Annotated in this window: 45 protein-coding genes, 13 tRNA genes, 3 rRNA genes and 2 other annotated features (1 of these 63 only partly in view); of the genes, 8 read left to right on the forward strand and 53 right to left on the reverse strand. The window is 31.4% G+C overall.

Annotated features, from left to right (window positions below):
* Positions 1-201 precede the first annotated feature (201 nt).
* Positions 202-705: a hypothetical protein gene (locus tag ACZ5TJ_RS14380; RefSeq protein WP_464200511.1), complete on the reverse strand. Its 504-nt coding sequence runs from the start codon at positions 703-705 to the stop codon at positions 202-204.
* 298 nt (positions 706-1,003) lie between these two features.
* Between ACZ5TJ_RS14380 and ACZ5TJ_RS14385 the strand changes: the two genes are divergently transcribed.
* Together ACZ5TJ_RS14385 and ACZ5TJ_RS14390 are read left to right on the forward strand one after the other, a co-directional pair.
* The gene (locus ACZ5TJ_RS14385) at positions 1,004-1,951 is read left to right on the forward strand and encodes a magnesium transporter CorA family protein (RefSeq protein WP_464200512.1); all 948 of its coding nucleotides are present in this window, start codon (positions 1,004-1,006) and stop codon (positions 1,949-1,951) included.
* 85 nt (positions 1,952-2,036) lie between these two features.
* Positions 2,037-2,948 carry a S66 peptidase family protein gene (locus ACZ5TJ_RS14390; RefSeq protein WP_464200513.1) on the forward strand — a complete coding sequence of 304 codons (912 nt, stop codon included), beginning with the start codon at positions 2,037-2,039 and terminating at the stop codon, positions 2,946-2,948.
* A gap of 156 nt (positions 2,949-3,104) precedes the next feature.
* Here ACZ5TJ_RS14390 and ACZ5TJ_RS14395 read toward each other — a convergent pair.
* The 8 genes from ACZ5TJ_RS14395 to ACZ5TJ_RS14430 all read right to left on the reverse strand — a co-directional run bounded on the left by ACZ5TJ_RS14395 (position 3,105) and on the right by ACZ5TJ_RS14430 (position 11,836).
* Positions 3,105-3,179, reverse strand: a tRNA-Cys gene (locus tag ACZ5TJ_RS14395).
* Between the two features lie 5 nt (positions 3,180-3,184).
* A tRNA-Phe gene (locus ACZ5TJ_RS14400) sits at positions 3,185-3,260 on the reverse strand.
* A gap of 7 nt (positions 3,261-3,267) precedes the next feature.
* A 5S ribosomal RNA gene (gene rrf, locus ACZ5TJ_RS14405) occupies positions 3,268-3,384 on the reverse strand.
* 56 nt (positions 3,385-3,440) lie between these two features.
* Positions 3,441-6,349 (reverse strand): 23S ribosomal RNA (locus ACZ5TJ_RS14410).
* A 126-nt stretch (positions 6,350-6,475) separates the two neighbouring features.
* Positions 6,476-6,552: transfer RNA gene (locus tag ACZ5TJ_RS14415), tRNA-Ile, on the reverse strand.
* 133 nt (positions 6,553-6,685) lie between these two features.
* Positions 6,686-8,202, reverse strand: a 16S ribosomal RNA gene (locus tag ACZ5TJ_RS14420).
* Together the 16S, 23S and 5S rRNA genes with 3 tRNA genes alongside form the textbook arrangement of a ribosomal RNA operon.
* A 470-nt stretch (positions 8,203-8,672) precedes the next feature.
* Positions 8,673-10,052, reverse strand: a complete 1,380-nt coding sequence (murD, locus tag ACZ5TJ_RS14425; protein WP_464200514.1) for a UDP-N-acetylmuramoyl-L-alanine--D-glutamate ligase — start codon at positions 10,050-10,052, stop codon at positions 8,673-8,675.
* A gap of 383 nt (positions 10,053-10,435) precedes the next feature.
* The gene (locus ACZ5TJ_RS14430) at positions 10,436-11,836 is read right to left on the reverse strand and encodes a glycine--tRNA ligase (RefSeq protein ID WP_464200515.1); all 1,401 of its coding nucleotides are present in this window, start codon (positions 11,834-11,836) and stop codon (positions 10,436-10,438) included.
* Between the two features lie 57 nt (positions 11,837-11,893).
* Positions 11,894-12,060: a binding site (T-box leader), on the reverse strand.
* Between the two features lie 142 nt (positions 12,061-12,202).
* Between ACZ5TJ_RS14430 and ACZ5TJ_RS14435 the strand changes: the two genes are divergently transcribed.
* Positions 12,203-12,691, forward strand: a complete 489-nt coding sequence (locus ACZ5TJ_RS14435) for an LURP-one-related family protein (protein ID WP_464200517.1) — start codon at positions 12,203-12,205, stop codon at positions 12,689-12,691.
* Between the two features lie 93 nt (positions 12,692-12,784).
* On the opposite strand, the gene ACZ5TJ_RS14440 is transcribed toward ACZ5TJ_RS14435, so the two are convergent.
* The 39 genes from ACZ5TJ_RS14440 to purR all read right to left on the reverse strand — a co-directional run bounded on the left by ACZ5TJ_RS14440 (position 12,785) and on the right by purR (position 46,864).
* Positions 12,785-12,859 (reverse strand) — tRNA-Asn (locus ACZ5TJ_RS14440).
* A 41-nt stretch (positions 12,860-12,900) separates the two neighbouring features.
* Positions 12,901-12,975: transfer RNA gene (locus tag ACZ5TJ_RS14445), tRNA-Asn, on the reverse strand.
* A 39-nt stretch (positions 12,976-13,014) separates the two neighbouring features.
* Positions 13,015-13,089: transfer RNA gene (locus tag ACZ5TJ_RS14450), tRNA-Asn, on the reverse strand.
* A 111-nt stretch (positions 13,090-13,200) separates the two neighbouring features.
* On the reverse strand, positions 13,201-14,085 hold the full coding sequence (locus tag ACZ5TJ_RS14455; protein ID WP_464200518.1) for a lysostaphin resistance A-like protein: 885 nt from the start codon (positions 14,083-14,085) through the stop codon (positions 13,201-13,203).
* A 102-nt stretch (positions 14,086-14,187) separates the two neighbouring features.
* Positions 14,188-15,693, reverse strand: a complete 1,506-nt coding sequence (gene lysS, locus ACZ5TJ_RS14460; protein ID WP_045725169.1) for a lysine--tRNA ligase — start codon at positions 15,691-15,693, stop codon at positions 14,188-14,190.
* A gap of 14 nt (positions 15,694-15,707) precedes the next feature.
* Positions 15,708-16,190 carry a transcription elongation factor GreA gene (greA, locus tag ACZ5TJ_RS14465; protein ID WP_039312660.1) on the reverse strand — a complete coding sequence of 161 codons (483 nt, stop codon included), beginning with the start codon at positions 16,188-16,190 and terminating at the stop codon, positions 15,708-15,710.
* 272 nt (positions 16,191-16,462) lie between these two features.
* Positions 16,463-17,431: a tRNA dihydrouridine synthase DusB gene (dusB, locus tag ACZ5TJ_RS14470; protein ID WP_464200519.1), complete on the reverse strand. Its 969-nt coding sequence runs from the start codon at positions 17,429-17,431 to the stop codon at positions 16,463-16,465.
* Between the two features lie 28 nt (positions 17,432-17,459).
* A complete protein-coding gene (locus ACZ5TJ_RS14475) occupies positions 17,460-18,239 on the reverse strand; it encodes a type III pantothenate kinase (protein WP_055209314.1) in 780 nt (259 codons plus the stop codon).
* Positions 18,240-18,364: 125 nt separating this feature from the next.
* Positions 18,365-20,035: a formate--tetrahydrofolate ligase gene (locus ACZ5TJ_RS14480; RefSeq protein ID WP_464200520.1), complete on the reverse strand. Its 1,671-nt coding sequence runs from the start codon at positions 20,033-20,035 to the stop codon at positions 18,365-18,367.
* A gap of 342 nt (positions 20,036-20,377) precedes the next feature.
* Entirely contained in the window at positions 20,378-22,180 is a 1,803-nt protein-coding gene (gene ftsH, locus ACZ5TJ_RS14485) for an ATP-dependent zinc metalloprotease FtsH (protein ID WP_464200521.1), read from the reverse strand.
* Between the two features lie 84 nt (positions 22,181-22,264).
* A complete protein-coding gene (hpt, locus tag ACZ5TJ_RS14490; RefSeq protein ID WP_464200522.1) occupies positions 22,265-22,804 on the reverse strand; it encodes a hypoxanthine phosphoribosyltransferase in 540 nt (179 codons plus the stop codon).
* 1 nt (position 22,805) lies between these two features.
* Complete coding sequence (tilS, locus tag ACZ5TJ_RS14495) at positions 22,806-24,206, reverse strand: tRNA lysidine(34) synthetase TilS (protein ID WP_464200523.1); 1,401 nt, start codon at positions 24,204-24,206, stop codon at positions 22,806-22,808.
* 119 nt (positions 24,207-24,325) lie between these two features.
* Positions 24,326-26,707 carry a stage II sporulation protein E gene (spoIIE, locus tag ACZ5TJ_RS14500; protein WP_464200525.1) on the reverse strand — a complete coding sequence of 794 codons (2,382 nt, stop codon included), beginning with the start codon at positions 26,705-26,707 and terminating at the stop codon, positions 24,326-24,328.
* 392 nt (positions 26,708-27,099) lie between these two features.
* Positions 27,100-27,188 (reverse strand) — tRNA-Leu (locus ACZ5TJ_RS14505).
* Between the two features lie 5 nt (positions 27,189-27,193).
* Positions 27,194-27,270: transfer RNA gene (locus ACZ5TJ_RS14510), tRNA-Met, on the reverse strand.
* A 5-nt stretch (positions 27,271-27,275) separates the two neighbouring features.
* Positions 27,276-27,351: transfer RNA gene (locus ACZ5TJ_RS14515), tRNA-Met, on the reverse strand.
* Between the two features lie 34 nt (positions 27,352-27,385).
* Positions 27,386-27,474, reverse strand: a tRNA-Leu gene (locus tag ACZ5TJ_RS14520).
* Between the two features lie 7 nt (positions 27,475-27,481).
* A tRNA-Met gene (locus tag ACZ5TJ_RS14525) sits at positions 27,482-27,558 on the reverse strand.
* Between the two features lie 6 nt (positions 27,559-27,564).
* Positions 27,565-27,640, reverse strand: a tRNA-Met gene (locus ACZ5TJ_RS14530).
* Positions 27,641-27,661: 21 nt separating this feature from the next.
* Positions 27,662-27,750, reverse strand: a tRNA-Leu gene (locus tag ACZ5TJ_RS14535).
* A gap of 293 nt (positions 27,751-28,043) precedes the next feature.
* Positions 28,044-28,451: a S1 domain-containing RNA-binding protein gene (locus tag ACZ5TJ_RS14540; protein WP_039312638.1), complete on the reverse strand. Its 408-nt coding sequence runs from the start codon at positions 28,449-28,451 to the stop codon at positions 28,044-28,046.
* 58 nt (positions 28,452-28,509) lie between these two features.
* Entirely contained in the window at positions 28,510-28,800 is a 291-nt protein-coding gene (locus ACZ5TJ_RS14545) for an FtsB family cell division protein (protein WP_055208333.1), read from the reverse strand.
* Between the two features lie 83 nt (positions 28,801-28,883).
* Positions 28,884-29,273, reverse strand: a complete 390-nt coding sequence (gene yabQ / locus ACZ5TJ_RS14550) for a spore cortex biosynthesis protein YabQ (protein WP_464200528.1) — start codon at positions 29,271-29,273, stop codon at positions 28,884-28,886.
* Between the two features lie 4 nt (positions 29,274-29,277).
* Complete coding sequence (gene yabP / locus ACZ5TJ_RS14555) at positions 29,278-29,571, reverse strand: sporulation protein YabP (RefSeq protein ID WP_464200529.1); 294 nt, start codon at positions 29,569-29,571, stop codon at positions 29,278-29,280.
* Between the two features lie 99 nt (positions 29,572-29,670).
* Complete coding sequence (locus tag ACZ5TJ_RS14560) at positions 29,671-29,928, reverse strand: RNA-binding S4 domain-containing protein (protein ID WP_039312626.1); 258 nt, start codon at positions 29,926-29,928, stop codon at positions 29,671-29,673.
* 68 nt (positions 29,929-29,996) lie between these two features.
* Positions 29,997-30,272, reverse strand: coding sequence for an HU family DNA-binding protein (locus tag ACZ5TJ_RS14565; RefSeq protein WP_039312623.1), 276 nt, complete (start codon positions 30,270-30,272; stop codon positions 29,997-29,999).
* A 228-nt stretch (positions 30,273-30,500) separates the two neighbouring features.
* Complete coding sequence (yabN, locus tag ACZ5TJ_RS14570; RefSeq protein ID WP_464200530.1) at positions 30,501-31,934, reverse strand: bifunctional methyltransferase/pyrophosphohydrolase YabN; 1,434 nt, start codon at positions 31,932-31,934, stop codon at positions 30,501-30,503.
* A gap of 24 nt (positions 31,935-31,958) precedes the next feature.
* Positions 31,959-33,494 (reverse strand): putative polysaccharide biosynthesis protein, encoded by a 1,536-nt coding sequence (locus tag ACZ5TJ_RS14575; protein WP_464200531.1) that lies wholly within the window; start codon positions 33,492-33,494, stop codon positions 31,959-31,961.
* A gap of 90 nt (positions 33,495-33,584) precedes the next feature.
* Complete coding sequence (gene spoVT / locus ACZ5TJ_RS14580; protein ID WP_039312615.1) at positions 33,585-34,136, reverse strand: stage V sporulation protein T; 552 nt, start codon at positions 34,134-34,136, stop codon at positions 33,585-33,587.
* A gap of 145 nt (positions 34,137-34,281) precedes the next feature.
* On the reverse strand, positions 34,282-35,304 hold the full coding sequence (locus tag ACZ5TJ_RS14585) for a peptidylprolyl isomerase (protein WP_464200533.1): 1,023 nt from the start codon (positions 35,302-35,304) through the stop codon (positions 34,282-34,284).
* A gap of 88 nt (positions 35,305-35,392) precedes the next feature.
* On the reverse strand, positions 35,393-38,905 hold the full coding sequence (gene mfd, locus ACZ5TJ_RS14590; RefSeq protein ID WP_464200534.1) for a transcription-repair coupling factor: 3,513 nt from the start codon (positions 38,903-38,905) through the stop codon (positions 35,393-35,395).
* A gap of 14 nt (positions 38,906-38,919) precedes the next feature.
* Positions 38,920-39,495: an aminoacyl-tRNA hydrolase gene (gene pth / locus ACZ5TJ_RS14595; RefSeq protein ID WP_045725153.1), complete on the reverse strand. Its 576-nt coding sequence runs from the start codon at positions 39,493-39,495 to the stop codon at positions 38,920-38,922.
* Positions 39,496-39,638: 143 nt separating this feature from the next.
* A complete protein-coding gene (locus ACZ5TJ_RS14600; RefSeq protein WP_464200535.1) occupies positions 39,639-40,724 on the reverse strand; it encodes a S1C family serine protease in 1,086 nt (361 codons plus the stop codon).
* A 14-nt stretch (positions 40,725-40,738) separates the two neighbouring features.
* Positions 40,739-42,157: a sensor histidine kinase gene (locus tag ACZ5TJ_RS14605; protein WP_464200536.1), complete on the reverse strand. Its 1,419-nt coding sequence runs from the start codon at positions 42,155-42,157 to the stop codon at positions 40,739-40,741.
* Positions 42,158-42,844 (reverse strand): response regulator transcription factor, encoded by a 687-nt coding sequence (locus tag ACZ5TJ_RS14610; protein ID WP_039312599.1) that lies wholly within the window; start codon positions 42,842-42,844, stop codon positions 42,158-42,160.
* A gap of 198 nt (positions 42,845-43,042) precedes the next feature.
* On the reverse strand, positions 43,043-44,002 hold the full coding sequence (locus tag ACZ5TJ_RS14615; protein WP_039312596.1) for a ribose-phosphate diphosphokinase: 960 nt from the start codon (positions 44,000-44,002) through the stop codon (positions 43,043-43,045).
* Positions 44,003-44,057: 55 nt separating this feature from the next.
* Complete coding sequence (glmU, locus tag ACZ5TJ_RS14620) at positions 44,058-45,428, reverse strand: bifunctional UDP-N-acetylglucosamine diphosphorylase/glucosamine-1-phosphate N-acetyltransferase GlmU (protein ID WP_464200538.1); 1,371 nt, start codon at positions 45,426-45,428, stop codon at positions 44,058-44,060.
* A 206-nt stretch (positions 45,429-45,634) separates the two neighbouring features.
* Positions 45,635-45,910, reverse strand: a complete 276-nt coding sequence (spoVG, locus tag ACZ5TJ_RS14625) for a septation regulator SpoVG (protein WP_039312591.1) — start codon at positions 45,908-45,910, stop codon at positions 45,635-45,637.
* Positions 45,911-46,048: 138 nt separating this feature from the next.
* The gene (gene purR, locus ACZ5TJ_RS14630; protein ID WP_039312589.1) at positions 46,049-46,864 is read right to left on the reverse strand and encodes a pur operon repressor; all 816 of its coding nucleotides are present in this window, start codon (positions 46,862-46,864) and stop codon (positions 46,049-46,051) included.
* Positions 46,865-47,112: 248 nt separating this feature from the next.
* Between purR and murC the strand changes: the two genes are divergently transcribed.
* On the forward strand, positions 47,113-48,489 hold the full coding sequence (gene murC / locus ACZ5TJ_RS14635) for a UDP-N-acetylmuramate--L-alanine ligase (RefSeq protein ID WP_464200541.1): 1,377 nt from the start codon (positions 47,113-47,115) through the stop codon (positions 48,487-48,489).
* A 33-nt stretch (positions 48,490-48,522) separates the two neighbouring features.
* On the opposite strand, the gene ACZ5TJ_RS14640 is transcribed toward murC, so the two are convergent.
* Positions 48,523-48,993: a YdcF family protein gene (locus ACZ5TJ_RS14640; protein WP_464200542.1), complete on the reverse strand. Its 471-nt coding sequence runs from the start codon at positions 48,991-48,993 to the stop codon at positions 48,523-48,525.
* Between the two features lie 288 nt (positions 48,994-49,281).
* Between ACZ5TJ_RS14640 and ACZ5TJ_RS14645 the strand changes: the two genes are divergently transcribed.
* Both ACZ5TJ_RS14645 and ACZ5TJ_RS14650 read left to right on the forward strand, forming a co-directional pair.
* Positions 49,282-50,100, forward strand: coding sequence for a purine-nucleoside phosphorylase (locus ACZ5TJ_RS14645; protein ID WP_464200543.1), 819 nt, complete (start codon positions 49,282-49,284; stop codon positions 50,098-50,100).
* Between the two features lie 60 nt (positions 50,101-50,160).
* Complete coding sequence (locus ACZ5TJ_RS14650; RefSeq protein ID WP_464200545.1) at positions 50,161-51,387, forward strand: NupC/NupG family nucleoside CNT transporter; 1,227 nt, start codon at positions 50,161-50,163, stop codon at positions 51,385-51,387.
* 72 nt (positions 51,388-51,459) lie between these two features.
* On the opposite strand, the gene ACZ5TJ_RS14655 is transcribed toward ACZ5TJ_RS14650, so the two are convergent.
* Positions 51,460-52,539 carry a M24 family metallopeptidase gene (locus ACZ5TJ_RS14655; RefSeq protein ID WP_464200546.1) on the reverse strand — a complete coding sequence of 360 codons (1,080 nt, stop codon included), beginning with the start codon at positions 52,537-52,539 and terminating at the stop codon, positions 51,460-51,462.
* 140 nt (positions 52,540-52,679) lie between these two features.
* Here ACZ5TJ_RS14655 and ACZ5TJ_RS14660 point away from each other — a divergent pair, with 140 nt between their 5' ends.
* Positions 52,680-53,378, forward strand: coding sequence for a metallophosphoesterase family protein (locus ACZ5TJ_RS14660; RefSeq protein ID WP_464200548.1), 699 nt, complete (start codon positions 52,680-52,682; stop codon positions 53,376-53,378).
* Between the two features lie 61 nt (positions 53,379-53,439).
* Here ACZ5TJ_RS14660 and ACZ5TJ_RS14665 read toward each other — a convergent pair whose 3' ends face one another.
* The gene (locus tag ACZ5TJ_RS14665) at positions 53,440-54,882 is read right to left on the reverse strand and encodes an FAD-dependent oxidoreductase (protein ID WP_464200549.1); all 1,443 of its coding nucleotides are present in this window, start codon (positions 54,880-54,882) and stop codon (positions 53,440-53,442) included.
* A 161-nt stretch (positions 54,883-55,043) separates the two neighbouring features.
* Positions 55,044-55,448 (reverse strand): cytochrome b5 domain-containing protein, encoded by a 405-nt coding sequence (locus ACZ5TJ_RS14670; protein WP_464200550.1) that lies wholly within the window; start codon positions 55,446-55,448, stop codon positions 55,044-55,046.
* A gap of 99 nt (positions 55,449-55,547) precedes the next feature.
* Positions 55,548-55,808, forward strand: a binding site (T-box leader).
* A 64-nt stretch (positions 55,809-55,872) separates the two neighbouring features.
* Between ACZ5TJ_RS14670 and asnS the strand changes: the two genes are divergently transcribed.
* On the forward strand, positions 55,873-57,267 hold the full coding sequence (gene asnS, locus ACZ5TJ_RS14675; RefSeq protein ID WP_464200551.1) for an asparagine--tRNA ligase: 1,395 nt from the start codon (positions 55,873-55,875) through the stop codon (positions 57,265-57,267).
* Positions 57,268-57,382: 115 nt separating this feature from the next.
* Here asnS and ACZ5TJ_RS14680 read toward each other — a convergent pair whose 3' ends face one another.
* Positions 57,383-57,671: the 3' portion of a glycerate kinase family protein gene (locus ACZ5TJ_RS14680; protein ID WP_464200552.1), read on the reverse strand. Its footprint extends 833 nt past the window's final position; the window shows 289 of its 1,122 coding nt (coding positions 834-1,122); its start codon lies beyond the right edge, outside the window — the gene reads right to left on this strand; the stop codon is at positions 57,383-57,385.

A 57,671-nucleotide genomic window follows, 5' to 3' on the forward strand; every position in this document is an offset into this window, starting at 1 on the left:
AAATATTATCTAGATTATTACCCTATACCGTTCCTTTTATACAATTAATTAATTAATGTAAATATTTTTTATTTGTATAGATACTGTGAAATATTTTATTATGTAGGTTCTCTTAAATTATTTACTTATATTATTGATTTAATACTCCTAAAAGTATGTACTACCCCATTTATATTACATAAAAAAAATTAACTCCCTAAGCTAACTAGCTTGGGAGTTTTTAATTTCCATATGTCTTCTAACTTTATTTATAAAGCATTCACTTGGTTTAAAATAAAATTTATAGTAACTATCTTCAACTTTATATACGCAACAATATGCTGTCATACTAAACTTATCAAAGGTATAATTACCGATATGTTTAGCATCATACTTCTTAGGTTGTTCATTTCTTTTACCTAAATAAACAATATCAGATATTTTTATACTAGATAGATTCTTTTCTTGTCTTTTTGAGATCTTATTTATTATAAGCTTGTTTGCTATTACAGCATGCTTATATGCTGTTCCACAACTAATAACCTCTTTAAATATAATGTAAATAGTTATTGCCACTAAAACAATATTACATATTTTTATAGTGTTACTGCTATCAAAATTGATGAATTTAAGCCCCTCATGTAAATACAGCATAATTGTTATTATTAATAATACTAATGCTATAACTGGAGCTTTTCTTCTTTCGATTACTTCTTTATGCATCATATTTTTATCCCCCATGATACTTGCAAATATTGATAAACATAGATTTGATTATACTAGTAAATATATTTTAAATCCATATTAATATTTTTCAAAATTTATTATTATTATTTGATTCTATGTGTTTGTCTTTGCTTATCTCTTTTATTCTAATATTTATTATCTTTTTCTCTTAAATACTTATTTTTCTTTAATATATTTAATATGTTATATCTATAATCTAAATATATTTTAAAATGCATTATTTTATATTTATATTTTTAAGAGTATAATATATTTGAATACACATGGAGGTTTGCTTATGATTCAAATATTTAAAACAATTAGCGAAGAAAATACAACATTAAAACAACTTGATAATATCGAACCTGGTTGTTGGATAAATATAGTTGCACCTTCTGATGAAGAACTTATACTAATCGCTAATAAAACTGGTGTTGATTTAGATTTTTTAAAAGCTTCATTAGATGATGAAGAAACATCTCGTATAGATATAGAGAATACCGCTATTTCAATAATTGTCGATATTCCATTTACTGAGATGGAAGACAACTCTTTAACTTATGATACATATCCACTTTCAATAATTCACACAAGCAAATATCTTATAACTGTTTGCTTAAAAAACAGTAAGATACTTACTGACTTTATTAATGGAAGAATAAAAACTTTTTATACATTTAAGAAATCAAGATTCACATTACAAATCTTAAATAGAATCTCTACTTACTATTTACTATATTTAAGGCAAATAGATAAAAAGAGTTTAATGATAGAAAAAAGACTTCATAAATCTATGAAGAATAGAGAACTTATACAATTACATTCATTAGAAAAATCTTTGGTTTACTTTTCAACATCATTGAAAGCAAATGAAATAACTTTAGAAAAAATGCTTAAATTAGATATAATTCAAAAATATGAGGATGATAAAGATGTTTTAGAAAATGTAATTATAGAAAATAAGCAGGCCATTGAGATGACAGAAATATATAGTAACATATTAGCGAGTACAATGGATTTCTTTGCATCAGTAATATCAAATAATCTTAATATAGTAATGAAGGTCCTTGCTTCTGTTACTATACTTATGGCTATTCCAACTATAATTGGTGGTATATTTGGTATGAATGTATGGCTTCCATTTGCACCTGACGATCCAATGGCATTTTACATTATAATGTTTTTAACACTCCTAATTTGCGGTATTGTTGCATGGGTATTATATAAAAAGGATATGTTTAGATAACATTTTTTTATATAAAACATATAAATATATTAAAACAATAGAGAGCTATTTAATAGGCTCTCTTTTTTTAGGAGGATTTATTTTTATGATAAAGGGGAAACTGTTAAAATCAGACTCAACTATAGGAATTATTTGTCCTGCTTCATGTAGTCCTAAAGAAGATATTGATATGTTTATAAATCAATTTAAGGATTTTGGCTTTAATATAGTATTAGGTAATCATATTTATGACAAAGATGGCTATTTAGCTGGTACAGATAAAGATAGAGCAAAAGATCTAGTAGATATGTTTAAAGATGATTCTATTGATGGAATCATTTGTTTTAGAGGTGGATATGGCTCAATTAGAACTTTACCTTATATAGATATAAAGACAATAAAAAAACATCCTAAATTCTTCTGTGGCTATAGTGATATAACTATTCTTTTAAATTATTTTGCTGCAAATAAATTAATAACATTTCATGGTCCAATGATAAAATCTAAATTTGATGATCTATATACATTATCCTCCTTAAAAAAATTCATGACTAATCCAACTAAAGGATATATATATGATTTATCTAATTCAATAAGATATAACGAAGATTATTTCTCAGGTCGTTTAATGGGAGGAAATCTTTCTATGTTATGTTCTTCTATTGGAACACCATTTGAAGTTAACTTTAATGATTCAATACTTATGATAGAAGAAATTGATGAATCGCCTTACGTAGTAGATAGATTATTAACTCAGTTATTATTGTCTTTTAAATTAAATAAATGTAATGGGATTTTAATTGGCCATATGACTGGATGTGATCCTAAAGATTGTAATAAAGATAATTTCACAATTAAAGAAATTATAGAAAAAAGATTAGTTCCTCTTAATATACCAATTATATATGGGGTACCTTTTGGGCATTCTTATCCTAATTTGACTTTTCCAATAGGCTGTAATGCAAGTTATGAAAAGAATACTAATAAACTTATAATCTGTGAAAATCCTTTAAAATAATCCACAATATATATTTTATAAACATAGTTTTTCAACTTTTCAGTGGATAACTTGTTTATTTTTAAAATTTTTGTGGATAAATTTTATGTTTTTTAAGTCTATTTTTATTTAATGGAAAAATAAAAACCTGTAAACTATGTTTACAGGTTCTCTGTATGGAGGCGCCACCCGGATTTGAACCGGGGAATAAAGGTTTTGCAGACCTCTGCCTTACCACTTGGCTATAGCGCCATACATGGTGGCTCGAGTAGGAATCGAACCTACGACACGCGGATCTTCAATCCGCTGCTCTACCAACTGAGCTATCGAGCCGTATTGTACCTGGCAACGTCTTACTCTCCCGCACGGTCACCCATGAAGTACCATCAGCGCTATAGAGCTTAACTTTCCTGTTCGGAATGGGAAGGAGTGTTTCCTCTATGCCATCATCACCAGATATTCAGATTGTTCTCTGAAAATTGCATATGAATTTTTGTTGATCGTCTGTTTTTATTGGTCAAGCCCTCGACCTATTAGTATCAGTCAGCTGAACATGTTACCATGCTTACACCTCTGACCTATCAACCTTGTGTTCTTCAAGGGGTCTTACTAGCTTATGCTATGGGAAATCTCATCTTGAGGTGGGCTTCACGCTTAGATGCTTTCAGCGTTTATCCCTTCCCGACTTAGCTACCCAGCTATGCTCTTGGCAGAACAACTGGTACACCAGAGGTCAGTCCATCCCGGTCCTCTCGTACTAAGGACAGCTCCTCTCAAATTTCCTACGCCCGCGACGGATAGGGACCGAACTGTCTCACGACGTTCTGAACCCAGCTCGCGTGCCGCTTTAATGGGCGAACAGCCCAACCCTTGGGACCTACTTCAGCCCCAGGATGCGACGAGCCGACATCGAGGTGCCAAACCTCCCCGTCGATGTGAACTCTTGGGGGAGATCAGCCTGTTATCCCCGAGGTAGCTTTTATCCGTTGAGCGATGGCCCTCCCACGAGGTACCACCGGATCACTAAGCCCGACTTTCGTCCCTGCTCCACTTGTGGGTGTCGCAGTCAGGCTCCCTTCTGCCTTTGCACTCTACGAACGATTTCCGACCGTTCTGAGGGAACCTTTGGGCGCCTCCGTTACTTTTTAGGAGGCGACCGCCCCAGTCAAACTGCCCACCTAACAATGTCCTGTCACCAGATTCATGGCGTCCAGTTAGAATTCCAGTAATATCAGGGTGGTATCCCAAGGACGACTCCATCAGGACTGACGTCCTGATTTCCCAGTCTCCCACCTATCCTGTACAGATAATACCGAAATTCAATGCTAAGCTACAGTAAAGCTCTACGGGGTCTTTCCGTCCAATCGCGGGTAGCGAGCATCTTCACTCGCACTACAACTTCGCCGGATTTGCAGTTGAGACAGTGCCCAAGTCATTACGCCATTCGTGCGGGTCAGAACTTACCTGACAAGGAATTTCGCTACCTTAGGACCGTTATAGTTACGGCCGCCGTTTACTGGGGCTTAAGTTCACACCTTCGCTTACGCTAAGTGTTCCCCTTAACCTTCCAGCACCGGGCAGGCGTCAGCCCCTATACATCAGCTTTCGCTTTAGCAGAGACCTGTGTTTTTGCTAAACAGTTGCTTGGGCCTATTCTCTGCGACCTACTCTCGTAGGCACCCCTTCTCCCGAAGTTACGGGGTCAATTTGCCTAGTTCCTTAACTGCAATTCTTCCGCCGGCCTTAGGATTCTCTCCTCATCTACCTGTGTCGGTTTGCGGTACGGGCACTACTTCTCTCTCTAGATGCTTTTCTTGGAAGCATGGAATCAGATACTTCGGTTCCGTAGAACCTTCCCCATCACGCCTCAGGATTGTTAAAGCGGATTTGCCTACTCTAACTCCCTAAACGCTTAGACTAACATCCAATAGTTAGCACATCCTATCCTTCTCCGTCACACCATCGATAATAACGATTATAGTGGTATCGGAATATCAACCGATTGTCCATCACCTACGCCTTTCGGCCTCGGCTTAGGTCCCGACTAACCCTCAGCGGACGAACCTTCCTGAGGAAACCTTAGATATTCGGCCTGTAGGATTCTCACCTACATCTCGCTACTGATGCCAACATTCTCACTTGTAATCAGTCCACCGCTCCTTACGGTACGACTTCAGCCCGATTACAACGCTCCTCTACCGCTCACACTAAGTGTGAACCCGTAGCTTCGGTGGTAAGTTTAGCCCCGTTACATTTTCGGCGCAGGATCTCTCGACTAGTGAGCTATTACGCACTCTTTCAATGAGTGGCTGCTTCTAAGCCAACATCCTAGTTGTCTTAGAAATCCCACATCCTTTCCCACTTAACTTACACTTTGGGACCTTAGCTGACGATCTGGGCTGTTTCCCTTTTGACCATGGATCTTATCACTCACAGTCTGACTGCCGGATTAAAAGTATGTGGCATTCGGAGTTTGATAAGGTTCGGTAAGCGCTATGCCCCCTAGCCCATTCAGTGCTCTACCTCCACTACTCACATGTCCGACGCTAGCCCTAAAGCTATTTCGAGGAGAACCAGCTATCTCCGAGTTCGATTGGAATTTCTCCGCTATCCACAGCTCATCCCATGCTTTTTCAACAGCAACGTGGTTCGGTCCTCCACGAGGTTTTACCCTCGCTTCAACCTGGCCATGGATAGGTCACCCGGTTTCGGGTCTACGGCATGCAACTAGTCGCCCTATTAAGACTTGGTTTCCCTTCGGCTCCGTACCTTAAGTACTTAACCTTGCTACATACCGTAACTCGTTGGCTCGTTCTACAAAAAGCACATCATCACCCTCATAAGGGGCTTTGATCGGTTGTAGGCACACGGTTTCAGGTTCTATTTCACTCCCCTCCCGGGGTTCTTTTCACCTTTCCCTCACGGTACTGCTTCACTATCGGTCATCAGGTAGTATTTAGCCTTGGGAGGTGGTCCTCCCTGCTTCCCACAAGGTTTCACGTGTCTCGTGGTACTCTGGATCAGAACTTTAGGCTTTCTCGTTTCACCTACGTGACTATTACACTCTACGGTTTAACTTTCCAGTTATCTTCGGTTACAATAGCTTCCTAAGTTAATGTTCTGTCCGCAACCCCAAAGATAAATCTTTGGTTTGGGCTCTTTCCTTTTCGCTCGCCGCTACTAAGAAAATCGATTTTTCTTTCTCTTCCTCTAGGTACTTAGATGTTTCAGTTCCCTAGGTTACCCTCATATAGCTATGTATTCACTATATGATACATGGGGTTAACCCATGTGAGTTTCCTCATTCGGAAATCTCCGGATCTCTGGCTATGTGCGCCTACCCGAAGCTTATCGCAGCTTATCACGTCCTTCATCGGCTCCTGATGCCAAGGCATTCACCATGCGCCCTTTGTAGCTTGACCTATTTAGTCATTTTTATCAAAATTATTACAATTCAGATCTAACAAAGAATAGTATTTGTAAAATACATTTTTCTTGGCTTGTTGTATCAACAATTTATATTCATATGCAATTTTCAAAGAACAATGTGGTGGGTCTAAGTGGACTCGAACCACCGACCTCACGCTTATCAGGCGTGCGCTCTAACCAGCTGAGCTATAGACCCATATTCCTTTCGAGAGAAGATCTCTCAAAATTGAACAGAACTTAATACTTAAACCTTCTTTTTTAAAGAAGAAATCCGAATTTCGAATTTTTTATTTACCAGTTAATCATCTTGTTAACTGAATTCTCCATAGAAAGGAGGTGATCCAGCCGCAGGTTCTCCTACGGCTACCTTGTTACGACTTCACCCCAATCGCTGACCCTACCTTAGGTCGCTGCCTCGCTTATGCGTTAGCTCACGAACTTTGGGTATTGCCAACTCTCATGGTGTGACGGGCGGTGTGTACAAGGCCCGGGAACGTATTCACCGCGACATGCTGATTCGCGATTACTAGTAACTCCAGCTTCATGTAGGCGAGTTTCAGCCTACAATCCGAACTGAGACAAGTTTTGAAGTTTAGCTCCACCTTGCGGTATTGCATCTCTCTGTACTTGCCATTGTAGCACGTGTGTAGCCCTAGACATAAGGGGCATGATGATTTGACGTCATCCCCACCTTCCTCCTGGTTAACCCAGGCAGTCTCGCTAGAGTGCTCAACTTAATGGTAGCAACTAACAATAGGGGTTGCGCTCGTTGCGGGACTTAACCCAACATCTCACGACACGAGCTGACGACAACCATGCACCACCTGTCACTCTGTTCCCGAAGGAACTTCCCCGATTAAGGGTAATGCAGAGGATGTCAAGTCTAGGTAAGGTTCTTCGCGTTGCTTCGAATTAAACCACATGCTCCGCTACTTGTGCGGGCCCCCGTCAATTCCTTTGAGTTTTAATCTTGCGACCGTACTCCCCAGGCGGGATACTTAATGCGTTAGCGGCGGCACGGAAGGAGTTGATACCTCCCACACCTAGTATCCATCGTTTACGGCGTGGACTACCAGGGTATCTAATCCTGTTCGCTCCCCACGCTTTCGAGCCTCAGCGTCAGTTACAGTCCAGAGAGTCGCCTTCGCCACTGGTGTTCTTCCTAATCTCTACGCATTTCACCGCTACACTAGGAATTCCACTCTCCCCTCCTGCACTCTAGATTCCCAGTTTGGAATGCAGCACCCAGGTTGAGCCCGGGTATTTCACATCCCACTTAAAAATCCGCCTACGCTCCCTTTACGCCCAGTAAATCCGGACAACGCTCGCCACCTACGTATTACCGCGGCTGCTGGCACGTAGTTAGCCGTGGCTTCCTCCTTGGGTACCGTCATTATCGTCCCCAAAGACAGAGCTTTACAATCCGAAGACCGTCATCACTCACGCGGCGTTGCTGCATCAGGGTTTCCCCCATTGTGCAATATTCCCCACTGCTGCCTCCCGTAGGAGTCTGGGCCGTGTCTCAGTCCCAATGTGGCCGATCACCCTCTCAGGTCGGCTACGCATCGTCGCCTTGGTAAGCCATTACCTTACCAACTAGCTAATGCGCCGCGGGTCCATCTCATAGCGGATTGCTCCTTTAATTGCTGTTTCATGCGAAACTGCAATGTTATGCGGTATTAATCTCCCTTTCGGGAGGCTATTCCCCTCTATGAGGCAGGTTACCCACGTGTTACTCACCCGTCCGCCGCTAATCCGTTTCCCGAAGGAAACTTCATCGCTCGACTTGCATGTGTTAGGCACGCCGCCAGCGTTCGTCCTGAGCCAGGATCAAACTCTCAATAAAAAGTTTAATCTGTTAACTCATAAAACTTACTTTAATAAAAGAATTGCTGGTTTAAATGTATTCTATATATTCTGTTCAATTTTCAAAGATCTAAGCAATCTCGTTGACTGCTTTATTATAATAACATTTGAACTTCTTATTGTCAACAACTTTTTTCAAAGTTTTTAAGTTGTTTTCAATGTTTTGTTCTCAGTTGCTGTCATCACCTGACGACGGATATTATAGTATCATGATTAGTAAATTATATTTCCTCTAAATTATATCATTATTTAAGTTTATATTTATAATTCTTTGTTTTTCTCTACTTTTCTAAGTATAACTAATAGTGATACACCTGGTTTCGTTATCACCATTATTCACTGAATAATTTATAAATACTTACAAAACTTCTTATTTGTAGCTACAATATATAATTATTCTTTCTAAAAAAATGAGCAATCTTTAATGTGAAGATTGCTCATTTTTTTATTTTATTTTAAATTCATAACTAATTCTTTAAACTTATTTCCTCTTTCCATAAAGTTAGGGAACATATCAAATGATGCACATGCAGGTGATAGAGTTACTATATCCCCCTCTTTTGCAATTTCTCTTGCTTTATTTACTGCATCTTCAAAAGTATCAACTTCTACCATATCTATTGATATTCCTTTTTCTTCTTTTAATTTATCAAATACAGCTTTTATCTTACCCTTAGTTGCTCCAACTAATATAAGCTCTTTTATAAATTTATGACCTTGTTCTGCTAAAGGTTCAAATGGTATGTGTTTATCATATCCACCCGCTATTAATATAACTTTTTCGTCAAAAGCATTAAGTCCTGCTAACGTTCTTGTTGGACTTGATGCAATTGAATCATTATAATACTTAACTCCATCTAGTTCTCTAACAAATTCACATCTATGTTCAACTCCACTAAATGTTCCAAATACTTTTTTCATAGACTTTAATGAAACATCATCTTTTGTTGCTATAAATGCAGCTAAATAATTTTCTACATTATGCATACCTTTTAAGACCATGTCTTTTTTATTACAAACTGCTTTTCCTTCTAAATATAATATTCCATCTTCATAGTAAGCGCCATCTTTTAAAACTCTTTTAGAACTAAATTCTCTAACTTCCCCTTTAGCTTCTTTTTCAAATCCATATGTTATATCATTTTCCCTATTTACAACAAGAACCCCGTCTTTTTCTCCATATAGGAATATATTTTTCTTTGCATCTATATATTCTTGCATATCCTTATGCATATCTAAATGGTTTGGTGCTAAATTTGTGCATATAGCAACATCTATTGGTAGATCCATTGTCATAAGCTGAAAACTTGATAATTCTAAAACTACCATGTCTTCCTCTTTTATGTCTTCAATTTGTGCAAATAATGGAGTTCCAATATTTCCACCTACCCAAGTTTTAAATCCTTCTTCCATTAATAACTTAGATATTATAGTAGTAGTTGTTGTTTTACCATCACTACCTGTAACTCCGTATATCTTTCCTTTACAATATCTAACGAACTCTTCCATTTCTGAAGTTATGTATGCGCCTTCTTCCTTAACTCTAACTAAAGCATCACAATCTATTCTCATTGAAGGTGTTTTAAATACTACATCAAAGCCTGTTAAATTATCTAAATAATTTTCTCCTAAAGAAAGCTTAACTCCTTTATTTTTAAAATCTTTAGCTATATCTCCAAGTGCTTCTTCACTCTTCATATCAAATGCAGTTACTTCTGCTCCAAGGTCCACTAAAAAGTTTATAAGTGGGATATTACTTACTCCTATTCCTACTACTCCAACTTTCTTACCTTTTATAAATTCTTTAAATTCTCCGAAATCTTTTTTCATACTATGCCTCCACGCTTACTACTCTTAACTTATATATTATGAATTATTTATAATTTTGTCCCATTTGTTTTTAATTATAACACTATAATTTGCTATTTTTAAGTACTTAGCGAATGACTAAATCAATTTGTTACATTATATATGTGATTATACAAATCTATAATAGTATTATCTTAATATTTTAAGGTTTTAACGCCTATTTTTATAACAATTCATACATATATAAAAGATATCTCTATATCCACTCCCCAAAATTTTCACACAACAAATAATTAATTAAATAATTTTTCTATACATACAGTCTACAATATCAAAATATTATTTTATATAAAATAAAAAGAGTATCTCCTAAAAGGAAATACTCTTTTTTAACTTATATTAAATTAAAACTCTAAGCTCTTTGCTATATATGCTTCTAAATCTTCGATTTTAATTCTTTCTTGTTCCATTGAATCTCTGTCTCTTACTGTAACAGCTCCATCTTCTAATGTATCAAAGTCGATTGTTATACAGAATGGAGTTCCAATTTCATCTTGTCTTCTATATCTCTTACCGATACTTCCACCTTCATCGAAATCAACATTAAACTTCTTAGCAAGTTCTCCGTAAACTTCTAAAGCTTTATCTGATAATTTCTTTGATAAAGGTAATATAGCAGCCTTAAATGGTGCAAGTGCTGGGTGAAGATGCATAACTACTCTTGAATCTTTTCTATCTTCTGTTGATAAATCTTCTTCATCATATGCATCAACTAGGAATGCAAGTGCAACTCTATCAGCACCAAGTGATGGTTCTATACAGTATGGTATATATTTTTCATTAGTCATTGGATCTAAGTACATTAAATCTTGACCTGAATGTTCTGCATGTTTCTTTAAGTCATAGTCTGTTCTATCAGCTATTCCCCAAAGTTCTCCCCAACCAAATGGGAATAAATATTCTATATCTGAAGTTGCATTTGAATAGAATGAAAGTTCTTCTTGGTCATGATCTCTTAATCTTAAGCAGTCTTTATTAACACCTAAGTTTAATAAGAAGTTCCAGCAGTACTCTCTCCAGTATTCAAACCATTCCATATCAGTTCCTGGCTTACAGAAGAATTCTAATTCCATTTGTTCGAATTCTCTTGTTCTGAATGTGAAGTTACCTGGTGTAATTTCGTTTCTGAATGATTTACCTATTTGAGCTATACCAAATGGTACTTTCTTTCTTGAGCTTCTTTGAACTTGCTTGAAGTTTACAAATATACCTTGAGCTGTTTCTGGTCTTAAGTATATTTCATTTTTAGCATCTTCAGTTACTCCTTGGAAAGTTTTGAACATAAGGTTGAATTGTCTTATGTCTGTATAGTTCATCTTTCCACATTTAGGACATACTATATTGTGTTCTTCTATATAGTTCTTTAATTGTTCATTTGACATACCATCAGCTGAAGCAACTTCAACTCCACTTTCTGTCATATGATCTTCAACTAATTTATCAGCTCTAAATCTTGCCTTACATTCTTTACAGTCCATTAAAGGATCTGAGAATCCACCTAAGTGACCTGATGCTACCCAAACTTCTTTGTTCATTAATATAGCACAGTCAACACCAACATTGTATGGACTTTCTTGAACGAATTTTTTCCACCATGCTTTTTTAACGTTATTTTTAAATTCTACTCCTAAAGGACCGTAATCCCATGAGTTTGCAAGTCCACCATATATATCTGAACCTGGGAATATAAATCCTCTGTTCTTACATAGTGAAACTATTTTTTCCATAGTCTTTTCTACTGCCATTTTCTTACCTCCAAAAAATTTATTAGTTTTATACATTAAAAAAAGCCTTACGCACAATAAAGGGACGAAAAATCTTTCCGCGGTTCCACCCTTCTTGGCTAAAGCCCAACTTTCTAAACTCTATACTCAAAAGCTCCCTTCATCCTACCTTATTAATGATTCACACCTAACATCATCTCTCTAAAAATAAAAATAGAACTACTCTTCTTTATCAATGTATATATTAAATTATATATCTAATTTTATCAAAAGCCTTATATATGTCAAGATACATACAAGCTTATTTTTCTGTTTACGTAAATTTAATTATATAAACATTTATATATTATATAATATAATTAAAGATTACTGAAAGGAGATTTTAATATGAGGTATATTTTAAATCCAAAATTAAATGCAACCGAACCATTCCTTTTAATAAAAGATGAAATGGGCGATGTATGTTACCAAATAGCTATTCCTAAAGTTGCTATCGGTGAAAAATTTTACTTTGAAGATGCTAATGGTAATAAGTTATTTAAATTAAAAAGAAAGTTATTACATGTAAATAATACTTTCATTATTGAAAGAGCAAATGAGTACTATGGAAGAGTAAAAAAACATGTATGTGATTCATTAACTGAACATTTTGATATTGATACCCCATACGGAGAACTTGTAGCCAAAGGCGATTTTTATGATTATGATTTTACTTTTTACTATGAAGATAATAATATAGCAGCTAGAGTTTCAAAAGGAAATTGTGGACCTGAAGAAAATTACATAGTTGATGTCATTGATTTTAATGATGATGGTTTTATTTTAGCTTGTGCCGTAATTATAGATATAATTGTTCATCTTGAAGAGAATTTATAAATAAAATGGATAGAAAAGTATTTATTCCGTTAACTTTTCTATCCATAAAAAAACAGCGTCCTTAGACACTGTAAAACTTCTCAATAAAAAAAATGGCTCCGCGAAGAGGACTCGAACCTCCAACCTGTCGGTTAACAGCCGAATGCTCCACCATTGAGCTATCGCGGAATATTTTTTATAACAAATATATTATTTTTTAAAAAGAAAAATGGCTCCGCGAAGAGGACTCGAACCTCCAACCTGTCGGTTAACAGCCGAATGCTCCACCATTGAGCTATCGCGGAATATTTCTTATAACAAATAATTATTTTCAAAAAGAAAAATGGCTCCGCGAAGAGGACTCGAACCTCCAACCTGTCGGTTAACAGCCGAATGCTCCACCATTGAGCTATCGCGGAATATTTGCTACATTTGATATTATATCACCTTTTTATTAAATTGCAAGACATTTTTTTAAAAAATTTTATTTTTATAAAAGCTTGTTTATTATATATATCAAAATGGCTCTTTTAATTATTTTTAAACCTGTCTTCAAGCCTCATATTTTTATAAGAAGCAAACATTATAAACCCTCCAATAAGAATTAATATTATAGATTGAATACTAGAAATCCCTTCATTTAAAATATTTAATCTTAAGGTTAATTCATCAAACAAAGTAGCTATAGTGTTATAACTCATATGAAGAATTATAGTTGGAACTATACTTTTAGTATATGCATACACAAATGAATAAACTATTGATCCAACAATAATAGCTAATACATTTTGTATATCCGGAAGATGTAATATTGAAAACATTATTCCTCCAACTATTGCTGACTTTTTAAGAGAGTATTTCTTAAGAAGTCCCTTTAAAAGTATTCCTCTAAACAATATCTCTTCAACAATCGGAGCCATTATACCTCCAATTATAAGTGTAACTAAAAAAGGATAAGCTATATCTTCACTACTAATCAACTCTTGAATAAATTCAGGAATTGGTATCATGTTCAAGAAATACGACAATCCTAGAACAAAAGTAATCTCACCTAAAGAAAATATGATAAGATTCATATAATCATTGTCTCTTAGCTTAACTGATGGAATATACTCTGTACTAACATCAATATTCCTTTTATCTATATATCTTTTTTTCATAAATGTAATAGTTGCACAATATGCAAGTATCTGCACTCCAATCTCTGATACACCATCAATTATTTGAACAGCCCCTAAACTTTCTTGCATACTCCCTAGGGATTCTAATGCAGGTGTAATTATAAACATTCCTAGCAGCATTGTTATCATTAGTACTATAGTAAACAAAATTGAAAAACCTATTCCACCTAATATACTTATAGATTTAACATTTACATTATCAAATTTATATATCCATTCTTTTATTTTTCTCATAAATCCCCCTAATAAATCCGCTGTAAATATTTTACCATAAATATACACTATTACAAATAACTAATAAAAAAGGATATCTATGAAGATATCCTTTTATAATAACTATTTAGTTGGTTTCATTGTTGGGAATAAGATTACGTCTCTTATTGATGGTGAATCAGTTAAGAACATGATCATTCTATCAATACCTATTCCAAGTCCACCTGTTGGAGGCATACCTGTTTCTAAAGCACTCATGAATTCTTCATCCATCATGTATGCTTCGTCATCTCCGTATTCTCTTTCCTTAGCTTGTTGTTCAAATCTTTGTCTTTGAACTATTGGATCGTTAAGTTCTGAATATGCATTACCTAATTCTCTACCAAATACGAAAGCTTCAAATCTTTCAGTAAATGCTTCGTTTCCTCTCTTCTTCTTAGTAAGCGGAGAATTTTCTACTGGGTAATCTATAACAAATGTTGGTTGAATCATATTAGCTTCACCAAATTCTTCATATAAAGCATTTAAAACTTCACCTTTAGTTACATTTTCTAATGATTTAGGGAATTCTAAATGTTTTTCTTTAGCTATAGCTTGAGCTTCTTCATCGCTTTTGATTTCATTAAAGTCTATACCAGCATATTCTTTAACAGCATCAACCATTGTTATTCTTCTCCATGGTGGCTTAAAGTCTATTTCTGTTCCTTGGTATGTAACCTTAGTAGTTCCATTAACCTTTTCACATACATAAGCAACCATATTTTCAGTAATTTCCATCATATCATTATAATCTGAATAAGCTTCATATAATTCAATAGCTGTAAATTCTGGGTTATGTCTTACAGACATTCCTTCATTTCTAAAGTTTCTTCCGATTTCATAAACTTTTTCAAATCCAGCAACTATTAATCTCTTAAGATATAATTCTGGTGCTATTCTTAAATACATATCAATATCTAATGTATTATGATGTGTTATAAATGGTTTAGCAGCAGCTCCACCTGCAATCGGTGCTAAAATTGGTGTTTCAACTTCCATGAATCCTCTATTATCTAAGAATTCTCTCATAGCCTTTATTATTTTTGATCTCTTTATGAAAGTATCTTTAACTTCTGGATTAGTTATTATATCTACTTCTCTTTGTCTATATCTTAAGTCTGGATCTTTTAATCCGTGGAACTTTTCTGGTAGTGGCTTTAATGATTTACAAGTTAATTCGAATTCTGAAACTTTTACTGAAACTTCTCCAGTTCTAGTTTTGAAAACTTCACCTGTTGCATAAACCCAGTCACCTAAGTCAAAACTCTTATATGCTTTTAAATTTTCTTCTCCAACTGCATCAATCTTTATGAATAATTGGATCTTTCCATCTTTATCATGTATGTCTGAGAATACAACTTTTCCTTGTCCTCTCTTTGACATAATTCTTCCTGCTACTGTTACAGTCTTTCCTTCTAACTCTTCGTAGTTTGACTTAACTTCTTCAGAAGAATGTGTCTTTTCTACTTTATATACATCAAATGGGTCCTTACCAGCTGCTTGTAATTCTGCTAGTTTCTCTCTTCTTAATGCTTCTTGTTCACTGAACTGAGCTTCTAATTCTTTTATGTTCATTTCCTCAGTTGACATTAATTATCCCTCCGTTACGCTTTTCTTATTTCTAAGACTTCATATTTACTAATACCGTCTGGTACTGATATCTCTACTACATCTCCAACTTTTTTACCAATAAGTCCTGCTCCTACTGGTGATTCGTTTGATATTTTAAATTCCATTGGATCTGCTTCTGCTGATCCTACTATTGTATATTCAACTTCTTCATCGAAATCATAATCTTTAACTTTAACTATTGCTCCTACTGAAACAACGTCTGATGGTATTTCTGATTCATCTACAACTTCAGCATGTTTAAGCATATTTTCTAGTTGAATTATTCTACCTTCTGTAAATGCTTGCTCGTTCTTAGCTTCATCATATTCAGAGTTTTCACTTAAGTCTCCGTATCCTAATGCTACTTTTATCTTTTCTGTAATTTCTTTTCTCTTTACAGTTTTTAAATATTCTAACTCGTTTTCAAGCTTTTTAACACCTTCATAAGTCATTACAAATTTTTTTTGATCACTCATATTTAACTCCCCTTCGATAACCTTATATTGGTCTATTTTAATTATTAGTTGTTGATTATATATTCATAAGCCCTATAATATTCAAATTCATTTAAAATATTATAAAGCAGTGCCTATAATATGTCAACAAATCAAACTTCTATAAACATTTCAGTAGTATATAATATCTATTATATAACCACTTTATTCATAATAATAGAGTTTAAACATAAATCCTTTTTTATATACCTTCATATTTAAACTCAATTATGTACTATTTTAAATTTTAAAAACTATTTAAAACTATTTTTATAGTCAACTAATACTCTCATAACATCTTTACTGTTATCTAATCTATTCATAGTATCTCTAACTTCAGTACATTTTGGAAGTCCTTTTATGTACCATGATGCATGTTTTCTCATTTCCCTAGTTGCTTTGTATTCTCCTTCATATTTTAGTGCAAGTTCATAATGTCTTATGCACATATCTATTTTTTCTTCTGGTGTTACTTCCTTTACCTCTTCACCTTTAAGCTTTCTTTCAATTTGTTTGAAAAGCCATGGATTTCCCATACTACCTCTAGCTATCATTATTCCATCACAGTTAGTTAACTCTGTCATCTTTAGTGCATCTTCTGGAGTAAATATATCTCCATTTCCTATAACAGGAATTGAAACACTATCTTTAACTTCCTTTATTACATTCCAGTCAGCTTTTCCCTCATACATTTGCTTTCTAGTTCTTCCATGAACTGCGATTGCATCTGCACCTGCTTCCTCTAAGGCTAAAGCAAATTCAACAGCATTTAAATTATCATCATCAAACCCTTTTCTAAACTTTGCAGTTACAGGCTTTGTTGAAACTTCCTTTATCCTTCTTACAATCTCTGCTGCAAGTTTTGGATCTTTCATAAGAGCTGATCCTTCTCCATTTTTTACAATCTTAGGAGCTGGACATCCCATATTAATATCTATAATACAAATATCATCTCTTTTGTTAAAATGCTCTTCTACTACTTTTGCCATTATATCTGGTTCATTACCAAATATTTGTACAGCAACTGGCATTTCTTCTTCTGAAATTCTAATAAGTTTTTTTGTATTTTCATTTCCATAGTACATAGCCTTTGCACTAACCATTTCTGTGTATACTAATCCACATCCTTGTTCTTTGCAAAGTCCTCTAAATGATATATCTGTAACTCCTGCCATAGGAGCTAAAAATACGTTATTTTTAAACTCTAGATTTCCTATTTTCATATCTTATCTTTATCTCTTCTTCTGAGTATTACTCCTTATTTTTATTGTAAATTAATCTTAAGCCCTCTAGTGTTAAGTCGCTATCTACAATATTAATACAATCAGTTTCTTTTGCGATTAAATTCGCAAGTCCACCTGTTGCAATTACGATAGGCTCTTCCTTACACTTGCTTCTCATCTCTTCTTTCATTTTCTTTACTATATATTCAACTTGCCCAATATATCCATATAAAATACCTGCTTGCATACTTTTTATAGTATTTTTACAGATAATATTATCTGGAACTTCAAGCTCTATTCTTGGTAATTTGGCAGCCCTCTCAAATAATGCATCTGATGCTATATTCACGCCTGGAACAATACATCCACCTAGGTAGTCTCCTTTTTCTGTTATAGCACAGAAAGTTGTAGCTGTACCAAAATCAATAACTATGTTTGGTTTTTTGTATATTTCAAAAGTTGCAACAGCATTTACTATTCTATCTGCCCCAACTTCCTTAGGATTATCATACTTTATATTTATTCCTGTCTTTACACCCGGTCCTACAATTATAGGTTCTTTGCAGAAACATTTTCTTATCATATTCTCTAATGAATGCATTATATTAGGAACAACGGATGATATTATAATCCCTTGAACTTTCTTTGGATCTAACCCATTTTGAGAGAATAATTGCATAACTTGAATACTGTATTCATCTGATGTTTTCTTTGCATCAGTTGAAATTCTCCAGCTAGCTATATAATTATCATCTTTGTGAACCCCTAACACGATGTTTGTGTTCCCTACATCGATAAGCAATATCATAAAAGCACCACCTTAATATAATTAAAAGCAGCTATAATTAAAGCCGCTTTTATTTTGATAAAATAACTTAATTTTAACAATATAATTTTAACAATTCAGTAGTATTTGTCAAGAGTTTACACCTATTAGAATAGTCCTATAATCTCACCATTTTCTAGTATATCCATTCTATTTGCAGCAGGAACTTTAGGAAGTCCTGGCATAGTCATTACATCTCCAGTTAATGCAACTATAAATCCTGCACCATTTGAAACTCTAACTTCTTTAACAGTTATATTAAAACCTTCAGGTTTTCCTAACAAACTAGCATCATCTGATAGAGAATATTGCGTTTTTGCCATACAAATTGGAAGTTTATCTAATGAGAACTTTTTAAGTTCCGCAATTTGTTTCTTAGCTTGAGCTGAATAATTTACTCCGTCTGCACCATATATTTCTTTTGCTATTTTTAAAATCTTCTCTTCAATGTCTTCATTTATATCATATAAAACTTTAAAATTAGATTTTTCATTTTCTAATACATCTATAACTTCTTCTGCAAGTTCTATTCCACCTTCTCCGCCTTTTGCCCAGACATCTGAAAGTGCAACTCTAACACCTTTATCTTTACAGAAATCTTTTATAAATTGTACTTCTTCTTCACTATCTGAAGTAAATTTATTAATTGCTATAACTACAGGTACTCCATATTTTGAAATATTATCAATTTGCTTATCTAAGTTTGATACACCTAATTTTAGTGCTTCAACATTTGGTGTATTAAGTTCATCCTTTTTAACTCCACCATGATGTTTTAGTGCTCTTATTGTAGCAACTATAACAACACAATCTGGTTTTAAATCCCCATATCTACATTTTATATCTAAGAATTTTTCAGCTCCAAGGTCTGCTCCAAATCCAGCTTCAGTAATTGCTATATCACTAACTTTTTGAGCAAGTTTAGTTGCAATTATTGAATTACATCCATGTGCAATATTAGCAAATGGTCCTCCATGTATTATTGCTGGTGTATTTTCAAGTGTTTGAACTAAATTAGGTTTTATAGCATCCTTCATTAAAAGTGCCATTGCCCCTTGTATTTCTAATTCTTTTGCATATACAGGTTCTCCATCTAAATTATAAGCAACTAATATATTACCCATTCTTTCTTTTAAATCATTTAGATCTTTAGCTAAGCAAAGTATAGCCATTATTTCTGATGCAACAGTTATCATGAATCCATCTTCTCTTAAGAATCCATTAACCTTTCCGCCCATTCCTACTACAACCTGTCTAAGAGCTCTATCATTCATATCTATAACTCTTTTAAATATAATTCTTCTTGAATCAATTCTTAATGCATTTCCCTGGTGTATATGATTATCTATAGCTGCTGCTAATAAATTATTAGCTGATGTTATAGCATGCATATCTCCAGTAAAGTGTAAATTTATATCTTCCATAGGTACAACTTGTGAATATCCACCACCTGCTGCTCCACCTTTAATACCAAATACAGGTCCAAGAGAAGGTTCTCTAAGAGCTATAACTGCACTCTTACCCATTCTGCATAACGCTTGACCAAGACCCACTGTTACAGTTGATTTTCCTTCACCTGCTGGAGTTGGATTTATAGCTGTAACTAATACAAGTTTTCCTTCTTTTTCATTTTCTTTTCTATTTAATACATCTAACGAAATTTTACATTTATATTTTCCATATAACTCTATATCATCTTCATTTAAATTAATCTTCTCTGCAATTTTAACTATTGGTTCCATTTTAGCTTCTTGTGCTATTTTAATATCACTTTTCATTACTACCACCTAGCCCCTCTGTTTTATAAAAGTTTTATTTTTTATTATACCCTATATAGTAAAAGTATACCATCTATCCAAAGATTTTAAAATATATCATTCGAATGTTTTGTGTATTTTTTATATTATCGTTCGTATTTTTATGTTAATTATTACATTTTTTCTTCACTTATTAACGTTAAACTATAAGAATCTATTTAAAACACAAAAATTTACACATTTCTTCCTAAATAGACATTTAGATTTATATGTATTTTTCATCTTTATTAATATCAATAATTTCCCGGGAATAGAATTATAAATAAAAAAATAAAGACTCCATAAAAACAGAGTCTTTATTTTTTATGCTTCATTATATATTTCTTCAAATTCTGCTCCTTCTAGTTTTTCTTTTTCTAGAAGTGCTCCAGCTACAGCATGTAGCTTATTGATATTTTCTTTTAATATAGATTCAGCTCTTTCATAAGCTTCATCAACAAATTTCTTAACCTCTCTATCTATTTCTGAACCAATTTCTTCTGAGAAGTTTCTTCCTCTTCCAAGATCTCTTCCTAGGAATACTTCATTTTGCTCTGAACCATATGAAATTGTTCCAAGTTTTTCACTCATACCATATTCCATAACCATGCTTCTAGCGATAGCACTAGTTCTATCAATATCATTTTTAGCACCTGTACTTATATCACCTAGTATAAGTTGTTCTGCAACTCTTCCTCCTAGAAGTCCAACCATATCATCCTTAAGTCTTAACTTTGATGTATATGATCTATCTTCATCTGGTAAATGCATAGTATATCCACCAGCTCTACCTCTTGGAATTATACTTATTTCATGAACAGGATCTGAGTATTTTAATGATTTCATTACTACTGCGTGACCTGCTTCATGGTAAGCTGTTAACTTTCTATCTTTTTCACTAATAACTCTACTTTTCTTTTCAGGTCCTGCTATTACTCTTGTAATAGCTTCTTCCATATCAAGCATTGTGATTGATTTATCGCCTCTTCTAACTGCAAGTAATGCCGCCTCATTAGTAAGGTTTTCTAAGTCAGCTCCTGCAAATCCTGGAGTTCTTTTTGCTAATACATCTAATTTTACATCTTCTGCTAAAGGTTTCTTTCTTGTATGAACTTTAAGAATTTCTTCTCTTCCTTTAACATCCGGTGCTCCTACTACTATTTGTCTGTCAAATCTACCTGGTCTTAAAAGAGCTGGGTCTAATATGTCTGGTCTATTTGTAGCTGCTATCATTATAATTCCTTCGTTTGCTCCAAAACCATCCATCTCAACTAGTAATTGATTAAGAGTTTGTTCTCTTTCATCATGGCCACCGCCAAGACCTGCTCCTCTTTGTCTACCTACAGCATCTATTTCATCAATAAATACTATACAAGGTGCATTCTTCTTTGCATCTGCAAAAAGATCTCTAACTCTTGATGCACCAACACCAACAAACATTTCAACGAAGTCTGATCCTGATATACTAAAGAATGGTACTCCTGCTTCACCAGCTATTGCTTTAGCAAGTAATGTCTTACCTGTTCCTGGTGGACCAACTAAAAGTACTCCCTTAGGAATTCTAGCTCCCATTTGAGTATATTTTGATGGCTCTTTTAAGAAATCAACGATTTCTTCTAATTCTTGCTTTTCTTCATCTGCTCCAGCAACATCTTTGAATGTTACCTTTTTAGAATCTGGCGTTGCAACTTTGGCTCTATTTTTACCAAAATTCATAACACCTCTTCCACCACCGCCACCTTGTGACTGTTGTGTCATAACAAATAAAAGTACTAAGAATAAGATAACAGTAAGTACAGTAGGTATTAAAGATATCCATGCTCCACTATTTGATGGTTTTTCAAAATCTACTTTAACAGTACTCTTAGGATTATCAGTAACTAATTTTGAAATAATTTCTTGTGGTGCAATTGTAGTGAACTTCTTTCCATCGGTTAATACACCATCTATAGTCATATCATTTTCATGAACATATATGCTACTTACTTCATTAGCATTCCATTTTTGTTGGAAAGAACTGTATGAAATTGTTTCAGATTTATTGCCTGTTTCCCACAGCGCAAATGCTGCGAAAATTAGCACTGCTATAGTAACAATCCAAACAGCTGCACTTGAATATTTTTTCATTCAAGGCCCCCCTCTCTATTAATTTTTTTTAATTTTACTATATAGATTATATAATTACAATATTTTCATTCAATAATTTACCAATTATTTGTTGTATACTTCTTCTTTTAAAACTCCTATGAATGGTAAATTTCTATACTTTTCAGCATAATCAATTCCATATCCAACTATAAATTCATTAGGTACTTCAAAACCTATGTATTTCACTTCTAAATCTGCTGTTCTTCTTTCAGGCTTATTAAGTAATGATACTATTTCTATACTTTCAGCCTTTCTAGCTTTTAAGTATTTTAAAAGATATGTTAAAGTTATTCCACTATCTACAATATCTTCAACAAGTAAAACGTGTTTTCCTTCTATACTATGGTCTAAATCTTTTAATATTCTTACTACTCCTGAACTTTCTGTTGAGTTTCCATAACTTGATACAGCCATAAAATCTATCTCACAAGGAATATCAATACTCTTTATAAGATCTGCTGCAAATACAACTGAACCTTTTAAAACTCCAACTACTAATAAGTCCTTTCCTTTGTAATCTTTACTTATTTGTTCTCCTAATTCTCTTACTTTTTTTGATAATTGTTCTTCATCAAATAATACCTTTTTAACATCTTCTCTCATGCTATAATTCCTCTCTCTTACACATAACTTTTAGTATATTTTTTGTTTGGTTTGTAACTTTATATGTATTAGATGTTTTAACACCTAAGACCCAAGCAATCTCATCATCAAATTGTATAACCGGAATGTTATCCCTATAATCTTTAGGAACTTTCATATTTATAAATATATCCTTTAACTTTTTACTTCCAGTCATACCTAGTGGAATTATTCTATCCCCATTTTTTCTTTTTCTAACAGTAACATACTCATTAATTTTATCATAATCAAAATACTTAATTAAGTCATTATTGTTAAATTTTAAATTTTTTTCTTTATTCTCCACTTTAAATTTAATTAAGCATCCTAAGAAATCTACTTCTTTTCCATCAATATCATCTTTAGCTAATATTAAATTTTCAACTTCTGTTTTTTCCTTTAGTAATCTTTCTTTTTTCTTTATATAAATCTCACCATACACATTCTCTGCATATATTCCATTTGGAAGATCTATTCTTTTATTAGTGCCTATATCACCAAGTTCTATAACTTCTTTTATATGTTTCATCTCAAAATCATAAACACTTTTAGATAAAGTAGTTAATGATTTTCTTACCACTCTAGTAATTATGGCCTTTTCTTTATTAAATAATTCTCTATTTACTATTATTTCATCTTTTTTTACTATGCAATATTTTGAAAATGTCTTTATCGCTTCATTATTTATATATTTATTATCTTCTTGAAGAAGTAATGCCATTCTATTTATAGCCTTTACTACATCTGGGTTAAAATTTTCTTTCATATAAGGTAGAATATCTAATCTAATCTTATTTCTACTATATATATTTTCTAGGTTAGTTTTATCAATTCTAGGATTTAAATTATTTCCCTCGCAATAATCCTCTATTGATTTTCTTTCAAGGAATAATATAGGTCTTATATATATACCATCTCTAATTACTGGTATTCCACCTAAACCTTCAAGTCCTGTACCTCTCATCATTCTCATAATTATTGTTTCTGCTTGATCATTTGCATTATGTGCAGTTGCTATTTTAGTATATCCTTCTTTATCTTTTACTTCATTAAAAAATCTATACCTTTCATCTCTTCCTGCTGTTTCTGTAGATACGCCTCTCTCTTTTGCTATTTTTTCTATATCAAGTCTAGTGCTATAAAACTCTATCCCTAATGATTCACACAAATTTTTAGCATATTCTTCGTCTTTTAATGCCTCATCACCTCTAAGCATATGGTTTATATGTGCAGCTCCAACCTTTAGTGAATATATACCCTTTATAGAATGAAGCAAATGCAATAAACATACAGAATCTGGGCCTCCTGATAATCCAACTAAAACCTTATCACCGTTATCTAAAAGTCTATTGTCTTTTATATAGTTTATAAATTTGTTAATCAATTATCTCACTTCCTACGTAATAAGTATTCTCTTATATAATACCTTAATATTCGTCTTTTGTAATGTTAAAAAATAATAAAAGCTGACTAAACGCCAGCTTTATTATTATATATAAACTTTTAATATACAGCATGAACCTTAGAAACTATTATACTCATATCATCTTTTATAGTGCCATTATTAATTTTTTTAGATTCTTCTAATATATCCTCTACAAGTTCCCTTGGATTATTTCCCTTTCCTTTTAAATATTTTTCAAGCCAAGCTGAATCTCCAACTCCATCTTTATCTACATCTAACACCCCATCACTTAATGTTATTATTATATCGCCGCCTTTCAGATTTTCTTCAACGCTTTCAACTAACACTTTATCCATAAGCCCAAATGGTGGCATATTAGATGATATCTTCTTTATTTTATTTCCTCTCTTTATAAAGCTAGCTGCGGCTCCAACCTTTATAAATGATGCTTTTCCTGTATATAAATCTATTGTGCTTAAATCTAATGTTGAGAATTTTTCATCCTCTTCAAACTTCATACTCATTATTGAATTTACAGTATCTAAAGCTGTTTCAATACTAAATCCAGCTTCAACGAATCTTTCAACTAATTCTACAGTAGCCTTACTTTCTTTTGACGCCTCTGGTCCTGATCCCATTCCATCACTTAAAAGCGTCATATATTTTCCACCATCTAATCTTCCAAAACTATAAGTATCTCCTGTATATTCTTCCCCTTCCTTAACTCTCATTCCTGCATAAGTAACAACTTTATACTTAGGCATTTCTTCTAAAACTATATAACAATCTTTATTATTTGGATTAATTCTACATCCATTATTATTTATACTCATAGGCGAACCTACGACTTCATTGATAACTGGAAGAACATTTTTTGCACAATAATCACATCCTGAGCATTTCTCCATACTTACCTTCACATTAGCTCTTCCGCCCTTATCCGTGTAGCAAAATACCTCCTTATAAGCTATAGAATTTTTATTTAGTTCCCTCCTTATAACTCTTTCTAATTCTTCACACCAAGTAACATCTCTCTTAAAATCTGTAATCATTGTATCAAGATTATAAGAAATATTATTTATATGATTTGCTACTATTTTCCTCCCTTCCTCTAGCTTTCTCCTAATTATTTCATTTCCATTTAAAATATTTATTATTTCTTCTGAATTAAATATTAAATCAGATTTTCTAATACACTTTTTTTCAAGCTCTGATGGGAAAGTATGCTTACCTTGCTCTTTCTCTTTAAGCAACACCTCAAAAGCCGTATATGTTTGATTAAATTCTCTATTCCAACATCTATTACAATTTGAACATACACTACAAACTCTATCTGCAAGATTTTCAATAAGCCCTGTACTTTTATTTTTGTAGCATAGCTTATCATTATCAGACATATTGTTTAATGAAGTAGATATAGCCCCTAATGCTAGTCCAAAGTTTTGAACTTTATTAGAAAATTCCTGCTTAACTTGTTCTAAATGCTCTTCATTTATTTTTTCTATTTTACTCTCTGCACATATCTCTATTTCTAACATTTTTAAAAACTTTTTAGGTATTATTAAAAATACCATTCCACCAATTAACATCTCAGATATTCCTTGCATATTAAGTCCATTAGAATAAAAGGATATAATTAAAAATATTAGTATTGATGAAATAAATGAAAATACTTTACCTGTCTCCTTAAATAATCCTGATATTAAACCTACACTTCCATATAGTCCTATACTACTTATCATATCCCCAGTAGTCATACCAACTACTACCCCCATAGCAATTCCTATAGTCGCACCGTTTGTAGCTCCTCCTACATAAGCTATAGAAATTACAATAGCTAAAGATAATATATTTCTAATACTAATTCCAACTATTGAAAAATTACCGACTCCAGCTACCATTAAACATATTATAAAAGCTATGCTAATTAATTCTTCCACATTAAAGAAATAATTAGTGTTATACTCTCCTACACACTTAATACCATATCTAATAACATAATAAATTGGTATGGATATTAAAGTGTTTAACGCAGCCATCGTTACGTTAACGCCCATATCATAATTACTTATAAACACTCCATAAATTAAATAACTTAAAAATAAAATCGCAAACATTTGCTTGTCACTAATTCTTTTTTTCAATTTATCAAATAGTAAACTGTATCCTAACATAAACAATATAATTAGAGCATAAACAAAACCATCTTTTAGCATATTGTTTATTGTAAAGTATCCAACTAATCCTCCTATTGAAGCTGCTAAAACTTTACTTTGATTTTTCTCAAGAATTATACTAATAAGAAATGCTATACCAAAAGGAGAGATTCCAACTATATCTCCTTCTCCAACCATTATAGTTACTCTGCTTAGTAACAGTGTGGTTATAAAAATCAAAGCTAGCTTCATCGGCTCCGTTCTCGTTATAACTGCTCCTTTTTCAAAACCTTTTATTGCACTTCCATTAAGTCTATACTGCATAATCTCTCCTCCTGTTAATTTCCATATTATGTAAATTATTATAACAGGTTTGATTTTCGATTTATGTCAATATATAGTCTAGTTCTAAAGTTTCGTAAGACATTATTCATTTATATTTTTAATATTCTTCTTTTAATAATATTTTTCGATACTTTCTTTTATTATAGAAAAATCCATTGTAAATCCTTTATTTATCAAGAAAATTAAAGAATCATATTAAATATTTTACATGTCACTATAGAAAATATTTTGTTATATATTAAGATATTTTTTATGAATAAAAAACCTCTAAAAGTAATATCCTTTTAATTTATAGATATTTCCTTTAGAGGTCCATATATACTTTAATTTTTACATATAAAAAAAGAACTAAGAATTAATTCTTAGTTCTTTGGTGCCGAAGACCGGAATCGAACCGGTACGGTGTTTAACCACCGCAGGATTTTAAGTCCTGTGCGTCTGCCAGTTCCGCCACTTCGGCAGGCATGGTAGCGGAAATAGGACTTGAACCTACGACACTTCGGGTATGAACCGAATGCTCTAGCCAGCTGAGCTATTCCGCCACGTGTGGTTGCGGGGGCAGGACTTGAACCTACGACCTTCGGGTTATGAGCCCGACGAGCTACCAACTGCTCCACCCCGCGTTATTATATTGTATGCCTTTTTATAAAATTAACTTGGTGCCGAAGACCGGAATCGAACCGGTACGGTGTTTAACCACCGCAGGATTTTAAGTCCTGTGCGTCTGCCAGTTCCGCCACTTCGGCAAGTTAATGGTAGCGGAAATAGGACTTGAACCTACGACACTTCGGGTATGAACCGAATGCTCTAGCCAGCTGAGCTATTCCGCCACGTTATGGTTGCGGGGGCAGGACTTGAACCTACGACCTTCGGGTTATGAGCCCGACGAGCTACCAACTGCTCCACCCCGCGTTATTATGTTTTGAAAAAACTTGGTGCCGAAGACCGGAATCGAACCGGTACGGTGTTTAACCACCGCAGGATTTTAAGTCCTGTGCGTCTGCCAGTTCCGCCACTTCGGCATGCGTTTTTTCTGAATCATTTCTGACGACAATAGTTATTATATAGTATGATTATTATACTGTCAACAACTTTTTTCATTTTATTTTGTTTTTTTGTAATAAAAGTGGACAAAGTGGCTAATCCAGGGGCTTCACGCCATAAAACTTTTTTATTTTTTTCTGATTTATATATGTATATATCAATAATTATGTTGATATTTATCTTTAAACATAAAATAAAAAGCCATCAGTTTATTAACTAATAGCCTTCTATTTATAGATTTATATATTAAATTTATATGATGTCTTAATTTTTAAAATCCTTTTTTACCGCTTTTGCTCTTGAAGTCTTGATGTCTTTTAACATCTTGCATTCTTTCTTCGCTTTCCTTTAAGAATTTTGACATTTGGTCTTCGAAACTTACTGTAGGTTTCTTCTTTTCTTTTCCCCATTCGAATTCTGCTGGTCTGCTTGATCTCTTAGGCTTTACTTCAGCTTGCTTTATTGATAAGCTGATTTTTCCATTATCATCAATTGATATAACTTTTACCTTTACTTTATCTTGTTCTTTTAAATGTTGTCTTATGTCCTTTACAAAAGAATCTGCTACTTCTGATATGTGAACTAGACCTGTCTTTCCGCCTTCTAATTCAACGAAAGCTCCGAAATTTGTGATATTTACCACTGTACCCTCTAATATGTTTCCTGCCTCTAAGGTCATGTTTAAAAGACTCCTCCTTAATTTTTAAAATAAATATATATGTTATTATTATAATAACCTAATTTTTAGACGTTGAGTCACCTTTTTTATCATTTATGACTTTTTCTCCGGGCTTAACCATGTTAAGTCTCTCTCTAGCCAATGTTTCATTATACTCTTCAGAATTAGCACTTTTAACTTGTTCTTCAAGCTCCCTGTTTTTTTCTTTTATTTGTTCTAATTCTGTCTTTTTATTAGCTATTTCTTTTTCAATTCTTTTCATAGCTCTTTCTTGTCTAACAAAACCAAGTAAAAAAACAAGGCATAATACTAAGATTATTAAATTCTTCCCTTTTAATTTCTTTATCATCCCATAGTACCTCATTTTTTTCAAATTCTATACATCTATTTTAAACACTATGAGATTTTAATTCAAGTTATTTTTAATTATATTTATCTTTTGTTATTAATTTTATTAAAAAATAATCTAAAAGGATAACTTGCATTCTTATATCCTCTTCTTATTGTAACTTTTGTTCCAATTACAATTCCATTTTCAACCTTAAAAATAAAGTTGCTAAATAACTTAAGATATATAAAAAGTGAAACTCCCATACATAAATAAACATATGGTCCTAAAAAAGCATAATTTGTGTAAAGTAAGAAAGTAAATATTGCTATAGCACTAAATATCCAAAATAAAATATCTTGTATCATTATTATTAATTTATGCCCACTTTTTCCTCTTATCATTCTATAAAGATCAAAGAGCATTCCTAAAATTAATCCTGCTAATAAAGCATAAATAACAATATCAAATTGAACATCTAACTCTAATGGCATAATATCACCTATTAAATATCCTTTTTAATATCTTCTTTTTTCTTTTTACTTTTACTTTTCCACCATAAATCATACTCTCTATATATCCGTCTATCATAACATCGCCATTTTTTACATCAAGCTTATCCATCTTTAGATTTCTTCCATCGATTTTAAGCTTTCCTAATATGGTGTTTAATATTATTTTTTCGTCATTAAAGCTCATCACTTCAACAACACCTGTTAAAGATAGTTTTTTTCTATCTTCTAATTGTATACTACTTTTTTGAGTTTGTATAATATCAGATTTCCTTTCCATTAATATAATCTCCTTTAGATATTAATCTTACTAAAAAATATATGTATGTAATATTTTCTATATTCTTAAATATAATATCTTTAGGTGATTTTTATTAAATTATTCTATTTCTTCTCCATCTAATATTTTATACATATCCTTTGCATCATCTTTTTTTACATGCTCTGCTATATTTAAAACTTGTGCACGTAAGGATCTACTTGCGAATGTTATTTCTATGATGTCACCTTCTTTTACTTGTGTTCCTGACTTTGCAACTTTTCCATTTATAGTTACTCTTGAACTCTCACAAGCTTCTTTTGCAACGGTTCTTCTTTTTATAAGTCTTGATACTTTTAAATATTTATCTAATCTCATACAGAGTTTATCCTCCACTTTAAACATAATTTTATAAAAGAACCCGAGTTACCTCGGGTTCAAAAAAATTACTTATTAACTTTTTCTTTAAATTCTTTACCTGCTTTGAATACTGGAACAGTTGAAGCTGGTATTTTGATTATTTCTTTTGTTCTTGGGTTTCTTCCTTCTCTAGCAGCTCTTTCTCTAGTTTCGAAAGTTCCGAATCCAACTAATTGAACTCTTTCTCCATTTTCTAATGCTTCTTCAACGCTTTCTATAAATGCTTTTAAAGCCGCTTCTGCATCTTTTTTAGTTAATTTTGACTTTTCAGCCATACTAGTAATTAATTCTGCTTTATTCACAATTACATCCTCCTTAAATAACTAGTTATATATTTATAGTACTAACTAATCTTATATGTACTACACTTACATTATCTTATTATATTATTACTTTCAAGTCCCGTCTACACTGAATATATAAATATTTATATATTTTTGTAAAAAAAAGCAAATTTAATACAATAATATGGAAGAGTAGTATTTATTAATTAAATATATTCTATAAAAATTACGAAAATCCTCCTAAAGCTAATGTTTTTCTTCCTTTTTAGCTTTATTCCATAAGACATCCATCTCCTCTAAAGTCATATCTTCTAATTTTCTGTTAGACTTTAAGGCTTCTTTTTCTATATAACTAAATCTCTTTATAAATTTATCCGTAGTCCTATTCAAAGCTTCCTCTTCATCTACATCTAAAAATCTTGAGACATTAACACAAGAGAATAACAAATCCCCGACTTCTTCTGTTATTCTTTCCCTATTTTCAGTTTTATATACATCTAAAACTTCATTTAATTCTTCTATAACTTTCTTTGATGCATCTTCTACATTATCCCAGTCAAATCCGACTTTTCTAGCTTTATTTTTCACCTTATGAGCTCTTATTAATGCTGGAAGCGCCTTTGCTATGCCTCCTAATTCATCAGTCATTGTATCAAAGCCTTTTTCTTCTTTTTTAATCTCATCCCAGCTTTTCGTACTTTCTTCCTTTTTAAATATATTAGGATGTCTAAATACCATTTTATTGTATATTCCTTCTACAATATCATCTAAATTAAATTTGCCTTCATCTTTTCCTATTGATGAGTGGAATACAACATGCAATAGAACATCTCCAAGTTCCTCAATTAAAGCTTCTTCATCCTCTTGCTCTATTGCATCTTTAACTTCATAGCTTTCTTCAACTATGGCATTTTTTATACTTTTATGAGTTTGAACTCTATCCCAAGGACAACCATTTTCTCCTCTAAGCATATCTATTAAATCAATAAAGTCATATATATCTTTTTTATTATTAGTACTCTTAGGAATATATAAATACACTGGATTATCTATATCTTCTCTATCTAAATCTTTTAATTCTATTTCTTTTATTAATTCACTATTATCTATTCCTAAATTTTTTATAAATATAATTTTTTCATTATCACTATAAGATTCTAGCAATTTATCCTTTACTTCTTTAGCAATAAATTCATTATATAAACCTGTTATTATTTTTTGTTTTCTATTATCTAATATTTCATTTTTTATATTGCTACTATCAATAATTTTAAGTCCGTTACTTATATCTACATCTAGTTTTTCTATAATAACATCTATTAAACTTGTAGCAGTAAATACTTTATATTCTATCTTTTCTTTTTTGCATCTATCTATAAGTAATTTTACTGTTATATCGCCTATTAATGGATTTCCTAAAACTCCATATACTACGTCGTTATCTTCTTTATGAATACGAATTAAATCTTCTACTATCTTCTTATTAATATCACATACATTCTCTTCTTTATTGTAAAAATGATCATATGTTTTAAAATCTATATTTTTGCTATTTAGAGTTTTAATTAATTTATCATTTAAAATTTTAAAATAAATATTTTCTTCTGTTTCTAAAATTTTTAATGTCCTTACTGTAATGTCATTAATATCTCCTGTTCCTAAGCCGATAATTTTAATCATTAGGTATTTCTCCTTATATTCAATTTATTTTCTATATACTCTATCCATTATTTCTTGAGCACTAAATACTTTCATAGCCACGATTGATATCATATATATTATACCACCTAATGCTATTGATATTATACATGCTATACCATTACTATTTGTATGGTTTAATATTTGAATATAACTAAATAAGACCCCTGCAATCATTATGCATGAACATAAAATTGGTTTTACTATGTTACCTAGTACTCCAATCTTAGTTTTAAGAGTTATTTTTAATAAAATTATATTAAGAAGTGTTGTAACCATATATGCTGCTATACTTGCAATTACAGCTCCATATATATTGAATTGTGGCATTGATACTAAAGATACTGTTAAGATTAATTTTATTACGCATCCTATAAATAAGTTTATTACTGGTAAGATATACTTTCCAACACCTTGTAATATTGATGTTGTTGTTTGCGTTAAAATAATAAACGGTAAACTAAGTGATAAATATCTAAGTATCTCGAACCCTTCATATCTGCCTGGGAATATAAGCTTCATTATAGGTTCTGCCATAAAGAACATCCCAAACATACATGGTATTGCAATTATTGATGATAGCTTTATTGAAAGATTAACTTTATTTTCTACTTCTCTTCTTCTTCCTAATATAAATTGTTCCGCTATTATAGGAATTACCGATATGCTAAGTGCCATTGAAAGCGTCATTGGAATATTAACAATAACGGATGCTTTCCCTGTTAGTTGTGCATATAAAATAGTAGACTGTTGAGTTGTAAATCCTGCGTTTAATAGTTCTCTTGGAATAAATATAGAATCTATAAGATTCATAACAGTACCTACTGTAGCCCCAAGTGATATAGGAATTGCTATTTTAAGTATTCTATTCATCACAGCTGTATCACTTTTAACTTTTTTAATACCGTAACTTCTTTTTGTAAATAAATACTTTATATAAAGATATATACCACCTAGAAGGCCTCCAGCGGCTGCTCCAAATGCTGCTCCACCAGCTGCATATTCTATTCCTTTTGGTAATAATAAAACTGCTAGTCCAACTCCAAATATCACCCTTCCAACTTGCTCTAAAATTTGTGATATACCTGAAGGAGTCATATTCTGAAGTCCTTGGAAGAATCCTCTAAAGATTGTCATAATAGATATTATAAGTGGTGCAAATGATATACCTATAAGCGAATAATATGCCTTTGAATCCCATTTTAAAAAGCTTATTATTGAATCTGCAAAGAAGAATAAGAAACATGTAGTTCCAGCTCCTAAAATTAGCATTAAATATGTTGACTCCTTAACTACTTTAAAGCTTCCTTCTATATCACCTACAGCATTATTCTCTGATACTATTTTAGATATAGCAACTGGTATTCCTGATGCTATAGCTACAAAGAACATATATAAAGGAAATGACATTTGATAAAGCCCTATACCCTCATCACCTATTAACATAATAAGAGGCCATCTAAAGAATAATCCTAGAACTTTTGCAAATATTCCTGCTAGTCCAAGTATTAGACTTCCTTTAATTAAAGACTGTTTATTCATAAAATACCTCCAAACTTTCTTTTACTAATAATAATTATTGTAAGTTTGGAGGTATTATTACTTTATTTATCCTTTTATTATAAATAAATTTTATTGTTCCATTTGCTTTCCTAAGAAAGCCGCTGCAGTTTCTGCAAGCTTAAGTTCTAATTCACCAAGTTTTGTTCCTTCTTGTTTTGATAATATAACTACTGTTCCAATAGCGTCACCTTCAGCTATAATTGGAGCTATAACTTGTGATACCATTTCTGTTACTTCTTCATCATTATGTAATGGAATTAGCTTATCTGCTCCTTCACCTAATAATACAGGTTTTCTTCCTTCCATAACATCTTCAAGCTCATTGCTTATTTTTCTGTCTATGTAATCTTTCTTTGGTGCTCCACTTGCTGAAATGAATGCATCCTTATCACTTATTAAAATTATGTTTCCTACAACTTGTTGTAAACTTTCTGCATATTCTTTAGAAAAATCAGTAAGTTCTCCTATTGGTGAATATTTTTTAAGAATTACTCCACCTTCTCTATCTGTGAATATTTCAAGTGGATCTCCTTCTCTTATTCTTAATGTTCTTCTTATTTCTTTTGGTATAACAACTCTACCTAGGTCGTCTATGCGCCTTACAATTCCTGTAGCTTTCATTTTATAATCAAACCTCCTCTAAAATACTATTAAAATTAGTAGCACTATTATTATTTGACTAGATAGAAATTTTATACACATATAACCATTATTTAAAAGAAAAAGAGTACTAATAAATTTATTAGTACCCTTTTCCATATAATTTTTATTGTAATCTATCTTCGTAAAGTTTAACTTCGATTTCTTCTTTCCATGCTTTAAGCTTTTCTTCGTAAGCTTTATTTTGCTTTTGTTGTAGAAGAGAATTTTTTATTGTATCTTTTACATCTTTAAATGATTTATATTCTGTCTTAGTATTAACATTTTCAGCCTTTATTAAATGGTATCCAAATTGACTCTTAACAGGTTGTGATATTTCTCCATTTTTAAGCTTTTTAAATGCATCCATGAATTCTGGAATAAGTTGTGTTGAATCATAATCAATATAGCCTAATGATCCACCTTTATCTTTTGTAGCATCAGTATTATATTTTTTAGCCATTTCAGCAAATGTAGCTTTTCCTGATACTATTTCTTCTCTTACCTTTTTAGCTGTTGCTTCAGCATCTTTTCCGTCTGGAATTACTATATTATAAGCATCTGCACCTGGTTTATTTGATGCAAATTGAGATTTATTATCTTCATAGTACTTTTTAACTTCGTCATCAGAAACACTAATATCTTTTATTATATGTTCCTTAATTACATTTTCAACTATTATATCATCTTTAAATTGCTCTTTTACTGCAGCTTCATCCTTAAATCCTTGTTCTTCATAAGCTGCTTTAAATTTATCCTCTCCACCATATGCTTCGTTCATTTGTTTTATTCTTTCATCGACTTTCTTATTTATCTCTTCTTCTGATGGTCCCCAATTATTTTTCTTAGCTTCTGCAAGCATTACATCTCTTTCTACTAATGTGTTTAATGCATTCTTTTCTTCTTCTAGTAATTGTGATTTTATTTGAGCATTATTTTTATAGTCCTTTCCATATTGTTGTTCTAATTGACTATAAACTGTGCTCATTGCTCTATCTAAGTCACCTCTTGTGATTTTTTGATCTCCAACTTTAGCTAATACTTCGTTTTTTATTGCTTCTGGTGTCTTTTGAATCATCTTACAGCCTACAAATGACATACTAGCTACTGCAACTAATCCTAAGGCTATTATCTTTTTAACTTTTCCCACGCTACTTACCTCACTTTACTATTTATTTGTAAAAATTTACACTTATTAAGTATATCAATATTATATACTTAATTCAATTAACTATGTTTTAAGTATTTATTACTTTTATTATGTTATCTAACATTTCCTTGAAGAAAGGTAACATATCATCCTTCTTAATACTATTTTGTTTAAATGAAAATTCTGGATTATTTCCAAACTTTAAAATAACATTATCTTTATATTTTTCAAGAAGAACTTTAAAGATTTTAATATGTTCTTTATCGCCCTCTTCAAATTTAAAGAATAATCCTTTTGGTGTTTCTTTTATTTCTTCTATATTAAGTTGTTTTGCCTTACTCTTAATATATGCTATATCCATTAGGTTATAAACTGAATCTGGAATTTCTGAGTATCTATCTTCTAACTCATCTTTAATTTCCATATATTCATCTAAACTTTCTATAGCTGCAATCTTCTTATAAACCTCAATTTTTTGATTTTCATCTTTTATATATGTTGATGGTATATATGCATCTACCTTTATATCAACAGTTGTTTCAACAGGTTCTTTTGTGATTTCACCTTTAATAATTTTTATTGTATCTTCAAGCATTCTACAATATAAATCATAACCTATTGTCGCCATATGTCCATGTTGGGATGATCCCATCATATTACCTGCTCCTCTAATTTCAAGGTCTCTCATGGCAATCTTAAAGCCTGAGCCAAGCTCTGTAAAATCTTTTAATGCCTTTAATCTCTTTTCAGCTACTTCAGTTAATACTTTATCCTTAGTATATAAAAGATATGCATAGGCTATTTTATTTGATCTTCCAACTCTACCTCTTAATTGATACAGCTGTGAAAGTCCCATCTTATCTGCATCATTTACTATTATTGTATTTACATTAGGCATATCAATACCTGTCTCTATAATAGTTGTACAAACAAGCACATCATATTCTTTATTCATAAATGACATCATTTCAGTTTCAAGCTGTCTTTCTGTCATTCTACCATGAGCAAATGTTACTCTACTTTCAGGTACTAAATCTTTAATATAGTTTGCCATATTCTCGATATTTTCTACTCTATTAAATACAAAGAATACTTGACCTCCCCTATTCATTTCTCTTAAAATAGCATCTCTTATAAGCTGATCATTTTGTTCTATAACATATGTCTGAACAGGATATCTTTCTTCTGGTGGCGTTTCAATAACTGATATATCACGTGCCCCAGTTAATGACATATGAAGGGTTCTTGGAATTGGTGTAGCACTAAGTGTTAGTACATCAACATTCTTCTTTAATTCTTTAATCTTTTCTTTTTGTTTAACCCCAAATCTTTGCTCTTCATCAATTATTAGAAGACCTAAATCTTTAAATTGAATATCTTTAGCAACTAACTTATGAGTTCCAACAAGTATATCTACATTTCCTTCTTTAGCAGCTTGAATAGTAGCCTTTTGCTGCTTTGCAGTTCTGAATCTACTAATCATATCAATCTTTATTGGGAAGTCTGAGAACCTCTTTAGCATATTTTTATAATGCTGTTCTGCAAGTATTGTAGTTGGAACTAAAAATGCAACTTGCTTTCCATCCATAACAGCTTTAAATGCAGCCCTTAGTGCAACTTCTGTCTTACCATATCCAACATCACCACATAAAAGTCTATCCATTGATTTTGAAGACTCCATATCTTTCTTTATTTCTTCTAATGAAGTTAATTGATCTGGTGTTTCTTCATATGGGAATTCATCTTCAAATTGTCTTTGCCATTCTGTATCCTTGCTAAATTTATGCCCCTTTAATGTTGCTCTAGTTGCGTAAAGTTTTATTAAATCTTCTGCTATTTCATTTATAGATTTTCTTACCTTGCTCTTAGCTTTTTGCCACTCCATTCCCCCAAGCTTATTAACCTTAGGAGATTTACCTTCACTACCTATATACTTTTGAACTAAGTCTAACTGCTCTACCGGTACATAAAGCTTATCACCTTTTTGATATACAATATCAAGATAATCTCTAGTGTTTCCAGCTACCTCTATTTGCTTTATTCCTTTATATACACCAACACCATGGTTTACATGTACAACATAATCTCCAATTTTAAGTTCAGCAAAGGAATTAATTTTAGCAACACCTTTTCTATTTTTTCTTTTTTTAGCAAGCTTTCTCTTAGCTTCACCAAATACTTCTTTATCAGATATAAGGCATAATTTCTCATTAGGATACTCAAACCCTCTTAAAAGATTACCAAAAGTTATTACAACCTCTCCACATTGTATATCTGATACATCATCTTTATATACACTTTCTATGCCTCTATCTCTTAGAGTATCAACAAGTCTCTCTCCCCTTGTTCTAGTTCCTGATAATATTAGTGTTCTAAAACCATTACTCTTTTTATTATTTATTTCTTCTATTAAAAACTCTAATTGTCCTTGATAATTATTAAGTGTTAATTGTTTTATGTTTGCCATTGATATAGGTCTAAAAATATCCCTTACCTTTGCAAATGGATCTAATGTTATTAAATCACATCTTTCAAACTGTTCTACTAACTTATCATATTCAATTAATAGTTCTGAATGCTTTGGTAATATATTACCCTTTTGAAGAAACATTGAGAAGTTTTCCCTAAACTCTGAATAAGTACTTTCAATCTTACCAAGTACTCTTGATGTATCATCAATTATAAAAGTGTAGTCTTTAAAATAATCAAATAAAGTTTCTAACTTTTCATAGAAAAATGGTAAATATGAATCTATAGTTTCAAAGTTAGATAAGTTATTTAAACTTTCTAAGTTTCTATTTATAATCTCAGTTAATTTTTCTCTTGTTTCTTTATCCTTATTATTTTGAAGCGCTTTTTCAAGTTCACTTTTAAGAGATTCATTAGCATATTTTATACTTTCATCATCCACTATTATTTCTTTTGCTGGGAATATCTTTACAGTTTTAACTTTTTCAATACTTCTTTGGGATTCAGTATTAAATGTTCTTATTGAATCAATTTCATCTCCAAATAGTTCAATTCTATATGGGTATGCTGAATCTGGTGGATACACATCTAATATTCCACCTCTTAATGCAAATTCACCCTTACCTTCGACTATTTCTACTCTTTCATATCCACCTTCAACTAAAAGCTTTGCTATATTATTAAAATCTACTTCATCTGAAATTTTTAAGTTTATTTTATGGTTCTCATAAAACTTTCTAGGTGTATATCCAGCTGCAAAGGCTTCAACAGAAGTTACTATAATCTTTTTCTTTTTGTTTAGTATCTCCTTTATTACCTTAAGTCTAGCCCATCTTAAATCCCCAGATATTGCATCGATATTATAAAAAACAACCTCTCTTACAGGGAAATAATAAACATCTGTTGAATAAAAGCTAAGATCTTCATATAAATTCTTAGCTTCCATATCACTATGAGTTACAATAACTATAGGCTTATCATATTGTTCATATAAAGCATCAATTAAATAAGTTCTTCCTGAATCAGCTAGCCCATATATAGCTAATGGAAATTTCTTATTCTCTATATTATTTTTAATATTATTAAATTCCCTACTCTCATATAAGGGCTTCATTAACCCTTCTAATCTCATGCTATGCACCATCCTTAAATACTTTTCTTTGCTTTAAATCCATTAAATTTATTCATCCCAGCTTGTGTATCTTCCTTTATTATTGTCTCTGTTGCAAGTTTTGTAGCTTCTAAGCTTTCTTCTAAAACTTCATTTTCTTCTTTAGAGAACTTACCTAAAACGTGGTTTACTAAATCCCCCTTAGGTTGTCCTACCCCTATTTTAATTCTTGAGAATTCATCAGTTCCTAAATGATTTATAATGCTCTTTATCCCATTATGACCACCAGCACTACCCTTAGGTCTTATTCTTATTCTTCCTACATCTAAGCTTATATCATCATATATAACTAATATATCCTCGTTACTTAATTTATAAAAATCTATAACTTCTCTTATACATTCACCACTTAAGTTCATATATGTAGTTGGCTTCATAAGTATTACCTTCTCATTACCTATAAAACCTTCTCCGTACACACCTTTAAATTTTTTCCTATTTATATCTATATTATACTTATCAGCTATATAATCTACAGCTTCAAATCCTATATTATGTCTAGTATTATTATATTTTTCTTCTGGATTTCCAAGTCCAACTATTAAAAACATGTCTTTCTCCTCTTTATCTTAAAATATTTTTATATTATAAGTGTTACCATATAACACTTTATAATTCAAATACTACTTAATATTATACTAAATTTTAACAATAATAAAGAGACTTTTAAAAAAAGCCTCTTTACTATTATACACTATAAAGTTATATTTATATTTTTTTCAATTCCGTTTCTTAGAATTGTAAACTCTATTTTTCCACCTTGCTTAGTAGTTTTAATAATATCTATCAAATCTTCGTAAGATGATACCTTCTTATTATTAGCCTTTATTATTATATCTGTTACCTTCATACCTGCTTTTTCTGCTCTGCCACTATCAACTACGGCTTCTACATAAAATCCATTTTCCTCTTCTCTATCAGATACCTTTACTTGTGATCCTTTTATTCCGAGTACATCTGAAGATTTTATTATTTCATTTTCAGCAGCTTTTAAGGCTTCACTTCCTATTGCAAAGTATAAGTTATCCTTTTTATATAAATCAGTGAATAATTTACTATTCATGCCGACCATTTCACCTTTAGCATTACAAAGAATACCACCAAAGTTTTCATTATTCATAACAGCACTAGTTTGAATAGCTCTAAACTTATCATTATTAATATTTATTATATGATTAGTTGAAGTTATTATACCAGGCGTTATTACACCTATATAACTATCTGAAGTACTATTACCTAACGCAAATACTATATTACCTTCTTTAATTTCAGTATCTTTTGCCATTTTAGCAGGAGTTAAATCATCGCCTGGAATTTTTATTAATGCTAAATCTAATTTAGCATCTTTACCTAGTAATATTCCTTTTGTAGGTTTTGCACCTTTAGCTGTTAATTTAACATATATACCCTTAAAATTCTCTATAGCTGAATATGAGGTAAGTATAAGGCCATCTTTATTAGTAATTACACCAGAAACATTCTTATTAGGAAGTTCATGACTTTCTAATGCCTTAGCACTCTCTCCAATTGTAACTATAGACGGTCCAACTGTATCTATTACTCTCTTTGTATCTGAATTAATCAATATCCCAAACTTATCATCTTGGTGCTTTTTATAATTACTTATGTCTAACTTATTTAATACATAAGCTACAGATGTTATACCAGTTATTATAGAAAGTAATATTATGGCTATTGTTATGAATATATTTTTCTTTGTGAAAATATTAGTCTTACGCTTAAAGTTTATATTACCCGATTTATCATTATTATCTATCATAGTAATCACCAAGCCTATTTCTTAGTTAAAGTAAAAGTGAATTTCACTCCACTATCTTTATAATTTTCAACCCAGATATCTTCACCATGTTCAGTAAGTATTAGCCTTACTATCGGAAGTCCAAGCCCCGTACTTACTTTATTTGTTCTAGAAACATCAGCTTTGTAGAATCTATCCCAAATCTTAACTAGTTGTTCTTTTGTTAATAATGGCCCATCATTATAAACACTTACATATACCTTATTTCCCTTAGATGTAGTATCTATCTCAACATTTCCATTTTCTGAACCATATTTAATAGCATTATCTATTAAATTAGTAACTACCTGAGTTATTCTATCGTTATCTCCGATTACATATTGATGTTCTTTTTCTAAAACTACATCAACATTTAACCCTTTTTGATTTATAGTGCCTTCAAATTTTGCAACTGTATGCTTTAGTAAATTGCTTATATCTATCTCTTGTTTATTAAGCTTCATTTTACCTGATTCTAATGCTGAAATATCAAGCAAATCATTTATAAGTCTTGATAATCTATCAGTTTCTTCATAAACAATATTTAAATAATATCCTTCTTTATCTTTAGGGATTACTCCATCTAATATACCTGATATAAATCCTTTTATAGATGTGATTGGTGATCTTAGCTCATGAGATACATTAGATATAAATATTCTTCTGTTTTCATCAACTTGTTCTAGGGATTCTGCCATTATATTAAATGACTCTGCAAGTTCTCCTATTTCGTTGTTTGATTTTATCTCTAGTCTTTGATTTACCTCTCCTTTAGCTAATCTCTTAGCTACAGTTGTAACTTTATCTATAGGTTCTATAAGTGATTTTTTACTGTATACATATACTACAATTCCTCCAACTATAATAGCTATTATAGCAGTTATCCATATAACTTCATTAACTCTTATTATTGGAGCTACAATACTTTCAGCAGGTATAATCATAACTATAACTCCACTAAAATATTCTTTATTAAATATTGGTTTTAAATATACATAATCGCTCTTATCACCTGTTTTTACATTGCCATACTCTATTGATTTACCTTCTTTTAAGATCTCCATATCTTCTTTAGGGATTCCTAAATTAGTAAACTTATAATCTTCATGCTCGCTTTTAGATACAGCATATGTATATCCCATATTATCTGCAACTAATATATCTGCATCGACAGTCTTACCTACGAAATCCATAACGTTTTTAAGGGTTGTAAGATTAGAACTCTTATCTAATGTTAAATACGTTATTGCAGCACTCTCTATTATTGTGCTTTCCTTATTTAGCTGTTCTTTCTTTTCATTAAAATAATATTGTTTAAACCAAACAGATAAAACTCCAGCAACAACTATAAGTGCAGTAGCTAAAATTAAAGTGAATGTAATTATAAGCCTATATGCTAAGCTATTTTTCTTCATCTATTTCACCTCGAATTTGTAGCCTACCCCCCAAACAGTTTCTATTTGCCATGTGTCTCCTGAATGAAGTTTTTCTCTTAATCTCTTAACGTGAACGTCAACAGTTCTTGAGTCTCCTGGATAATCATATCCCCAAACTTCACATAGTAACTGTTCTCTTGTGAATACTCTATTTTTATTACATGCTAGGTAATATAATAGTTCGAATTCTTTAGGTGGCATTTTTACTTCATTATTCTTATAAATTACTCTATATGAATTTGCATCTATTGTTAAATCATTGTATTGGATTACTTCTTTATTTGTATTATCAGCTGTGTATCTTCTCATTACAGCTTTAACTCTTGCAAGTAATTCCTTTGGTTCAAATGGTTTAACTATGTAATCGTCTGCTCCAAGTTCTAATGCTAATACTTTATCGAATGTATCTCCTTTTGCAGTAAGCATTATTACAGGAGTTGTACCTTCTTTTCTTATCCATTTTAAAACATCTATTCCATCTATGTTTGGAATCATTACATCTAATAATACTATGTCTGGTTTATAATCTAAGAATTGTTCTTCTGCTTCTTTTCCATTGTGAGCAACTCTTGTATCATATCCTGCACTTTTAACGTACATATTTATAACTTCGCAAATATTTTCATCATCATCAACTATTAATACCTTACCTAAAACGCCTTCCATAACGGCACCTCCGTATTTTTTAAATATTGTTAATTTTGTATTATTCATGTTAACTAACAAATATAAATTTATCATTTTTTTATACTTTTTAATATAGTTTCGTCAAATAAGTTACAAATTATTAACTATAAATTATCATTATCCAAAGATTATAAAAAAAACCTCTAGAAATTTCCCTAGAGGTTTTGTTGCTATGTATTATGCTTCGAATAATTTACTTATTGGTTCATCATCGTATATTCTCTTAATTGCTTCAGCAAATAATGGTGCTACTGATATTGATTTGAACTTTTCTTTATCTACACCTTCTGGTAACTTTATAGTATTTAACATTACTAATTCTTCTATTGCTGAATTATTTATTCTTTCAAATGCTGGGCCTGATAATACTCCATGAGTACAGCAAGCATATACATTTTTAGCTCCTAAATCTTTAAGTGCATTTGCCGCATTTGAAATAGTTCCTGCTGTATCTATCATATCATCTATTAAGATACATTTCTTGCCTTCAACATCACCTATAATGTTCATTATTTCTGATACATTTGCTTTTGGTCTTCTCTTATCTATTATAGCTATTGGTGCGTGTAATCTATCCGCAAATTTTCTAGCTCTAGTAACACTTCCAAGGTCTGGTGAAACTACTACTACATCGTCTTGATCTGCTAATCCTTTTTCTACAAAGTATTTTGAAAGTATTGGTGATCCAACTAAGTGATCAACTGGTATATTGAAATAACCTTGTATTTGTGATGCATGTAGATCCATTGTAAGTACTCTATCAGCTCCTGCAGCTTGTAAAAGATCTGCAACTAACTTTGCTGTTATTGGATCTCTTGATTTAGCCTTTCTATCTTGTCTTGCATATCCATAGTATGGCATAACTGCTGTTATTCTACCTGCTGATGCTCTCTTAAATGCATCTATCATTATTAATAATTCCATTAAGTTATTATTAACTGGTGAACAAGTTGATTGTACGATAAATACGTCAGCACCTCTTACAGATTCATTAATATCTACTGATATTTCACCATCGCTGAAAGTTCCTACTTTAGCATTACCTACTTCTAATCCTAGTATGCTAGCTACTTCCTCAGCTAATTCCGGGTGTGAATTCCCTGTGAATATTTTAATATTCTTTACATGACTTAACATAATTGTTGAAGACCTCCTCAAATTTTAGCTCTTTTTGTATATAAATTTTAATTATCTACTTCTTTAGGCCTTTTTTTTCTACCCAACCTTTAATGTTTCTTTGCTTAGCTCTTGCAACTGCAAGTTCTCCCTCTAAAACATCGTTAGTTATTGTAGAGCCTGCTGCAATATAAGTGTTATCATGAACTTCGACTGGTGAAACTAGATTAGTATTACATCCTATAAAGCTATGATCTCCTATTATTGTTTTGTTTTTAACTTTTCCATCATAATTAACTACGACTGTACCACAACCAAAGTTACATCCTTCTCCAACTTCAGCATCTCCAATGTAAGTTAAATGTGAAACCTTAGTTCCATTTCCTATAGTTGATTTCTTAATTTCTACGAAATCTCCTATTCTTGCTTTTTCACCAATTTTGCTTTCTGGTCTAATATAAGCAAATGGTCCAACTGTAGTATTCTTTCCGATTTCACTATCTAATATTACTGATGATTCAACTGTTACACCATCATTTATAGTGCTGTCTTTAATTCTACAGTTTTGCATAATTAGACAATCTGACCCTATAACAGTATTTCCTTCTAATATTGTTCCTGGATATACTATTGTATCTTTTCCGATTTCAACATCTATTCCTATATATGTTGCTTTAGGATCAATTAAAGTTACACCATTTTCTAAATGTGTATTATTTATTCTATTTCTTAATAGTTCTTCAGCTTCAGCTAATTGAACTCTTGAGTTAACTCCTATTGTATCTTCATAATCAGTTACTACTGCCCCTATTTTTTTACCTTCTTCTTTTAAGATTCCAATTACATCAGTAAGGTAGTATTCACCTTGATTATTATTATTTGAAAGTTTATCTAATGAATTAACTAATTCTTCTATATCAAAGCAGTACATTGCTGCATTCATTTCATTAACTAGTAATTCTTCTTCATTACAATCTTTGTGTTCTACAATTTTTAGAACATTTCCGTGTTCATCTCTTATTATTCTTCCATATCCTGTTGGATCTTCTACCATTGCACTTAATAATGTAGCAGCATTCTTATTTTCTTCATGCTCTTTCATTAAGTTTTCTATAGTGGCTTTCTTTGTTAGTGGTGCATCTCCTGGAAAGATGACTACAGTTCCTTTTTTTCCTTTTAAGAAATCACTAGCACACTTAACAGCGTGTCCAGTTCCTAGTTGTTCTTCTTGTAGTGAATAGAATACGTTTCTATCTTTAGTACCTTCTTTTACTCTTTCAGCACCTTTTCCTACAATTACATCTATTTCTTCTATGCTAGCTTTTCTCATATTATCTATAACATGATTGACCATTTCTTTTCCACATACTTTATGTAGAACTTTTGGAATGTCAGATTTTATTCTCTTACCTTGTCCAGCTGCAAGTATTAACGCACATTTATACACTTTACCACCTCATATTATGCAAATTATTTATTATTAGTATACATTTTTTAATTTTCTAGTATATATTATTTAATTTTTTCAATAATAAGATATATCTATCTTATTATATTTCAATCCCAAATTCATTTCAAGCATTGCAATCCTTTAAATTTAAGCAAGACAAAAAAAATAAAAGGGAATTCCCTTTTATTTTTATGTCTTATAGATTATTCTGCATTTACATCTTCTGTTAATGCTTTATCATATGCTTCAAGAATAGCTTTTTGAATTGTTTCTCTTGAATCAGTGTTTATAGGATGTGCTATATCCTTAAACTCTCCATCTGGTGTCTTTCTACTTGGCATTGCTATAAATAACCCGTTTTGCCCTTCGATCACCTTAATGTCATGTACTACAAATTGATCATCAAAAGTAACAGATACTATTGCTTTCATCTTTCCATCTGTAGCTATCTTTCTAATTCTCACGTCTGTGATTTGCATTTGACTACACCTCCAGTTGCCTTGATGATATTATATTTCTCCATAGATTGGCAATTTCCTCTTTTTATTTGGAAATATTTAAAAAATTATGTTTATTTTCTACTTTTGGTGTAATCTTTGCATTTTTTCATTATATTTCTATTCGAATATCTTCGATGGACGTATGTCAATAATTGAAGATTTATCTACTGAATGTAATTCAACTATTGATACATATTCATCAACTAACTTCTTATCTACTTCTTTATTATCAACTAAAACTCCAATACCAACTAATTCACTTTCAAATTCTCTTAAAAGATCCTTTATTCCAATTGCAGTTCCTCCGCCTTTCATAAAGTCATCAATGAATATACATTTTGAATTACTCTTCATTGATTTTTTAGATAAGGACATCTGCTGAAGTCTTCCACTTGTACCTGAAACATAATTTATTGTCATAGTAGTTCCTTCAGTAAATTTATTTTCTCTTCTTGCAATTACAAGTTGAACCCCTAAGTTTCTAGCAACTTCATAAGCAAGAGGTATTCCTTTAGTTTCAACTGTAATAACATAATCCACTTCTTGATTTTCAAACCATGAAGAAAGAAGTGTTCCTGCATTACTTATAATCTCAGGATTATACATTAAATCTGTCATGTAGATTATATTCCCTGCAATAACTCTTTCATCATCTTTTAATAATTCACATAGCTTTGCTGCAAACTCTTTTCCTTTAGATATACTCATATCAGGAATGTACTTTATTCCACCTGCGGCACCTGATATTGTTTCTACCTTCCCCATTTGAAGTTTTTCTAAAACTTCTCTTACTATAACTATATCTTCACTTATTGTTGATTTTGCTGCGTTTAATAGTTCTGAAAATTTATTTAGTCCAATAATTTTATTCGGATTTTCTATTAATATTTTAGTTATTATAACAACTCTACTATTTCTGCTTAACTTTTCCATAAAAATCACCTACATATTCATTATTTTACGAATTATTTTTTACATTTAAGCCCTTAATATTCATATTTTATTCTATATTTTTATATAGTGCAATATCTTTTATTCTTTAGATTATATAAATGTTTTTAAATAAATTTTAAATTTGGATTATATTTCAAAAAAATTTTTAAATATTCACCTTTTTATTGTGTTCAATTAATTAAAAATGTATATAATTATAAATGAACTAATAAAAAGGGGTTGATCTCATGTCATTTGATTTTTTAAAAGATACACATAAAAAAGTTCACTTTATTGGAATTGGTGGTATAAGTATGAGCGGTCTTGCTGCTGTACTTTTAAATAACGGATTTAAAGTTTCAGGATCTGACTCTAAAGAATCACATATCACTAATAGTTTAAAAGAAAAAGGGGCAGAAATTTATATAGGACATAAAAAAGAAAACATCCAAGATGTTGACTTAGTTGTATATACAGCTGCAATTCCTCAAGATAATCCTGAAATAGTTGAAGCTAAAGATAAAAATATCCACCTAATGGATAGAGCTGAATTTTTAGGACTTATAATGAAAGGTCATAAATATAATGTAGCAGTTTCAGGTACTCATGGTAAAACTACAACTACTAGCATGATTACTAATATGACTTTAAAAGCTAATTTAGATCCAACAATTTTAGTTGGAGGAGAACTTGATGTTATTGGGGGTAATTATAGAATAGGAAGCAGTGAATATTTCGTTACTGAAGCATGCGAATATAAAGAGTCATTCTTAAAATTCTTCCCTTACATAGGAATTATTTTAAATATAGACGCTGACCATCTTGATTACTATAGAGACTTAAATCACATAACAGAAACATTTAAAAAGTTCTCAACACTTATCCCTGAAGATGGATATTTAATAGGATATAATGGAGATGAAAATGTATCTACTATATTAAAGGAAGCAAAATGTAATACTATAAGCTACGGATTTGAAGATGCAGATATAGTTGCAAAGAATATAGAATACAACAACAGAGGTTGTGCTTCATTTACTGTATGTAAGGACAATGAAGATTTATTCTCTCTACAATTAAACATGCCAGGTAAGCATAACGTATTAAATGCTTTATCAAGTATTGCTGTTGGTTTAATATTTGGTCTTCCATATGAAAATATAATTGAAGGATTAGCTGAATGCAAAGGAGCTCATAAGAGATTTGAATACAAAGGTGAAATAGATGGAATCACTGTAATAGATGATTATGCTCATCACCCAGTTGAAATTAAAGCTACTTTAAGCACAGCTAAGAAAATACCTCACAAGAAAACTATATGTGTATTCCAACCACATACTTACACAAGAACAAAAACTTTATTCAATGAATTTACAGAAGCATTTAACGAAGCTGATGAATTAGTATTAATGGACATCTATGCGGCAAGAGAAAAAGATACTGGTCTTGTTTCTTCAGATGAATTAGGAGATGCTATAAGAGCTAAAGGAGTTAAATGTACAAATGTACATTCACATGATGAAGCAGTTCAATATGTTAAAACAATATTAGAACCTGGAGACATGCTATTAACAGTAGGTGCTGGTGATGTTGTTTTAGTTGGTGAAAAATTATTATCTAAATAATTAAAATAAGAAGTGACTAAGTTAGTCACTTCTTTATTTTTTAAACTTACTAATAAAAAAATCTTTTATATAAGCAGGTATTTCTCTAAGTATTGCTCGTATTTCATATTTACTATAGTAATTACACTGTTCTCCGTAGACAATAGCTTCCATTCCAATGTTTTTAGCTATCATCTTTATTCGTGCTAAGTGATATGAGTCAGACACTATTATTGCGCTACTTAACTTTTTTCTATCCATTATGTCTTTTGAGAATTTAAGATTCTCATAAGTGTTTTTAGCATTATTTTCGACTAATATAATATTTTCATCTATCCCTTTACTAGCTAGTATATTTTTCATGCCTTCCCCTTCTGTTAAAAGGTCATTCCCCTTACCAGTAACTATTATATATTTCCCCATATCCTTTTTATAAAGTTCTTCACCTTTTTTAAGTCTTTGAGTCATAAAAATACTATTTAGATTACAACCCAGTATTATTATTACATCACTTTTCTTAGGCATAGAAATCTTGTGTGTAATTGTTATCTTTAAAATCAGAATAAGAAATATAACGACTATTACCAAAAATATTATTTTGCACACCACCTAACAATAGTATATACTATTATATGCATTAGACTACATTTATTGTGATTTCGACATTATTCTATTTATTACGCTTAAATTTTATATATTTTATATTTTTTTATATATTGTATTTTAATTTGAATGAATTTATTTTATAATTTAAATAATAAACGTTTTTTAATTAATGTTTTTTGTCAAAAATAAATATAGAGGTGATACAAAATGGATTTATCAAACACCGCGAAAAGCACGGCAGATTTTATACTTGAAAAAAGTAAGTATAAACCTCAAATAGGACTTATTCTAGGATCTGGTTTAGGATCTCTTGCAGATTTAATAGAAGAACCTGAATATTATCCTTATGAAGAGCTGCCTAATTTTCCAGTATCAACAGTGCAAGGGCATGAAGGTCGTTTAGTCATCGGAAAGCTTGAAGGGAAAATCGTTGTAGCGATGCAAGGAAGATTCCATTATTATGAAGGCTATCCAATGGGTGTAGTTACCTTCCCAATAAGAGTAATGAAAAAGCTTGGCGTTGAAAAGTTAATCGTTACCAATGCGGCTGGCTCTGTTAATACATCATTTAAACCTGGAGATTTAATGATTATAAAGGATCATATTAATTTCTCTGGTGCTAATCCTTTAATTGGAAAAAATTTAGATGACTTTGGGCCTAGATTCCTTGATATGTCAGCAGCTTATAATCCTAATCTTATAAAGACTGCAAAAGATACTGCAAAAGATTTAGGAATAGATATAAAAGAAGGAGTTTACACTATGTTTAGTGGACCTACTTATGAAACTCCTGCCGAAGTTAGAATGGCAAGAGTATTAGGTGCTGATGCAGTTGGAATGTCTACTGTTCCAGAAGTAATTGTAGCTAGACATTCAGGCATTGAAGTTTTAGGTATATCATGCCTAACTAATATGGCTGCTGGAATATTAGACCAACCACTTGACCATGAAGAAGTTATTGAAACTTCAAACAAAGCTAAAGAAAGCTTCATGGCTTTAACTAAAGGGATTATAAAAAATTTATAAAAATTTTTTTAATATATATCAAACACACAACTAAATTTTATACACAAAGGAGAACGAACATTGAGTAGATTTATAGGATTAATTGGTATTGTAGCTATATTAGCAATAGCAGCAATATTCTCAGAAAACAGAAAAAAAATCAACTGGCGATTAGTTGCAACAGGACTTGGTCTTCAAGTTATATTTGCACTTATCATTTTAAAAGTTCCAGCTGGTAGAGCATTCTTTGAATTTTGTAGTAACGCCATAACTAAGTTACTTGACTTCACTAAAGAAGGTTCAAGCTTCTTATTTGGTAACTTACTAGATCAAAATACTTTTGGTATGATCTTCGCACTACAAGTACTACCAACTATCATTTTCTTCTCAGCTTTAATGGGAATACTTTATTACTTAGGAATCATGCAATTTATAGTTAAGATTATAGCTAAATTCATTTGTAAGTTACTTGGTACATCAGGTGCTGAAACACTAAGTGCTGTTGGTAACATCTTCTTAGGTCAAACAGAAGCACCACTTCTAGTTAAGCCTTTCATTAAGGATATGACTAGATCAGAGCTTATGGCTATCATGGTAGGTGGTATGGCTACTGTTGCAGGTGGTGTTATGGCAGGATATGTTGCTATGGGTGTTAACGCTGGTGACTTACTTGCTGCAAGTATTATGGCTGCTCCTGCAGGACTTATATTAGCTAAAATATTAGTTCCTGAAACAGAAGAACCAAAAACTAAGAATACTACTGATATCCAAATAGAACAAACTGCTTCAAACGTAGTTGAAGCTGCTGCAAATGGTGCTAGTGAAGGTCTTGGTCTTGCATTAAATGTTGCTGCTATGCTTTTAGCATTCGTTGCACTTATTGCATTACTTAACTACATATTAGCTGCTATTGGTGGATTTTTCGGATTCCCAACACTTAGCTTCCAATGGATACTTGGTAAGCTATTCTCACCATTAACATTTGTAATGGGTATACCAACTTCAGATATATCAACTGCTGGTAGCTTACTTGGTCAAAAGATTATGATTAACGAATTCGTTGCATACTCAGAATTATCTAAGTTTATCGCAGCTGGTACTCTACAACCTAAGACAATACTTATACTTACTTACGCATTATGTGGATTTGCTAACATCAGTTCAGTTGCTATCCAAATTGGTGGTATAGGTGCTTTAGCTCCAGACAAAAAAGGACTAATAGCTAAATTAGGATTCAAAGCATTATTAGGTGGTGCTCTTGCTACTTGTTTAACAGGTACAATTGCAGGTGTACTATTCTCAATGTAATATATAAAATAAAAAAGTGTTTAGACAAAAGTCTAAACACTTTTTTATTTTATAAACTAATATATTAATTTATTATTTTATAACTGTTAGTTCCTTAGTTACTTTATTTAATCTTTCACATCCATCTTCAGTAACTAATACTAAATCTTCTATTCTAACTCCAAAGTTATCTTTTAAGTATACACCAGGTTCAATTGAGAAAATCATACCAGGTTCAACAGTATTTTCGTTAGTTCCACTTACATCACCAGCATCATGACATTCTATTCCTATGCAATGTCCTGTTCTATGAGTGAAGTATTCTCCATATCCATTCTCTGTTATGTAGCTTCTTGCTGCATTATCTATATCTTTAAATTTAACTCCTGGTTTTATCATAGCAATAGCTCTTTCGTTAGCTTCTTTTACTATGTTATAAATCTTCTTATGCTCTTCTGAAGGTTCTTCACCAAAGAATACAGTTCTTGTCATATCTGAACAGTAGTCCTTATAAACTCCTCCCATATCTATAACAATACTTTGACCTTTTTTAAGTTTAGTATCATCTGTTTCATGATGAGGATCTGCACCATTTGGACAAAATGCAATAATTGGTGTAAATGAAACTTCATTAACTCCTTGTTTTGCATATATATCTTTTAAAACTTCAGCATAGTAGTTTTCAGTTTTTCCTTCTTCAAACTTAGTCCATAATTCTTCCATTGCTTCATCATTTAATCTTGAAGCTTCTTTCATTATAGCTATTTCTTCTGCATCTTTTATTCTTCTTAAATCATCAACTATAGGAGATGCATTTTCATAATCTTTAGCCGCATTTAATTTCATTAAGCTTATTAAGAAATGAGATGGCCATTTTTTATCTACTCCTAAAGTTTTATCTTTATCAATATATTTTGCTAAAATTTCTGTAGGGTTATCAGTGTCTTCGAATCTGACTACATCTAATCCTATTTGTTCGTCTACAGGAAACATTTTATTTATTATTAATTTATGATTTCCATCCTCTCTTATAAGTAATGCTATCATTCTTTCTCCTGTATGAAACCATTTACCTGTTAGATAAAATAAAGAATCTGATGATGAAACTAACATTTGTGATAAATTGTTTTCTTTCATCTTTTCAATTGCTCTTTGTACTCTATTTTGTTTCATAATTCATCCCTCCGTAAAATTATTCTTTTATACCATTATAATATACTGAAAATAAATAACAACTTAATCTATTATTTATTTTTTGCATGTTTCTAGAGTGATATAATATTATTTAAGAAAACCTTTAGGAGGATATGTACATGAAAATAGCAGTAATATCAGATATACACGGAAATCTTTATGCCCTTATGAGAGTGCTTGAAGATATCGAAGATAAAAAAGTTGATACAATAATATGTTTAGGTGATTTAGTTGGCTACGGTCCTCATCCTAATGAAGTTATAGCAATGATAAAGAGAAGAAATATTTTATGTTTAAAGGGTAATTATGATGCATCTGTTGTAGATGAAAGCTTTACTTATATAAGAGAAACAAGAACTAATTCATTCTCTCTTCCATTTACTGTAGACGAGCTTAGAATGGCTAATAAATTTTATTTAAATTCACTTCCAACATCTTTAACTTTAGAATTTGAAGGAAAGAAAGTTTTATTTGTTCATGGTAGCCCAAATAAAATTAATGAATATATGTTAGAAGAAGGAGACAATACAGCTTCTATAATGGAAAACTTAGATGCAGATGTATTAGTATGTGCTCATACTCATATTCCTTCAATTAAGAAATTTGGACAAAAGCTTTTTGTTAATGACGGTAGTGTAGGTAAACCTAAAATAGGTCGTCCAAATCCAACTTACTGCATTTTAGATATTGAAAAAGATAGAGATGTTAAAGCTCAAATATTTGAGATTGAATATGAAGTAAAAAGAATAATAAAAGATATGACTATGCTTAAATTCCCAGAAAGTTTAATAAGATCTTTTGAAACTGGTGTTGAATAAATCTCTTTAACAAAAAGTAAGACCTAGCTTAATTAGCTAGGTCTTACTTTATTATAAAAATCTATTTATCGTTAAGTTCTTTAGTTGTTGGACTATCAATTATATATCCTTTATAATCAAACCTTGAGCCATGACATGGACAGTCCCAAGTTAATTCATCTGCATTCCAATGAAGCTGACATCCTAAATGAGTACATTTTGTTTTTACAATATATTTCTCTCCATTTTCATCTTTATAAACTCCAAGTTTCTCACCATTATATTCTACAAGTCCACCATGGCCATTTTTAATATGTTCTATTTTACTGTCTGGTATATCAACTATTTGTGCTATAAAATTCTTTACAGTTTCTTTAGTATTTTTTAGTAAGCTATCAACTGACTCTGACATATCAAATCTATCTGGAGAAAATATATTTGAAAAATCATTTTTTCTTCCTAAAATCTTATCTGATATTATCATTGCGGCTACCATAGAAGTTGTCATTCCCCACTTTTTAAATCCTGTAGCAACATAAAGATTATCTGTTTTTAATGAATATTCTCCTATGTAAGGCAGATTATCTAAACTAATACAATCTTGTGCTGACCAATGATACTTTTCTTTTGCATTAGGATAAAGCTCTTTTGCTCTCTTTCTTAAAACTTCGTAGCATCCGCCCTCTTCATTTTCTCCTGTCCTTTGTGAAATTCCACCTAGTAATAATAAATTTTTATAATTTCTAAATGAATTTCCTGTGCTCTTATCTATATCAATATACATTCCATCAACATCTTCAGCGTTTTCTAGTGCTATAACATATGATCTATCTTGATACATTCTCATAAAGTAATATCCAGGCGTATTAAAGATTGGAAAATGAGTTGCAACTACTATTTTATTTGCTTTTATCTCTCCCCTATTAGTAATTATAGTTTTATCTTTAAGATCTAGAGCTCTAGTATCTTCGTATATAGTAAGCTCTTCTGCTATCTTATTTAAAAACTTAATTGGATTAAACTGTGCTTGATTATTAAACTTTAATCCAAGTTTAATATCAAAAGGAAGCTTAGTTTCATTTACAAGTTCTGCATCAATTCCAAGTCTTATTGCAGCATCAAACTCATTTTTAATTTCATCTTCTTTGTCTCTTGAATATATATAAGCTGCCTTTTCTTCAAAATCACAGTCTATTTTTTCTTTTTCAATTATTTCTTTAAATTTCTTTATAGCAAGTTCATTGGCCCTTGCATATTCCGTTGCTCCATCTTCTCCAAATTCTTTTATTAAAGTGTCATAAATTAATCCATGCTGTGATGTTATCTTTGCAGTTGTATTTTTAGTATTTCCTCCTGCAATTCTATCAGCTTCTATTATAATTGGGTCTATTCCTTCTTTTTTTAACATATAACCTATTAATAATCCGGTAATTCCAGCCCCTATAATAACAACATCTGCTTCAATATCTCCTGGTAGAGAATTTCTTTTTTTAAAATTATAGTCTTCATTCCATAACGATTTCATAATTTCACCTCCTATTTAGTGTTCCATTTTATGTAGCAAAATACTCATAAAAACTTTAATTAATGCTATATTAATTAAATATAGTAAATACTAAAGTAAAACTTTGCAAAAAAATATAACTGAAATTAATTCCAGTTATATTAAATAAATAGTATTATGTTTTACTGCCTTAAAACACCTACAATCCTGAGATCTCCTAACATTTCTCTTTTATTATCGTGGCATCTTATAAAATCATTAGTTGCATCAGTACCAGCCTTAACTCCAAAATGCTGTCCATTCATAAATCCTTGCACTCCTGTTACATCGTAAACTGATCCATTAATAGCTACATAAGCAGGCCTATTATTTCTTCCATCATACATAGCTAATTCTTCTAAAGTAAATTCTTTAGTTCTAGCCCTAAATTCTTCTCTTTGTTCTTCAAGTAATACCTCTAAATCCCCTACAATATACTTAATTTCATTTATAATATCTTCTCTATATTCTCCTCCCCTATAAAAAAGCATTCCCTTTAACTCATTTAACTCTCTCATTTTTTTTATTATAATCTTATCAAATAACATTCTTTCTCTCCTAACATATAGTAATATATAATCAATATATGCTAACTGTGTTGCATTTGCTCAAAAAGTATTGTAAAATCAATTTAATATAACATTAACATTATAACTGTGACGAGAAGAGTAGCATTAGGACGTAGTTATAGCGAGTAAGGGACGGTGTAAGCCTTATACGAAGCCTATTAGTGAAGAACATCTCTGAGTTTCTAACCGAAAGTAAATTTTTATTTATTAGTAGACTTAGACGGATAATCTAGACCGTTAACTTCTAGATTGAGCATAATACTGTGCTTAAATTTGAGTTGGCTATAAATTTTTATAGCAATTTGGGTGGTACCGCGAATGTATCCTTTCGTCCCATATTTTTGGGATGAAAGGTTTTTTTATTTTCTAAAAAGATAATTATAAATTACAGGAGGTAATATTAATGGATAAAAACATTTTAGTAAAGTCACTTTACAGAAACACTTCTGAGTATTTAAACAAAGAAGTATCAATAACTGGTTGGATTAGAACTTTAAGAGCTTCAAACGCTTTTGGTTTTATTGAAATCAATGATGGTTCTTTCTTTAAGAACATTCAAGTTGTTTTTGACAATAACTTAAGTAACTTTAAAGAAATATCAAAATTACCAATAAGCTCATCATTAAAGGTTGTTGGTACTTTAGTTGAAACTCCAAATGCAAAACAACCATTTGAAATTCAAGCTAAAGAAGTAATCATCGAAGGTATGTCAGATTCAGATTACCCACTACAAAAGAAAAGACATACTTTTGAATACTTAAGAACAATAGCTCACTTAAGACCAAGAAGTAACGCTTTCTCAGCTGTATTTAGAGTAAGATCAGTTGCAGCTTACGCTATTCATAAGTTCTTCCAAGATAAAGGATTTGTATATACAAACACTCCTCTTTTAACTGGAAGCGACTGTGAAGGTGCAGGAGAAATGTTTAAAGTAACAACTTTTGATTTAGACAACGTACCAATGACAGAAGAAGGTGCTGTAGACTACTCAAAAGACTTCTTTGGAAAAGAAACTAACCTTACAGTTTCAGGTCAATTAAATGGAGAAACTTTTGCTTTAGCATTTAGAAACATTTATACATTTGGACCAACATTCAGAGCTGAAAATTCAAACACTGCAAGACACGCAGCAGAATTCTGGATGGTAGAACCTGAAATATCATTTGCTGATTTAAATGATGATATGAAACTTGCTGAAGAAATGCTTACTTACGTAATTAAATACGTAATGAAAGAATGTCCTGAAGAAATAGAATTCTTCAACAAATTCATAGATAAAGGATTAGTTGAAAGATTAAACCACGTAGCAAACTCAGAATTTGCTAAGGTTACTTACACTGAAGCTGTTGAAATATTAAAGAACTGTGATAAGAAATTTGAATACCCAGTTGAATGGGGAATCGATCTTCAAACAGAACATGAAAGATATTTAACAGAAGAACACTTCAAGAGACCTTTATTTGTAACTGACTATCCAAAAGATATCAAAGCATTCTACATGAGAATGAACGATGATAACAAGACAGTTGCAGCTATGGACCTTTTAGTTCCTGGAATAGGAGAAATTATAGGTGGTAGCCAAAGAGAAGAAAGACTTGACGTTCTTAAGAAGAGAATGGCTGAACTTAACTTAAACGAAGAAGATTACTGGTGGTACTTAGAGCTTAGAAAGTACGGAGAAACTAAGCACGCTGGATTCGGTCTTGGATTTGAAAGACTTATCATGTACATCACTGGAATGACAAACATCAGAGACGTTATACCATTCCCAAGAACAACTGGTCAATCAGACTTCTAATAAACAAAAAAGAATGAGTAATTTACTCATTCTTTTTTATTTAAATAGTTATCCACATTTTTAATTTTAAAACTCTACTTTTCCACATAAATTAAAAGCTTTTATGGGGATATGTTTATAAAAGTCTAACAACATTCTCCACAGTTTTTTCTAAATTAATGCTTCCATCCTTTAGTGCTTCATCTAATGTTATAACTCCAGGCGTAATAGAGAATATAGCATTTATTCCTATGCCATAAAGGTTTTCAGATCCTTCTAACACTCTTCCACCAAAGGCAATTGACTTTACCCCTTTAGCTTTTGCAACTACAGATACTCCCATAGGCGTTTTACCATATATAGTTTGATCATCAATGCTTCCTTCACCTGTAAATAAAAAGTCTGCGCCTTCTAGTTTTTCTTCT

It is taken from the genome of Clostridium budayi, from assembly GCF_055396605.1.

Coding starts and splice junctions, on each gene's coding strand:
- pth (WP_045725153.1), bottom strand. CDS start 39,495: ATGTTTTTAATAGTTGGACTTGGAAATCCAGAAGAAAAATATAATAAT.
- ACZ5TJ_RS14575 (WP_464200531.1), bottom strand. CDS start 33,494: ATGAATAAACAGTCTTTAATTAAAGGAAGTCTAATACTTGGACTAGCA.
- ACZ5TJ_RS14540 (WP_039312638.1), bottom strand. CDS start 28,451: ATGACCTTAGAGGCAGGAAACATATTAGAGGGTACAGTGGTAAATATC.
- murC (WP_464200541.1), top strand. CDS start 47,113: ATGTCATTTGATTTTTTAAAAGATACACATAAAAAAGTTCACTTTATT.
- spoIIE (WP_464200525.1), bottom strand. CDS start 26,707: ATGCAGTATAGACTTAATGGAAGTGCAATAAAAGGTTTTGAAAAAGGA.
- spoVT (WP_039312615.1), bottom strand. CDS start 34,136: ATGAAAGCTACAGGAATTGTAAGGCGCATAGACGACCTAGGTAGAGTT.
- ACZ5TJ_RS14610 (WP_039312599.1), bottom strand. CDS start 42,844: ATGGAAGGCGTTTTAGGTAAGGTATTAATAGTTGATGATGATGAAAAT.
- ACZ5TJ_RS14385 (WP_464200512.1), top strand. CDS start 1,004: ATGATTCAAATATTTAAAACAATTAGCGAAGAAAATACAACATTAAAA.
- mfd (WP_464200534.1), bottom strand. CDS start 38,905: ATGAGATTAGAAGGGTTAATGAAGCCCTTATATGAGAGTAGGGAATTT.
- asnS (WP_464200551.1), top strand. CDS start 55,873: ATGGATAAAAACATTTTAGTAAAGTCACTTTACAGAAACACTTCTGAG.
- ACZ5TJ_RS14600 (WP_464200535.1), bottom strand. CDS start 40,724: ATGATAGATAATAATGATAAATCGGGTAATATAAACTTTAAGCGTAAG.
- ftsH (WP_464200521.1), bottom strand. CDS start 22,180: ATGAAAAAATATTCAAGTGCAGCTGTTTGGATTGTTACTATAGCAGTG.
- purR (WP_039312589.1), bottom strand. CDS start 46,864: ATGGAAAAGTTAAGCAGAAATAGTAGAGTTGTTATAATAACTAAAATA.
- ACZ5TJ_RS14615 (WP_039312596.1), bottom strand. CDS start 44,002: ATGTTAAGTCATGTAAAGAATATTAAAATATTCACAGGGAATTCACAC.
- greA (WP_039312660.1), bottom strand. CDS start 16,190: ATGAGTGATCAAAAAAAATTTGTAATGACTTATGAAGGTGTTAAAAAG.
- ACZ5TJ_RS14480 (WP_464200520.1), bottom strand. CDS start 20,035: ATGAAAAGTGATATTAAAATAGCACAAGAAGCTAAAATGGAACCAATA.
- ACZ5TJ_RS14660 (WP_464200548.1), top strand. CDS start 52,680: ATGAAAATAGCAGTAATATCAGATATACACGGAAATCTTTATGCCCTT.
- ACZ5TJ_RS14545 (WP_055208333.1), bottom strand. CDS start 28,800: ATGATAAAGAAATTAAAAGGGAAGAATTTAATAATCTTAGTATTATGC.
- yabQ (WP_464200528.1), bottom strand. CDS start 29,273: ATGCCATTAGAGTTAGATGTTCAATTTGATATTGTTATTTATGCTTTA.
- ACZ5TJ_RS14670 (WP_464200550.1), bottom strand. CDS start 55,448: ATGTTATTTGATAAGATTATAATAAAAAAAATGAGAGAGTTAAATGAG.
- lysS (WP_045725169.1), bottom strand. CDS start 15,693: ATGTCAACTGAGGAAATGAACATAAAAGAATTAGAAGCTCAGTTCAGT.
- ACZ5TJ_RS14390 (WP_464200513.1), top strand. CDS start 2,037: ATGATAAAGGGGAAACTGTTAAAATCAGACTCAACTATAGGAATTATT.
- ACZ5TJ_RS14560 (WP_039312626.1), bottom strand. CDS start 29,928: ATGAGATTAGATAAATATTTAAAAGTATCAAGACTTATAAAAAGAAGA.
- ACZ5TJ_RS14475 (WP_055209314.1), bottom strand. CDS start 18,239: ATGATATTGCTTATCGATGTAGGGAACACAAACATCGTGTTAGGGGTT.
- yabP (WP_464200529.1), bottom strand. CDS start 29,571: ATGGAAAGGAAATCTGATATTATACAAACTCAAAAAAGTAGTATACAA.
- yabN (WP_464200530.1), bottom strand. CDS start 31,934: ATGATTAAAATTATCGGCTTAGGAACAGGAGATATTAATGACATTACA.
- ACZ5TJ_RS14605 (WP_464200536.1), bottom strand. CDS start 42,157: ATGAAGAAAAATAGCTTAGCATATAGGCTTATAATTACATTCACTTTA.
- ACZ5TJ_RS14455 (WP_464200518.1), bottom strand. CDS start 14,085: ATGAGAAAAATAAAAGAATGGATATATAAATTTGATAATGTAAATGTT.
- ACZ5TJ_RS14645 (WP_464200543.1), top strand. CDS start 49,282: ATGGATTTATCAAACACCGCGAAAAGCACGGCAGATTTTATACTTGAA.
- ACZ5TJ_RS14665 (WP_464200549.1), bottom strand. CDS start 54,882: ATGAAATCGTTATGGAATGAAGACTATAATTTTAAAAAAAGAAATTCT.
- ACZ5TJ_RS14640 (WP_464200542.1), bottom strand. CDS start 48,993: ATGCCTAAGAAAAGTGATGTAATAATAATACTGGGTTGTAATCTAAAT.
- ACZ5TJ_RS14655 (WP_464200546.1), bottom strand. CDS start 52,539: ATGAAACAAAATAGAGTACAAAGAGCAATTGAAAAGATGAAAGAAAAC.
- ACZ5TJ_RS14435 (WP_464200517.1), top strand. CDS start 12,203: ATGAGGTATATTTTAAATCCAAAATTAAATGCAACCGAACCATTCCTT.
- murD (WP_464200514.1), bottom strand. CDS start 10,052: ATGAAAAAAGATTTCGGAGAATTTAAAGAATTTATAAAAGGTAAGAAA.
- ACZ5TJ_RS14380 (WP_464200511.1), bottom strand. CDS start 705: ATGATGCATAAAGAAGTAATCGAAAGAAGAAAAGCTCCAGTTATAGCA.
- dusB (WP_464200519.1), bottom strand. CDS start 17,431: ATGAAAATAGGAAATCTAGAGTTTAAAAATAACGTATTTTTAGCTCCT.
- ACZ5TJ_RS14430 (WP_464200515.1), bottom strand. CDS start 11,836: ATGGCAGTAGAAAAGACTATGGAAAAAATAGTTTCACTATGTAAGAAC.
- spoVG (WP_039312591.1), bottom strand. CDS start 45,910: ATGCAAATCACAGACGTGAGAATTAGAAAGATAGCTACAGATGGAAAG.
- hpt (WP_464200522.1), bottom strand. CDS start 22,804: ATGAGAGAAGATGTTAAAAAGGTATTATTTGATGAAGAACAATTATCA.